The organism is Rhodopseudomonas parapalustris, assembly GCF_053772255.1.
Window position 1 is genome coordinate 1 of the sequence record NZ_JAMKBZ010000032.1, and the last position, 57671, is coordinate 57671.

50 protein-coding genes and 1 pseudogene (1 of these 51 running past the window's edge) are annotated in these 57671 nt (G+C 63.9%); 11 read left to right on the plus strand and 40 right to left on the minus strand.

Annotated features, from left to right (window positions below; genetic code table 11):
- A pseudogene (locus M9H71_RS21260) lies at positions 1-396 on the plus strand (IS5/IS1182 family transposase); the annotation flags it as partial.
- 175 nt (positions 397-571) lie between these two features.
- On the opposite strand, the gene M9H71_RS21265 reads toward M9H71_RS21260, so the two are convergent.
- Together M9H71_RS21265 and M9H71_RS21270 are read right to left on the minus strand one after the other, a co-directional pair.
- Positions 572-1186, minus strand: coding sequence for a response regulator transcription factor (locus tag M9H71_RS21265; RefSeq protein WP_181418943.1), 615 nt, complete (start codon positions 1184-1186; stop codon positions 572-574).
- Positions 1187-2135: 949 nt separating this feature from the next.
- On the minus strand, positions 2136-2498 hold the full coding sequence (locus M9H71_RS21270; protein ID WP_013502957.1) for a YidB family protein: 363 nt from the start codon (positions 2496-2498) through the stop codon (positions 2136-2138).
- 865 nt (positions 2499-3363) lie between these two features.
- Here M9H71_RS21270 and mscL point away from each other — a divergent pair.
- A complete protein-coding gene (gene mscL / locus M9H71_RS21275; RefSeq protein WP_013502958.1) occupies positions 3364-3774 on the plus strand; it encodes a large conductance mechanosensitive channel protein MscL in 411 nt (136 codons plus the stop codon).
- Positions 3775-4674: 900 nt separating this feature from the next.
- On the opposite strand, the gene M9H71_RS21280 is transcribed toward mscL, so the two are convergent.
- The 6 genes from M9H71_RS21280 to M9H71_RS21305 form a co-directional block, all read right to left on the minus strand.
- Complete coding sequence (locus M9H71_RS21280; RefSeq protein WP_455406901.1) at positions 4675-6660, minus strand: cache domain-containing protein; 1986 nt, start codon at positions 6658-6660, stop codon at positions 4675-4677.
- Positions 6661-6805: 145 nt separating this feature from the next.
- A complete protein-coding gene (locus tag M9H71_RS21285) occupies positions 6806-8224 on the minus strand; it encodes a methyl-accepting chemotaxis protein (protein WP_082315530.1) in 1419 nt (472 codons plus the stop codon).
- A gap of 54 nt (positions 8225-8278) precedes the next feature.
- The gene (locus tag M9H71_RS21290) at positions 8279-8668 is read right to left on the minus strand and encodes a hypothetical protein (RefSeq protein ID WP_455406902.1); all 390 of its coding nucleotides are present in this window, start codon (positions 8666-8668) and stop codon (positions 8279-8281) included.
- Between the two features lie 51 nt (positions 8669-8719).
- Positions 8720-11152: a methyl-accepting chemotaxis protein gene (locus tag M9H71_RS21295; RefSeq protein ID WP_455406940.1), complete on the minus strand. Its 2433-nt coding sequence runs from the start codon at positions 11150-11152 to the stop codon at positions 8720-8722.
- A 74-nt stretch (positions 11153-11226) separates the two neighbouring features.
- On the minus strand, positions 11227-12249 hold the full coding sequence (locus tag M9H71_RS21300) for a sugar ABC transporter substrate-binding protein (RefSeq protein WP_455406903.1): 1023 nt from the start codon (positions 12247-12249) through the stop codon (positions 11227-11229).
- 61 nt (positions 12250-12310) lie between these two features.
- Positions 12311-13237, minus strand: coding sequence for an ABC transporter permease (locus tag M9H71_RS21305; protein ID WP_455406904.1), 927 nt, complete (start codon positions 13235-13237; stop codon positions 12311-12313).
- A gap of 109 nt (positions 13238-13346) precedes the next feature.
- Here M9H71_RS21305 and M9H71_RS21310 point away from each other — a divergent pair, with 109 nt between their 5' ends.
- A complete protein-coding gene (locus tag M9H71_RS21310; RefSeq protein WP_455406905.1) occupies positions 13347-14192 on the plus strand; it encodes a GntR family transcriptional regulator in 846 nt (281 codons plus the stop codon).
- Between the two features lie 260 nt (positions 14193-14452).
- Here M9H71_RS21310 and M9H71_RS21315 read toward each other — a convergent pair whose 3' ends face one another.
- From M9H71_RS21315 to M9H71_RS21370, 12 genes are all read right to left on the minus strand, one after another.
- On the minus strand, positions 14453-14866 hold the full coding sequence (locus M9H71_RS21315; protein WP_013502983.1) for a hypothetical protein: 414 nt from the start codon (positions 14864-14866) through the stop codon (positions 14453-14455).
- Positions 14867-14876: 10 nt separating this feature from the next.
- Positions 14877-16880 carry a conjugal transfer protein TraG gene (locus M9H71_RS21320; protein ID WP_455406906.1) on the minus strand — a complete coding sequence of 668 codons (2004 nt, stop codon included), beginning with the start codon at positions 16878-16880 and terminating at the stop codon, positions 14877-14879.
- 125 nt (positions 16881-17005) lie between these two features.
- The gene (locus M9H71_RS21325; RefSeq protein WP_455406907.1) at positions 17006-18757 is read right to left on the minus strand and encodes a relaxase/mobilization nuclease domain-containing protein; all 1752 of its coding nucleotides are present in this window, start codon (positions 18755-18757) and stop codon (positions 17006-17008) included.
- Between the two features lie 535 nt (positions 18758-19292).
- Entirely contained in the window at positions 19293-20381 is a 1089-nt protein-coding gene (locus tag M9H71_RS21330) for an IS110 family RNA-guided transposase (protein ID WP_013502986.1), read from the minus strand.
- 205 nt (positions 20382-20586) lie between these two features.
- Positions 20587-21498 (minus strand): lytic transglycosylase domain-containing protein, encoded by a 912-nt coding sequence (locus M9H71_RS21335; RefSeq protein ID WP_455406908.1) that lies wholly within the window; start codon positions 21496-21498, stop codon positions 20587-20589.
- Complete coding sequence (locus M9H71_RS21340) at positions 21495-22010, minus strand: S26 family signal peptidase (protein WP_455406909.1); 516 nt, start codon at positions 22008-22010, stop codon at positions 21495-21497. Before M9H71_RS21340 ends, M9H71_RS21335 begins: the two co-directional genes overlap by 4 nt.
- A complete protein-coding gene (locus tag M9H71_RS21345; protein WP_455406910.1) occupies positions 22007-22471 on the minus strand; it encodes a DUF2840 domain-containing protein in 465 nt (154 codons plus the stop codon). The genes M9H71_RS21340 and M9H71_RS21345 overlap by 4 nt, the downstream gene beginning before the upstream one ends.
- Before the next feature lie 312 nt (positions 22472-22783).
- Entirely contained in the window at positions 22784-23665 is an 882-nt protein-coding gene (locus M9H71_RS21350) for a replication initiator protein A (protein ID WP_455406911.1), read from the minus strand.
- Positions 23666-23688: 23 nt separating this feature from the next.
- Positions 23689-23973, minus strand: coding sequence for a helix-turn-helix transcriptional regulator (locus tag M9H71_RS21355; protein WP_455406912.1), 285 nt, complete (start codon positions 23971-23973; stop codon positions 23689-23691).
- A 126-nt stretch (positions 23974-24099) separates the two neighbouring features.
- Positions 24100-24735, minus strand: coding sequence for a DUF2285 domain-containing protein (locus M9H71_RS21360; protein ID WP_455406913.1), 636 nt, complete (start codon positions 24733-24735; stop codon positions 24100-24102).
- Positions 24686-24880, minus strand: coding sequence for a transcriptional regulator domain-containing protein (locus M9H71_RS21365; RefSeq protein ID WP_455406914.1), 195 nt, complete (start codon positions 24878-24880; stop codon positions 24686-24688). The genes M9H71_RS21360 and M9H71_RS21365 overlap by 50 nt, the downstream gene beginning before the upstream one ends.
- A 155-nt stretch (positions 24881-25035) precedes the next feature.
- Positions 25036-25314: a DNA -binding domain-containing protein gene (locus M9H71_RS21370; RefSeq protein ID WP_455406915.1), complete on the minus strand. Its 279-nt coding sequence runs from the start codon at positions 25312-25314 to the stop codon at positions 25036-25038.
- 142 nt (positions 25315-25456) lie between these two features.
- Here M9H71_RS21370 and M9H71_RS21375 point away from each other — a divergent pair, with 142 nt between their 5' ends.
- Positions 25457-25717, plus strand: coding sequence for a helix-turn-helix domain-containing protein (locus tag M9H71_RS21375; RefSeq protein ID WP_455406916.1), 261 nt, complete (start codon positions 25457-25459; stop codon positions 25715-25717).
- 131 nt (positions 25718-25848) lie between these two features.
- Here M9H71_RS21375 and M9H71_RS21380 read toward each other — a convergent pair whose 3' ends face one another.
- From M9H71_RS21380 to M9H71_RS21390, 3 genes are all read right to left on the minus strand, one after another.
- Positions 25849-26172: a DUF736 domain-containing protein gene (locus tag M9H71_RS21380; RefSeq protein WP_455406917.1), complete on the minus strand. Its 324-nt coding sequence runs from the start codon at positions 26170-26172 to the stop codon at positions 25849-25851.
- Positions 26173-27190: 1018 nt separating this feature from the next.
- The gene (locus tag M9H71_RS21385; RefSeq protein ID WP_013503000.1) at positions 27191-29299 is read right to left on the minus strand and encodes a ParB/RepB/Spo0J family partition protein; all 2109 of its coding nucleotides are present in this window, start codon (positions 29297-29299) and stop codon (positions 27191-27193) included.
- Positions 29300-29381: 82 nt separating this feature from the next.
- On the minus strand, positions 29382-30371 hold the full coding sequence (locus M9H71_RS21390) for an ArdC family protein (protein ID WP_455406918.1): 990 nt from the start codon (positions 30369-30371) through the stop codon (positions 29382-29384).
- A gap of 259 nt (positions 30372-30630) precedes the next feature.
- Between M9H71_RS21390 and M9H71_RS21395 the strand changes: the two genes are divergently transcribed.
- On the plus strand, positions 30631-30927 hold the full coding sequence (locus M9H71_RS21395) for an AlpA family phage regulatory protein (protein ID WP_013503002.1): 297 nt from the start codon (positions 30631-30633) through the stop codon (positions 30925-30927).
- Here the strand turns inward: M9H71_RS21395 and M9H71_RS21400 are convergent.
- From M9H71_RS21400 to M9H71_RS21425, 6 genes are all read right to left on the minus strand, one after another.
- Complete coding sequence (locus M9H71_RS21400) at positions 30881-32137, minus strand: tyrosine-type recombinase/integrase (RefSeq protein WP_455406941.1); 1257 nt, start codon at positions 32135-32137, stop codon at positions 30881-30883. The two genes, M9H71_RS21395 and M9H71_RS21400, sit on opposite strands and share 47 nt — an antisense overlap.
- Positions 32138-32427: 290 nt before the next feature.
- On the minus strand, positions 32428-34050 hold the full coding sequence (gene guaA, locus M9H71_RS21405) for a glutamine-hydrolyzing GMP synthase (RefSeq protein WP_455406919.1): 1623 nt from the start codon (positions 34048-34050) through the stop codon (positions 32428-32430).
- Positions 34051-34398: 348 nt separating this feature from the next.
- Positions 34399-35700 carry an RsmB/NOP family class I SAM-dependent RNA methyltransferase gene (locus M9H71_RS21410; protein WP_455406920.1) on the minus strand — a complete coding sequence of 434 codons (1302 nt, stop codon included), beginning with the start codon at positions 35698-35700 and terminating at the stop codon, positions 34399-34401.
- 192 nt (positions 35701-35892) lie between these two features.
- Entirely contained in the window at positions 35893-36918 is a 1026-nt protein-coding gene (locus M9H71_RS21415) for an NADP-dependent oxidoreductase (RefSeq protein WP_455406921.1), read from the minus strand.
- 174 nt (positions 36919-37092) lie between these two features.
- Positions 37093-38589, minus strand: coding sequence for an IMP dehydrogenase (gene guaB / locus M9H71_RS21420; protein ID WP_455406922.1), 1497 nt, complete (start codon positions 38587-38589; stop codon positions 37093-37095).
- Positions 38590-38954: 365 nt separating this feature from the next.
- A complete protein-coding gene (locus M9H71_RS21425) occupies positions 38955-39203 on the minus strand; it encodes a hypothetical protein (protein ID WP_455406923.1) in 249 nt (82 codons plus the stop codon).
- Between the two features lie 195 nt (positions 39204-39398).
- Between M9H71_RS21425 and M9H71_RS21430 the strand changes: the two genes are divergently transcribed.
- Positions 39399-40871 carry a DHA2 family efflux MFS transporter permease subunit gene (locus M9H71_RS21430; RefSeq protein WP_455406924.1) on the plus strand — a complete coding sequence of 491 codons (1473 nt, stop codon included), beginning with the start codon at positions 39399-39401 and terminating at the stop codon, positions 40869-40871.
- A 29-nt stretch (positions 40872-40900) separates the two neighbouring features.
- On the opposite strand, the gene M9H71_RS21435 is transcribed toward M9H71_RS21430, so the two are convergent.
- From M9H71_RS21435 to M9H71_RS21445, 3 genes are all read right to left on the minus strand, one after another.
- Positions 40901-41077 carry a hypothetical protein gene (locus tag M9H71_RS21435; protein WP_455406925.1) on the minus strand — a complete coding sequence of 59 codons (177 nt, stop codon included), beginning with the start codon at positions 41075-41077 and terminating at the stop codon, positions 40901-40903.
- A 162-nt stretch (positions 41078-41239) separates the two neighbouring features.
- Complete coding sequence (locus M9H71_RS21440) at positions 41240-41953, minus strand: RlmE family RNA methyltransferase (protein WP_455406926.1); 714 nt, start codon at positions 41951-41953, stop codon at positions 41240-41242.
- Between the two features lie 71 nt (positions 41954-42024).
- Positions 42025-43092, minus strand: a complete 1068-nt coding sequence (locus M9H71_RS21445; RefSeq protein ID WP_455406927.1) for a Ppx/GppA phosphatase family protein — start codon at positions 43090-43092, stop codon at positions 42025-42027.
- 240 nt (positions 43093-43332) lie between these two features.
- On the opposite strand from M9H71_RS21445, the gene M9H71_RS21450 reads away from it, so the two are divergent.
- Positions 43333-45708 carry a xanthine dehydrogenase family protein molybdopterin-binding subunit gene (locus M9H71_RS21450; protein WP_455406928.1) on the plus strand — a complete coding sequence of 792 codons (2376 nt, stop codon included), beginning with the start codon at positions 43333-43335 and terminating at the stop codon, positions 45706-45708.
- 164 nt (positions 45709-45872) lie between these two features.
- Here M9H71_RS21450 and M9H71_RS21455 read toward each other — a convergent pair whose 3' ends face one another.
- A complete protein-coding gene (locus M9H71_RS21455; RefSeq protein ID WP_455406929.1) occupies positions 45873-47087 on the minus strand; it encodes an ABC transporter substrate-binding protein in 1215 nt (404 codons plus the stop codon).
- A gap of 186 nt (positions 47088-47273) precedes the next feature.
- On the minus strand, positions 47274-48074 hold the full coding sequence (locus tag M9H71_RS21460) for a hypothetical protein (protein WP_455406930.1): 801 nt from the start codon (positions 48072-48074) through the stop codon (positions 47274-47276).
- Positions 48075-48176: 102 nt separating this feature from the next.
- On the opposite strand from M9H71_RS21460, the gene M9H71_RS21465 reads away from it, so the two are divergent.
- From M9H71_RS21465 to M9H71_RS21475, 3 genes are all read left to right on the plus strand, one after another.
- A complete protein-coding gene (locus M9H71_RS21465; RefSeq protein ID WP_455406931.1) occupies positions 48177-48653 on the plus strand; it encodes a YaiI/YqxD family protein in 477 nt (158 codons plus the stop codon).
- A gap of 8 nt (positions 48654-48661) precedes the next feature.
- A complete protein-coding gene (locus M9H71_RS21470; protein ID WP_455406932.1) occupies positions 48662-50476 on the plus strand; it encodes an ABC-F family ATP-binding cassette domain-containing protein in 1815 nt (604 codons plus the stop codon).
- A 238-nt stretch (positions 50477-50714) separates the two neighbouring features.
- Positions 50715-51797 carry an alanine racemase gene (locus tag M9H71_RS21475; protein WP_455406933.1) on the plus strand — a complete coding sequence of 361 codons (1083 nt, stop codon included), beginning with the start codon at positions 50715-50717 and terminating at the stop codon, positions 51795-51797.
- 24 nt (positions 51798-51821) lie between these two features.
- Here M9H71_RS21475 and M9H71_RS21480 read toward each other — a convergent pair whose 3' ends face one another.
- The 6 genes from M9H71_RS21480 to M9H71_RS21505 all read right to left on the minus strand — a co-directional run bounded on the left by M9H71_RS21480 (position 51822) and on the right by M9H71_RS21505 (position 57339).
- On the minus strand, positions 51822-53054 hold the full coding sequence (locus M9H71_RS21480; RefSeq protein WP_455406934.1) for an NAD(P)/FAD-dependent oxidoreductase: 1233 nt from the start codon (positions 53052-53054) through the stop codon (positions 51822-51824).
- Between the two features lie 203 nt (positions 53055-53257).
- Positions 53258-54175 (minus strand): SDR family NAD(P)-dependent oxidoreductase, encoded by a 918-nt coding sequence (locus tag M9H71_RS21485; RefSeq protein WP_012495736.1) that lies wholly within the window; start codon positions 54173-54175, stop codon positions 53258-53260.
- 18 nt (positions 54176-54193) lie between these two features.
- The gene (locus tag M9H71_RS21490) at positions 54194-54661 is read right to left on the minus strand and encodes a MaoC family dehydratase (protein ID WP_455406935.1); all 468 of its coding nucleotides are present in this window, start codon (positions 54659-54661) and stop codon (positions 54194-54196) included.
- Between the two features lie 91 nt (positions 54662-54752).
- Positions 54753-55727 (minus strand): NADPH:quinone oxidoreductase family protein, encoded by a 975-nt coding sequence (locus M9H71_RS21495; protein ID WP_455406936.1) that lies wholly within the window; start codon positions 55725-55727, stop codon positions 54753-54755.
- Positions 55727-56347, minus strand: coding sequence for a DsbA family protein (locus tag M9H71_RS21500; RefSeq protein WP_455406937.1), 621 nt, complete (start codon positions 56345-56347; stop codon positions 55727-55729). Before M9H71_RS21500 ends, M9H71_RS21495 begins: the two co-directional genes overlap by 1 nt.
- A gap of 272 nt (positions 56348-56619) precedes the next feature.
- Positions 56620-57339 carry a glutathione S-transferase N-terminal domain-containing protein gene (locus M9H71_RS21505; protein ID WP_455406938.1) on the minus strand — a complete coding sequence of 240 codons (720 nt, stop codon included), beginning with the start codon at positions 57337-57339 and terminating at the stop codon, positions 56620-56622.
- 139 nt (positions 57340-57478) lie between these two features.
- Between M9H71_RS21505 and M9H71_RS21510 the strand changes: the two genes are divergently transcribed.
- Positions 57479-57671, plus strand: partial view of a methionine synthase gene (locus M9H71_RS21510; protein WP_455406939.1) — the 5' portion only. It continues 830 nt past the right edge of the window; only the first 193 of its 1023 coding nucleotides appear in the window; it begins with the start codon at positions 57479-57481; its stop codon lies off the right edge, out of view.

Sequence of the window (57671 nt, forward strand, 5' to 3'; positions counted from 1 at the left end):
ACTCCCTTCGACGGACACACGCTCGGGCCGATCGTCGCAGACCTGCAAAATCTGACCGGTGTCGAGGTCCAGCGCATCCATGTCGACAAGGGCTATCGCGGCCACAGCTATCCCGACCGCTTCAAGGTCTGGATCTCCGGCCGGGTCCGCAGCGTCACCAGGACCATCCGCCGCGAGATGAAGCGCCGCACCGCCGTCGAACCGGTGATCGGTCATCTCAAGGCCGAGCACCGCATGGGCCGCAACCACCTCAAGGGCCGCCACGGCGACCGCATCAACGCCGTCCTCGCCGCCGCAGGCTTCAACTTCCACCTGCTGCTGCGCTGGTTCGAGCGGCTCTTGCGTGCCCTGCTGTTGATGCTGTCGCTCCGCCCCGAAGCCGACCGCCACCCCTAAATCAATCCGATCCAGCAAACTTCACGGACGACTACGTCAATTTGACACCTCGGACTTGTACGAGGTAGCGGCCCAGAGACCGAACAGACGTTCAATTTGCACGCTCACGAGATCGATCAGCAAGACCAGACTGGGATTACTGATCGGAAGCCGACAAAGCTCCGATCCCGTTCCGTCATGCCGATGCCACTCGTTCTTCCGCAACTGTTACGGTATCGGTAGCCAAAATGAGGAGTTGCGTGGAGCTTCTTGCTCCACACTTACGCATGATATTCATACGATGATATTCTACGGTACGATGACTAATTTCCATCGTCTTGGCAATTTCCTTATTGGTGCTCCCGCTCACAATTAGGTCGAGCACTTGCTTTTCACGCATTGTAAGCTGTCTGAACGATGTTCGCGGCACAACTTGTTGGGGCGCCCGCGTTTCAATGGCGCTCTTGATCTTGCCCACCAATTGACGACGATCTATCGAGCTGTCCACGAAATCAAATGCACCAAACTTGATGGCCTTCACTGCGGATCTGATCGACGCGCGGCTCGACATGGCGATAATCGGAGCAGCGCATCCAATCTCTTGCAAAATCCGAAGCACTTTAAAGTCGACCTTGTCCGCGACAGTGAGATTCACGAGCAGGCAGACAGGTTGTCGATCTCTCGCGGTGCTGATCAGCGCCGGCACGTCCGCGAAGAAGACGGCCGCGAGACCAGCCTCCAATAGCAGCTCGCAAATCTCGTTGGATCTCGTCAACCTGGAACCGAGGATATAGACTTCGTCGCTCGTCATGGCTCGCCGACCGCTCAACAATATCATTATTACTCTAGCTGATTCGCGCCTTGTTGCGTCGCGTAGCAAGGCAGCGCTGGGCGCTCAAATTCGGCACTTCTTAGACGGTCGCCGCATCCTGATGAAAACTGCGCCCTACCCGTCTTCGTGCGGAGCCAGGTAACCTTCGTTGCGCACCCCGCCGCGCGGAGCCAGATCGCCCGCGCTGCGACCCGCGGGCCGTTACGCGTCGATTGACAACCAAATCGCAGATGCGACAGTCGTGATGTCAAATGAAAGCGACGCCGAGACGAAAGAGCGTCGGACCCTGCTGCAGAAGATGTTGGCACAGAGATCATCTCGCTGAACAACGTTTGCCGGCGTCATCGTGAGCCAGACTCGCAGCATTACACCGAGCCGCCCCGTCGTCCGGAGTCAGTCCGCGCCTTCGTATTGTTCTCGCGCAACGCCGGGGCGTGGAACGCTGCTCGCCTTGTTGATGCAAGCTGCCTGCGTTCGATGTTTTACGAGGCGACGGAACATGCATCAGGACAGTGCTGTTGAAATCTCCTCGCGGCAGATACATGGCGATCAGCGTTGACTACGCTTGATTGTCAGCGTTGTTCTAACGCGCGTTGAGAAAAATGGTTCTGGGCGGCGACGCGTTGAGATCAGCCGCTAGGCGCATCGATCGTGGAAGATTTGTCCTCGAGCACCGGCAATGCCCGTAATCACGACAGGCGGCGTGCCTGCAGAAGTCATTTGTCGGACTGATCTTCGGGCGGCCCCGCTGACCGAAAGCTTAGACCTGGTGGCCCTTGTCGTCACATATTTGGTGCGGAACTGCAGCACCAAGTAAGCAACCTTGACGATCTCGACGAAAGTGTCGCTTCGTATACACGTGTCCATTGTCTGGGGGCGCAGTCGTCAGTGCGCCCCCAGTGCTTGGCCTTCGATTGGAGAAAGCCTCTCATGCGTTGCTTTCAATCTTTCCTTCAGGGCTCGCCTGATCGACCACCGTCGGCAGATGATCGGCCAGAAATTTCGACACTGCATCGAGCGGAACACCGAACTTGTCGGCAAGCTGCTTGACCTGCTCGTTACCAAGTGCATCGTGAATCTGCTGGGCGGTGACTGGCAGGTTACGGCCGTTGCTCAGCCATGAGTTGACCTGTTCTTTTAGGCCGCCCAATCGCAGTTTGTCGATCAATCCCTGCAAATCCCCGAAATCGGTCTTCGCCAGCGCCTCGGATATCATGGCCGGAATGGCTGCGGTTTCAATCTTGTCGATTGCGCCTTTGATCGCGCTGCCAACGTCGTCGAGAAATCCCATGACTACCTCCTCATCGAATAATCGTGAAGCTACGCGCGCTGAATAGCATTGAGTTTATGCGCTCCGGGCATTTGCGGCAACGCAGAACCCATCGATACATCGGTACCGGAGAGTGGTGGTCCGCCAGTCGCAAATTGACGCGAGACGACTAGGCTATCCAATTCTCGGCTGCAGATTTCGCTCGAAAATTGCGTCTTCGTGCAGGTGAACCGGACGATTAGTCCTTCAAGGCCTTTTGCGATCGATATGCAGCGCTGTGCGCATACTCTCGGTGGCATCACTCCATCATGAGCAAGACCATTCACAATCCCATCGAAGTACCGATCCGCCCGGTATCAGGCCGCTCGCGCCACGGGGGTCACGGCCAACGGCGCAATGATATCGCCTCATCGGCGCCGACCGACTCGGCCGCCAGCCCGAATATCGGTCAAGCGGTCAAGCGGCTTGTCGTTCAGGAATGCCGGGAAACGCCCGCGTCACGCCGTCGCCCTGCTCTCGTAGAGTGCTCTTTGCCAAAATAATGCACAAAGGCCGCTTCGCTTGACTGCAAATCGTGATGGGCCGAATAGTCGGATTCTTCGTCCGATCTTCGACGCTGAGACGGTTCAGGACACGTATCTGACAAAGGGCTGTCTACGGATCCGGCCGGTTCGCGCCAGACTGTGCTGCCGGACACCTCCAAACTACCTTTCTTTGCGGCCGCTTGGGTCGACAGCACCACGGCCGCTTCTCGACCGCCACGCTTGGGCGGGCTGCGCACGAACTGGGCCTGACATAGATTTGACGTAATACCAGACTGTTTCTTCTGTAAGAATGCCATGGCAATCATTTGTGGTGCGCGACTTCAATAATCTGGAGATCACCAATGCTCGATGAATTCAAGAAGTTTGCATTACGCGGAAACGTCGTCGACTTGGCGGTCGGCGTGATCATCGGCGCCGCATTCGGCGCTATCGTAACATCTATTGTGAGCGACGTCATTATGCCCGTCATTGGTGCAATTACCGGAGGTCTTGATTTTTCGAACTACTACACAGCTCTCTCTTCAAAGGTGCAGGCCGGCGTTTCCTACGCCGACGCGAAGAAACAGGGGGCTGTGTTGGGGTGGGGTCAATTTCTCACGGTCACCCTCAATTTCGCGATCGTCGCGTGGGTACTATTTTTGGTAATCAAAGGAATGAACAGATTGAAGAAGCAAGAACCGGTAACTGTTCCGGCTGGCCCCAGCGACGAAGTCAAATTGCTGATGGAAATCCGCGACCTGCTCAAGAAATAGGTCAACTTTTAGAAAGGTCTCGGCAGACAGCGCGCTACATGGCACCAGATCTGATTAGGCTACGATTCTGGCTCGGCTTGGCGCATTCTCCATCTAAACCCGCAACTCGTCTTGAGGGCCATTTTGCAGCAATGGACAGCGAGGGCCGCGTCGCCGCCCCTCGAATTGTCGCTACAGCCCGTTCTCTTGATCCGAAGTGGCGGCACGGACCATTCCAGCAAACAATCCGAGCGCTTCATCCAAGCCATCTTTGCAGCCAATGGTGTTGTCTTGACAAGCCTCAACACGCCCGCCCCGATTGCGTATTTCTACCAAGTTGAACGATCGTTCTTGACGCTCTAGGCTTTCGTCGAAAATGGAAGCTGTGATGGTTTCTGGGTCGGTAGACTATTTGCGTGATACGGCGGAGCGTTGTCGTCAGTTGGCTGGCGTGACGGAGAGCCGGACGATGCTCCGCCTTCTCGCGCTGGCTGAGAGGTTGGACGATCTTTCACGGCAACAGACTGATCTTGTCCGCTGCGTCGCCGCCGGACATGAATATGGATCCAATTCAGTCAAACACCAGATCCGGGTTTGAATTGAACATCGAGATTCGTTCAACCATGACCTCGACCGACACAACGGTCTGGCAGGTTTCGCACTGGAAGATCTTCGATCTATTCGAAATCCTGTCGACGAGTTCGACCCGGTGCATCGGCCGAACGCACTTCGGACAATGACTGTCCTGCTTCATCGGTACTTGTCCGTCTATCTTGAGCGCTCCTGGCGGCCGTGACGATCGCTCATGCAGAAACGGACGGGTTGTCATCGCATTCCAGAATTCACCAGTCTGACCGCATGGCGCCGGAGTTTCGGGGGCGAGCAGCTGCACCGCCCCCAGACTCCCATCGGTTGCACACCTCAAGACGCCCGTACGGTACTCAGAAATCTACCGACTTCCGCCTTCAGACGGTTACTGTCTTGCGACAGCGATTGCGCTGCAGACAAAACCTGGGCGGATGCTGAACCGGTTTCGCTCGCGCCGCGCTGCACATCGACCACATTTGAGCTGACTTGTCCGGTGCCCTGCGCCGCCTGCTGAACGTTACGAGAGATTTCCTGTGTGGCCGCACCCTGCTCTTCCACCGCGGAGGCAATGGTCGACGCGATCTCCGAAATCCGAGCGATGGTACCGCCGATCGCCCGGATATCTTCGACGGATTGATCAGTGGCGGCCTGGATACCGCTGATCTGCTGGCTGATCTCGCCAGTCGCCTTAGCCGTCTGCTCCGCTAATGCCTTGACCTCCGACGCAACTACCGCAAACCCGCGTCCAGCGTCCCCCGCCCGCGCGGCCTCGATGGTGGCGTTCAGCGCCAACAAATTCGTCTGACCAGCGATCGTATTGATCAGCTCGACAACGTCGCCGATCCGAGATGCTGCCGACGACAAGTTTCCGACCCGCTCGTTCGTCTCTGTCGCCTGCGCCACTGCCTCGGCCGCGATCTTCGCGGACTCGTGAACCTGCCGGCCAATCTCACTCACCGATGAGGCCAGCTGCTCGGTTGCTGAAGCCACCGATTGGACATTTGCGGATGCCTGTTCGGACGCCGCCGCAACCGTAGTCGTGATCTCCTGCGCTCGGGTTGCCGTCGCAGTCAGGGTCGTGGCCGATGCCTCCAGTTCCGTCGATGCCGACGAAACGGTGTTGATGATCTCGCCGACCGCCCCCTCGAAATGATCGGCGAGCTTCTGCATTTCGCGCTTTCGCTCCTCCGCCAGACTCTGATCCTGCCGGGCTTTGGCTTCAGCCTCGCTCTTTGCCTTGTCGATCGCCTTCTGCTTGAAGTCTTCAACTGCAGCGGCGACCTCACCGATTTCGTCGCTCCGGCCGAGACCCGGTGGCACCACCGAGAAGTCGCCCTCGGCAAGGCGTTTCATGCCAAGCGTCAACGCCCGCAATGGGTGCGAGATGCTACGACTGAGCAGTGTTGCTGCACCCATCGTAAGCACCAGGACTGCCAAACCAATGCCCAATGACCACTGCCGAGCGTCGCTCAACGCGTGAACGTAAACGTCGCGGTTGACGCCGAGCGCGGTGAACCCGATCGCATCGCCGGCATAGTCTTTGACCGGAGCGAGCACGATGGCTTCTTCAATACCCGCGACATTGATCAAGAGATCGGCCGACCTCTGCCGCATCGCCGAAGTCATTTGTTCAGCATCGAAGGAAGGGTCCGCTGCAAAAGTTGACGCGAACCGCTTGAACCCCTGCGGTGCTCTTAGAAACAAAGCAACATCGGCCCCGGTACTTTGTTTGAAGGTCTGGAAGAAGCGATCACCGAGGTTCATGCCGATTTCGAACGATCCGACTTGCTTGCCATCCTTCTTGACCGGCGTGACGCCGCGAATACCGAGCCCTTCGACTCCATATTCCAGCCCCGTGGCCGGCTTGCCCGACTCGTTCGCAAAGACGACCGTCTTCCGGATCGTCGAGAGATCGTCACCGAATTTGCCCACCTTGTGAAGTCTCAGGAACGAGACCGCTGGCGCAACATGAAACTGCATCTGCACCACACCGTGTTCGGCTTTGAGCTGCCTGAAGGACGGCTCAAGCATATGTGTGAGGCCTTCGCGATCCCGATTGGCAAAAAGCTCCTGCACGGTCACGTTGCTCGCAAGTGCGGCGGCGAGCGTTGCTGCACGTCGGGCGTCCGAGGCCATCTGCTGCGTCAAGGAATCCTGAAGTCCGTCCAGCTCGCGCGCGGCTGCTTGCTCAGCCATCCGCTTCGACAGGATAAGGTTGCTGATGGTGGTCGACACAACCGCCAAAATAACACTCACAGCAAGTATCAGCGAAAAGCGCAGCCCGATCGTCAATCGAATGGCATGCTTGGACTCGGTCATGGTTACACCTCTTGGCATTTGCGCCACCCATCACACGCCGACTTCACTTGCACTGTAACTTCATCACAGTCGACATCTTCATGTGCGGCGATCCTCAATTCACGATGAAGATGGTTGCATATTTGACGGCCGGCATTTCACTCGACTAGTTTCGTGGAGTCGTGTTGGTCGATAGACCTTCACCCTCGGCGATCAATTTTGCCATTTCGTCGAGCGCGGCGAAGACTTCAATCGATGCTTGTTCCATCTTGTCCGCGGCGACAACGGCCGCTTCAAAGTCACCTGCGTGATACTTTGCTAGCGCCTCTTTACCAAAAGCATGCACGCGAACATGAGGTTCCTCGATCTTACGATAGGCGGCGCTGCCACGGAGTACCGGATCTTTGAGGTTCGCGTACCACTTGCCGAAGCGACATCCGTGATGGTCCGGTAGGTCGTCGTGGCGCGCATTACCCCGCTCAATCAACGTATCGATCACCTTCTTCTTGAACGTCGCATGGTCGGAGCGTGCTAGCTGGACAAGAATTCGATCATCGATCCTTCCACTCAATTGCTGGAGCCTCGGACCGACCAACTCACCGACTTGGTCGAACGCGCTCGCCAGCCGCTCGATCGAGGCCAGCGCGCTGCTCGACATCGTCGCCGTTGCAGATACGCTTCGATCGACTTCGCCCGTGGCGATTTCCTGCTCCTGAACAATGTTGGCGATCGTCGACATGTTGCGGGTCACTTCCTCGACTGAAGCGGTAATGGTCTTCACCGAAATCCCAGCCTGCTGAACCGCTTGAGTGCCCGCCTGGACAGTCTCACCGCTGGACCGCATCGCTCCGACGATATCCTTCATGCTGTCCTGCAGCAATGCGATACGGTGCCGGATGTCTTCCGTCGCCCTGGCCGTCTGGGTCGACAGAGCTTTCACCTCTCCGGCGACAACCGCGAAACCCCGGCCTGCCTCGCCGGCGCGTGCGGCTTCGATGGTTGCGTTCAGCGCGAGCAGATTGGTCTGGCTTGCGATCGCCTCGATCGACTTGACGATGCCGGCGATCTGGTCGATGGCGCCATTGAGCGTCCCCACCTTATGTTCAAGCTCACCGACTGCGGTGGCCGACTCCGTGATGCAAGTGACCGCCCGATCCGCTGCACTGGCGCTCTCGCCAACACGGTCCTGGACTTGGACCGCCTCTCTCGCGACTTCACCCGTGGCACGACTGATCTCACTGATGGAGGCGACCATCTCGCTGACGGCACTGGCAACGGCTTGGGTGCGACCACCTAAATCCGTCATGTCGGCTTTCATCCGTGCGATCGCCAGCAAAGGAGCCGTCTGTGCAACCCAAATATCCGCAAGCATCGACAGGGCGCTAAAGGAGTTGTCCTTGACCAATGTGACCAACGGTTGCAGTGCACGGGCGTATTCATCATTGCCTTCGACAACGTCTCTGTAGTCACCGCGCCGCATCGCAGCGACGTGTCGATAAAGTTGATCGAGAGAGGCCGCTCGAGGAACGTCCGCAGCTTGCGACTGGGCTTTCGAAGCCACTTTCCGCCAGCGATCTTGCAACATGTATTCCCCCGTTAGATGGATTCTACGACTACTCGTCGGATCATTCCGCCTGTGTCAGCTGTTTGCGGCCGGCGCAGGACCGATTTCAGACCTCTCCCTTGCCGCATTGCGAGCCGGGACAAGTTCCGCCTCCGAAAAGTTCGTCAGCAGACTGCGAAAATCACTCGTTCGCTGAGCAAGCAATTCAGTCGCAACTACAAGACCAACTCGGGCCTCGTTGATGCTTCTTCTCATGTCGTCTCTTGCGTTGTCGTCTTCAATCGTTGACAGCAACGTCGCCATCTTATCGAGGTCACCCCAAAGCCGAGCAACACTAGCCTGACAGCTCATGCTCCCTTCGACGATGGCAGCTCCCGAGGTTGACACCCGCTCCGCCGCCGAAGCGCTCGACGGCGATTCGGGGCGCTTCTGCCTACGCAAAGCCAGTTCGATGATTTTGGCCATGATCAGTACTCCTAGACATCGGATCGGTAACCGGGCTCGGCTACACCGAAATCAAGCCGAGCGCACAGTTTGCAGGAATAGACCGACCTCATCCTTCAGGCGATTGCTGTCGCGCGCCAAGGATTGTGCGGCGCTCAACACCTGATTCGAGGCCGCTCCAGTTTCGGTGGCGCCGCGTTGGACATCGATGATGCTTGCGGACACCTCCTGGGTGCCTTGGGCGGCCTGCTGTACGTTACGTGAGATCTCCTGGGTCGCTGCCCCCTGCTCCTCCACCGCCGATGCGATCGTCGCGGCAATCTCCGACATTCGGGAGATCGTTGCACCAATCTCCTGGATCGCTGTGACGGATTGACCAGTCGCGGTCTGAATACTGCCGATCTGCTGGCTGATCTCGCCGGTTGCCTTGGCGGTCTGTTCGGCCAGCGCCTTGACCTCTGCCGCGACCACGGCAAACCCGCGACCTGCGTCACCGGCACGAGCGGCCTCGATCGTCGCATTCAGCGCCAACAAATTGGTTTGACCGGCAATCGTGTTGATCAACTCGACAACATCGCCGATCCGCGCAGCTGCGGTCGAAAGGTCACCGACGCGTTCATTGGTCGTGTGGGCCTGGACCACTGCTTCCCGTGCGATACGCGCCGACTCCTGGACCTGACGGCTGATCTCATTCACCGACGATGTCATTTCTTCGCTGGCCGACGCGACCGACTGGACATTGGTGGTCGCCTGCTCGGAAGCCGCGGCGACCGACGTGGTCACCTCTTGCGCGCGCTGTGCGCTCGACGACAACGTCGTGGCAGATGCCTCAAGTTCGGTCGAGGCCGACGATACCGTTTGGATCACCTCGCCCACAGCGCTCTCGAATTCACTTGCGATTCGCTGCATGTCGAGCTTGCGTTGATGTGCGGCGCGCTTTGCGGTGTCCTTCTCTTCCTCACGATTGAAGAACAGCTTGTTCTGCATCGCCTGAAGGTTGCGCAGCGCCACGCCCGCCTCGTCGTCGCGATCGATCTCGACGCGGCTGTCGAACTTACCCTGGGCGATGTTGTCCATCACAGCGTTGAGACGTCCGAGCGGTACGGTGATCGCCCGGGTGGTGAACAGGCCATTCAGGATGCCGAGCAGAAGACCCAGCGCCAGCAGACCCAGCGACACCGCGAGCATGATCGCGTACTCCGACTGCCCGGCATCGTATTCTTCCTTAGCGACCCGCATCTGCAGCGCGATCAGCTTGTCGAGATCAGACTTGGCAGCATCGAACGTCTCCCGCGCTTTGCCGATCACCAGGCCGCCGAGCTCGTCAATCTTGCCAGCCTCGAGCAGTGCGACGCCCGGACGGATCGCCTCCTCGACATAGGCTCGGCGCTTACCGGCGAATGAATCGGCGAACTGCTTTTCCTCCGGAGTGAGATAGGTCGCCATGTATTCATTGAAAAGCTTGGTGATGGTCTCGACGTTCTTGGACACGCGTTCCGAGACACCGCCGACCGGCTGGCCGGCCTTTGCGCGGATCACCGCGCCCCGCAGTGCCATCCCGTTGTCGAGCATGCGATTGTTGATCTCGGAAAGTTGCTGCAGCGAAACCGCGCGATCCTCGAACACTGTCTTCAGACGCGCGTCAATGCCATGTACCGCATAGATGCCGGCGGCGCCGATGATCGTCATGATCATGGCTTGCATCGCGACCAGCGTCGTCATCCGGGCCTTCAGGCTCCGGTTGTTCTGCCGCGCCGCGTAAAGGATGCCCGCGAACGACGCCAGCATGCCGGCGAGCACATAGGCCAGAAACAACGAACGCTTGACGTCGATGCCGGCGTGGCGCGCCGCCTTGCGGCTCGATCCGACCGCCATGATGTGGACGCCGGAACGGATCCGCGTCAGGTAGAGATGGCCGATCAAGCCGACCACGATCAGAAACACCATGTTGATCGGAATGCCGAACAGATAGCCGGTTCCGAGGTAATCCCAGGCCTCGCTGTCCGACGACGCGCTCGCCAGATCAATCGCGTAGAGGCCGGTCAGCTTGTTGTAGGCGGCGCGGAGGATGATCAGCACCACCATGGTGGTGAGGAACGGGCGGGTCTTGGCGTAGGCGATCAGGCCGCCATTGACGGCGCCGATCAGCGCGCCCCATGCCAGCACGGCGACGATCGCGAGCGGCAACGGCCACTCCCGCACCATCAGCAGGTAAAGCGTGAGAAAGTCGGCCATGGCGAACACCGCGCCGACCGACAGATCGATGCCTCCCGACAGGACCGAGATCGCCATCGCCATCGCGACGAAGCCCTGCTCGGCGAAGCTGCGCATCAATTGCTGCAACTGCGGGAGCGAGGTGTAACCCGGAATCGTGAGCAGGAATCCGACGAACACCAGGATCAGCAGCGTGAACGGAACGATCGGCTCCATCCAGCGCTTTTCGAGGAGTTCGCCGAACCAGAGCTGCGGAGAATATCGATACCAAAGGCGGCGCAGTGCTTGCATCACCGTTCACATCCGATCCGCGGACGCCCAGCCAAGGGCGTCCGTCAACAGCACCATGATTGCGGAAGTCGCGCCTATTCCTTCGGCACGATGAAGCAGTATTGCCGGTCGTCCTTGCCCGAGACCCAGTAGTTGGTGGTGTAGTAGGCAAGCTGCGTGCTGCCGGCCGGCCGCGGATCCTGCAGCAGGGTCAGCACCGCATTGACGATCGCTTCGCCCTGGGTGTCGGCGCGGTACGACAGGTTCTTGGTGAACAGCCCCTGTTCGAGCATGTCGCAGTCGGCCGGCTGGCCGTCGCTGGCGACGAAGATCTTCACCTGGCCCTGCTTTCCGGCATTCTTCACCACCTGCGCGGCGCCGGCGGTCTGCGGTCCCCAGACGCTCAGGATGCCGCACAGATCCGGATGCTGCTGCAGGACGTTGGTGACGATTTCGGAGGCCTTGTTGGCGTCCCAGTTGGTCGGTTGCGACGACACCACGTTGATAGACTTGTCGCCCTTGAACACCTGCATCGCCGCCTTGACCATGTCGAGCGAATACGCTGCGGTGGCTTCGCCCTGCAGGATCGCAATCTTGCCCGATCCCTTGCCGCCACCGCAGGTCTTCACCACCTCCTCGGCCAGCATGCGGCCGAGCTTCGGCACATCGGCGCCGACGTAGGCGTCGGTGAGCTGGTTCGACGCCATGTTGACCTGAATGACCTTGATGCCGGAGTCCATCGCGCGCTTGAGCTCGCGCGCCAGCAGCGTGGTGGTCGGGTTCTGCACGATGAGGATGTCGGGCTTGTCGTTGATCAACGAACTGACCGCCTGGAGTTGAACGTCGGACTTCAGGTTGGGATCGCGCATCACCATCTTGATGCCGTAGTCGTCGAAGTGGGCCTTCATCACCCGCGTCCACTCGGATTCGAGGACGCCGAGCCACACCGGCACCCACGCCACGGTCTTGCCTTTGACCGCCTTCTGAAACTTCTCGAACAATTGGGCGCGGGGATCGGCCGCTTTGGCGTCGCCGAGCGCCCCGAGAAGGACGCCTGCGACGGACAGTCCGGCGACCAGCGCCCGAACAGCGGGAACAACCGCTCTGTTGGCTCTCATTTCGTTTCTCCGTTGTGCTGAAGGCTTCGCCTTCTTGGTTTTTGATTTTTCGTCTTTTGGTTCAGTCGCCCTGCTTTGCGGTCTCCTCGTCGCGCGGATGGATGTAGCTGTCGAGGATGATGGCGAACAGCAGGACTGCGCCCTTGATCATGTCCTGGGTCTGGATATCGAGATTCATGATCGTCATCGCGTTGAGCAGCACGCCGATCAGCAGCGTCCCGGCGATGACGCTGAGAACGTTGCCGCGCCCTCCGACCAGGCTGACGCCGCCCAGCACCACGACGAGGATGACGTCGAAGATGATGGTGGATTCGACGATCTGCAGATGCATCAGCGAGGTCGAGCCCACCATGATCATGCCGCCGACATAGCCGATCGCCGCGCACAGAGCGTATTCGAGCATCGTCAGCGGCCGGGTCGCGATGCCGGTCAGGCGGGCCGCCTGCGCGTTGTCGCCGTGCGCATAGATGAACCGACCGAGCACGGTCCGGGACAGAAACAGATGCAGCAGGACGGCGCAGATCACGAATGCGACCAAAGGCACCGGAATGCCACCGACCGTGGTGGCGCCGAGCATCAGGATCCAGTCGTGGCCTGGCTTGAGGAACACCTGATAATGCGGCACCACGAGCGCCCTGGTGACGCCCAGCACCACCAGCCCCGACGCCAACGTGGTGAACAGCGCGGGAATTTCGACCACCGACACCAGGATGCCGTTGGCGACCCCGATCAGGATTGACAGCAGCAGACCGAAGCCGATCGCGAGCGCGGCCGGCCAGCCATCGTTGATCATCGAGACCGCGATCGCACTCGAGCACGCCAGGCTCGCGATCAGCGACAGGTCGATTCCCCGCCCGATCACCACCACCGCCATGCCGAGCGCCAGAATGCCGAGGATCGAGATATTGCGCGCCAGCGTGAAGAAATTGCCGAGAGTCAAAAAGCCGGGCAACACAGCGCTGAGCACGACCAGCAGAATCAGGGTCACGCCGAGCACCATGACCGCCTGGCTCGGTTTATAGCTCGGCCGACTCCGGCCAGCCGATATCGCCTCGCTGGACACGTCAGCGCTCCCTAGCCCTGTCGGTCCGCGGACTGTGCTGCGCGGCCGTTATGATTATTCGACCTGGGATCGCTGCATCCCCAAGCGGACCAAGAGACGCTTGCGAAACCAAGTTGTTTGTTGCTTCTTATTTGTTATAACAAGTTTGCATCAGGTTTTTTCGATGTCAACAGGAATGCTCAACGATCGCTCAGGCTCAGAGGCGACGCCCACATCGGGCTCGTTCGATACGCAGATCATCAAAGAGAGCGTTAGCCAGCAGGCATATGTGGCGATCCGCAACTCGCTGATGCGGAGCCGGCTCAAGCCCGGGCAAAAGCTCGTGGTGAGGCAGGTCGCCGACGAACTCGGCATCAGCGTCACGCCGGTGCGCGAGTCGCTGCTTCGGCTGGTTTCCGAACATGCCCTGGCGCTCGACGAGCGCGGCACCGTGATCGTCCCCCGCCTGACGCTCGACCGCTGTCTCGAAATCAGAGACCTCCGGATGATGCTGGAGGGCGAAGGCGCCGCGCGCGCGGCGGCGCACGTCACCGACGCGGAGATCGACGAACTCGCGGCGATCCATGCACGCTATGTCAGCACCGAGTCGGTCAGCAATTTCGCGACGGCGCTCGCCGAGAACGAGAACTTCCATTTCGCAGTGAGCCGGCTCGCCCGGTCGCCAGCCTTGTTTCGGATCGTCGAGAATCTATGGATGCAGTTCGGCCCGACGTTGTCGTACTTGTACGACGACGCCGCGAGGCCATTCCACGGTCAGAAGCACGGCCATGTTCTGGTAATCGAAGCGCTACGCGCGCGGGATCCCGAGAAGGCGCGCATCGCGATGGCCCAGGATATCCTGGTTGGAGGCAAGGCGCTCGTCGACAAGTTGCAAGGCTGAATCAATTCGAAAGAGACAGGCAAAGAAAGATCCGTTTCGCTCGACGCCGCAATTGCGCAAGACAATCGACGTCGGTTGCTGGCCTGTTCCAGCGTGGGGTCGGCTTATCGCTGGTCCGCTCTACGCCCTTACCGGCGTCGGAAGTCGCGTCGCCTATGTCGGGGCTCGGAGTAGTGCGGAAGTTCGCAAAATTGGCATGGCGGCATCGCTAGAACCCGCTCCACAAGCAGCGGGCTTGCTGCCGACCACCCGTCACCGAATCATTCTTTTGTCGCCTGGATGTCTTGCAGAATTTCTGCTGCCAATGTCTGCCCCTTTGCCAACCGCCGCCCCAACGCCTCAACAAAGCTCTCATAGCGTTCCCGACCTTTGGCCTGCGCGGCTACCTGCGCGGTGTCTGGCAGGGGCGGCGTCGCGGTCAGCCAGAACCGGATGAACAGAGCCAATGCCTCGTTGGTGATCGCCAAATGTCGTTCGAGCCGATCAGCTTGCCGGGTTATCCGATCAAGTCGCCGCCCGAGCGCCGCCTCGGTCCGCTCGGCATTGTCCGGCGACAGGAATGACGCCAGGGCAGTCTCGACAACCAGCGCTTGTGGCACGCGTTTGCGGCCAGCATATTCGGCAAGTTGTCCTGCAAGCTCTGGCGGAAGGCGGAATGTGTGCTTGGTACGCATTGATAAAACTTTAGAGCTCGATGCCATCATCCGAATCGAGCGAGGCCTGGCGCGCCAGTCCGCGAATCTGGGCTCGCATCGCGCGTGCCCGCGCGGTTTCGTCGTCCTGGTCCTGATCGTCGAATGCGAATTCCTGCGTCAGTTTCGCCGGCTCCGGCACGATTTCCTCATGATCGGAAAGTTCCGGCTCCCGCCGGATCCCGCCGTTGTGTGGATCGTCGCTGGCCGCCGTGGCCGAAGCTGCATTTTTTTCCGTCGTGGCGGGCGGCTTCGCAGCCGGCAATCGATCGATCCAGTCATTGGCTTGATCGAGCCCAGCGGCATCGTCCGGGCCCGGTCTTGGCGGAGCGAGCACTCGCTCAGCCAGCTGGCGATCGACAAAATACCTGGCTTTCTTGGCGCGGATCGGCGGCACGCCAGACACCAGCACCAGTTCATCATCGGGCGGCAATTGCATCACTTCGCCCGGGGTCAGCAGCGGTCGGGCCGTCTCCTGGCGCGATACCATCAAATGACCGAGCCACGGGCTGAGCCGGTGGCCGGCGTAGTTTTTCATCGCGCGGAGTTCGGTGGCGGTGCCGAGCGTATCGGAGACGCGTTTGGCGGTGCGCTCGTCATTGGTGGCGAACGACACCCGAACGTGGCAATTGTCGAGGATTGAATTGTTGGCGCCATAGGCCTTTTCGATCTGGTTGAGCGACTGTGCGATCAGGAAGCCTTTCAGGCCGTAGCCGGCCATGAAGGCCAGCGCGGACTCGAAGAAATCGAGCCGTCCCAGCGCCGGAAACTCATCCAGCATCAACAACAGTCGGTGACGCCGCTTTCCATTGTCGAGCTCCTCAGTCAGCCGCCGTCCGATCTGGTTCAGGATCAACCGCACCAGCGGCTTGGTCCGGCTGATGTCCGATGGCGGCACCACGAGATACAGCGTCGCCGGACGCTTGCCATCGACAAGGTCTCGGATGCGCCAATCGCAGCGCCGGGTCACATGGGCCACGACCGGATCGCGATAGAGCCCGAGGAACGACATCGCAGTGGATAGAACGCCGGAGCGTTCGTTCTCGCTCTTGTTGAGGAGTTCACGGGCGGCCGATGCGATCACCGGATGCGGTCCGGCCTCACCAAGGTGCAGCGTCGTCATCATCGCCCGCAGGGTGGTGTCGATCGGCCGTTTTGGGTCGGACAGAAAGTTGGCGACGCCCGCCAGCGTTTTGTCGGGCTCGGCATAGAGAACATGGAGGATGGCGCCGACCAGAAGCGCGTGGCTGGTCTTCTCCCAATGATTGCGCCGCTCAAGCGAGCCCTCGGGATCGACCAGCACGTCGGCGACATTCTGCACGTCGCGGACCTCCCACTCCCCGCGCCTCACCTCCAGTAGCGGGTTGTAGGCCGAGGACTGCGCGTTGGTCGGATCGAACAACAGCACCCTTCCATGCCGCTCCCGAAACCCTGCCGTGAGCGTCCAGTTCTCACCCTTGATGTCGTGAACGATGCAGCTTTCCGACCAGGTCAGCAGCGTTGGCACGACGAGGCCGACGCCCTTGCCCGACCGGGTCGGCGCGAAGCACAGCACATGCTCGGGGCCGTTGTGGCGTAGATGCCGGCCGGCGAACTGTCCGAGCACGACGCCGTCCGGACCAAGCAGCCCGGCGGCAGCGATCTCCTCGCGTGTCGCCCAACGCGCCGAGCCATAGGTGAAGACGTTGTTGCTCTCGCGGGCGCGCCAGATCGACATGGCGATCGCAACGGCGATCGAAATGAACCCGCCCGATGCGGCAATGAGCGCCCCTTCCACGAAGATCGGCGGTGCGTAGGCATCGAAGGCGTACCACCACCAGAAGAAAGCTGGCGGCAGATAGACTGGAACGCCGCGTGCGAGTTCGAACCACGGCGCGCCAAGCTGCGGCTGATAGCCGAGCCGCCAGGCCACCCATTGGGTCGCGGTCCAGGTCGTGACCAGCACGATCGCGAGAACGATGCTGACCTGGCCCCACAGAATCTTGGTTGCGGACACGGCACGCCTTTGCGCAGCAAGAAGACCCCGGCAACAAAGCGCGTCTTGAGCCGACTTCAAGAGCCGTCGAGGCGCGATCGCATCGCGGCGTAGTTCCGCGTTGAATTGCCGCCCCTCCGGGTAGATCAGAGGCCAAGCGCTCGGGTCCTGCCGAGCGTCCACTCGACCCGGCCGCCGCGCGCCATCACGCCGGACACCTGCTGTCCCAGTCTCAGCTCGATTGCTGGACGCCAAGGCACCAGCTGGAAGCCAAGGCCATCGTCGATCATCGCGAACCGCCCTGAGGCCAAGGTCACGCGCTGGCGATAGACGCCGGCGACATGTTCGCCTTCGGCCGATGGCAGGTGCTGCAATCCCGTGGCGCCAGCGAGCCGAGCTGTGGCGGCCTCCAGCTCCCGGCGCCGCAGCGTGTCGAGTAAATCGCGGGCAAATATCACCCGCTGACCCTGGCGCCGCGCGAGCCCCTCGCCTGCCAGATGGTCAATCCGGCGCTGCATGGCGTCCCGGACCTCGGCGCCGAAGCCGGAGCCGCTCGCTACGGACTCGCTGGTCAGGAGTTGCCGATCGAGCCAGGTCGCTCCTTCAACCATCACCTGAGCTTCGATGCTGAGGTCCGACCGAACAACCAGCGACAGCCGCTTGCGGCCCTGGGCATCATCATAGGCGCGCGCTTCCACAATGGCACCGGGTTCAGCATCGCCGGTCAGCTCGAGATCCGAGAATCTGAGATGATGGGTCCGGCCGTCAACGCCCTCGATGATGGCGTAGGCGGAACCTTTCAGTTCGTCATGCAGCCCACGCGTGACCAGGCGGCCGAGTACCGGATCGGTGATCTCTTCGCCATGCAGGGCGAAGCCGGCGACATCGGCTGCGCGTCGTGCCTCCGACATCGCCCGATGCATGGTCTTGATGACGTCGCCTCGGATCGCAAGATCGCGCAACGTATCCTTGAGCCCAGGCTTCAACTGCCAGCAGCCGGGGGCGATCTGGTCGGCGAGGCCGAGCCGTTCGAGCTTGGCGACCCGGCCGAGCAGCAGACGCCGAAAGTCAGGATCGTGCCCGCTTGCTCCCGGCCGCAGATCGGCGATGTCGGCGCCTTCGTCGGCAAGGCTGCGCAGCGCGCGATCAAGTTCGGTCCAGCGCTCGGCACCGACATCCTGGTCGAGCGCGGACCTGATCTCGATCTCGCTGCGCGGGCCGAGCTCCAGCGTCACGCGTTCGGCGGCACGGCCGCGCAATCCCCGGCTGATGTAATCGCGGCTGACGACGAGGTCCCGCCCGTCATCGCCACGGCCGCGCACAAGAATATGGATGTGCGGATTGTCGGTGTTCCAATGGTCGACCGCGATCCAGTCGAGCCGCGAACCAAGATCGCATTCGGCGTCGCTCATCAATTCCCGGGTAAAGGCCCGCAGATCCTGCATCTGACCGGCGTCCTCGGGTGAGACGATGAACCGGAAATGGTGCCGGTCATCGGTGCAACGCTCGGCAAAAACACGTTCGTCGGCGGCATCCGAGGTGGCATCAAACATCCGCGCATCGGTGTCATCGCGCGTGACACCTTCCCGCTTGAGGTAGCTGACGTGCTTCGCCAAAGGCGCCGACCGAAATCGAACTCCTCGATGCCGCACCACGCGCGCCTTGATCACCACCCGCCGCGACGGAGCCCGGAGCGACAAGGCCAGCGCCGCCGACCGGCCGCGACCGAACCCGGCCCCCGCGCGCTTTCCTTCCCGGCCAAAGGCCTTACCGGTGTGGCCTGCCTTTCGGACCGCGCGCATCACTTGGCCGACAAAGCTCTTCGGACGGGCAGCGCCGCGGCCGCCATCGCGGATTCGGCCCGGCCTGACGCGGAGGTCGCTGTCGTTCCGGCTCATCACCCCCTCTTGCGATCGGTTTCACGAGCGATGGCGCTGCGAGCGTTGATTTTGCTGGTCTTCTTGCGGTGAGCGCCAGCCCTGGCCTCTTGCACATCGTCATAAACATCAATCCAACCAACCACATGAGCACGACGGACGTCGGCGCTTTTATCTCGCAGTCTTAATCGGCTGTGACTCTCGTATCGCTTTCGCCATCGCTGTCCTCTCCTGTTACTACTCAAAACCATTCGGTCGCTCGCCGCAATACGCCAGTCCACACCGATCAAGAGTTCTGATGCGCCGTGCAGTCTTCCGCGCTCATTGACGGGCTGTTGCGGCTGCGCTGGGGCAGCACTGGAACCGTCGCGGCGCATAGTGCAGTCGGACTCACGGGGCAACATCACAGGCGATCCAGCGTGGTCGGCTTTGCGCCAGCCACAGGCAAGATATCGTGCTTCCCGTCTTCCAATGGTCTGCATCAGTCCTCTTCCGCCGGGGCGGAACTCACAGCATTGAGGGGGCGTCTGTCATGTCGTTTCGCCGTACGGAATCGTCAGCTCCGTGCGTAATTCACCCGCGCCAGTTTCTCCTTCATCCAACTCGCGGCCTCTGCATCCGACAGGCCGTGATCACCGAGATAGTAGGTGCCATCGCGCCACATCGCGTGCATCACCGTCGCCAATTTGCGCGCCACCGCGACCGCCGCCTTGGCATGACAACGCCGCTTGGCGATCTTCAGACCCCAGCTCTTGATCGCATCTTTGCCCTTGAACCGCTTCAGCATGACGGTCGCTGCCTCGTACAGCGACCGTCGGACATCGCCATCGCCGACCTTGCTAATCCGTCCCTTGACGTCGATCGACGTGCCAGACTGCCAGCGTTTCGAGGTCAGGCCAAAATACGCCGCGACGTCGCGCGAGCACCGGAATCGGGCCGGATCGTCGATCGCACAGGCGACATTGAGCGCGGTCACCGCCCCCACGCCGGGTATCGCCAAAAACCGCCGGCACAGTTCATCCTGCATCACGATCTTGACCGCCAGCTTGTTCAAGGTGAGGTATTCCGCCCACAACGCCGCGCGCGCCCGCAGCATGCACTCGATCAGCGCTTCGGTCAGCAAATCCCCCTTCACGGCCTTGCGGACCGCGTCCTCGAAACCGCCGCGCCCGACCCGGTCGAAGCGCAGGCCGAACACCTTGAGCGAATGCCGGATACTGTTTTCAAGGTCGAGAAACTTGCGCTTCAAGTTGCGGCGCTGGATCAACAATAGCCGCAACCGATAGCTGGATTCGCTCTTCATATGCGCCGACCGGAACCAGCCGGTGCGCATGATGTGCGCAATCCCGAGCGCATCATTGGCGTCGGTCTTGTTGCGCTGCGCCGCCATCGCGGCCCGGACATGGCGGGTTTCCAGGCAAACAACCGGCAGCCCGAGCGCCTGCAGCCCGGCATGCAGCCAGGGCGACAACGACCCGGCTTCATGGCCGACCCGCCGCAACCGTGCCGCATAAGGCCGCAGCAAATCGGCGAGAGCCTGCGGCTCGGTGGCCACCGAATTCGTCATGATCACGGCGCCCTTTTCATCGACCACACACACCGACGTCTCCGCCAACGACACGTCCAGCCCGGCAAAATATTCCATTTTCTGCCTCCCGCGGTGCTTGTTCAACGCAGGCATCTTCGCGCCATCGCCGCCACCAGGCGAGCCGCCAAGGGCCGCCCCAATCGCCGCTGGCCCTCCAAGCCCGATTACCGCGGCGATCTGTCGCTGGGACCTGTCCGACCGCGACGCAACCACGTCCTGCCTGCGATATCGCGCGAGGCACTCAGGCAAAGTGCGAATGCGCTCATTGCGACCCAATCGGCATGACGGTGGACGCGAACAGGCCGGCCGATCGCGGCACCAGGTCCGATCGGGCGATCCTCAACGGTGCCTTCGCCCCGCGACCCGATCGCACGCCGACGGAGTCTGAACGATCGACCAAATGGCTCGTCAAACGATCGACGAACAGCGGCGACCGCGCCCCGGCGACTGCGTGCTTCGCGACGGTCGACACCGCAACCCGTGACATGCCGGCGGTGTTCGACATGATCGTCGCGACGTAAGCCTGGGTCTCGTCCGGCAACGGTTTTCCGGTTGCCAAATGCTGTTCGTAACGTCCGGGACCAGCATTATAGGCAGCCAGGAAACCAGGGACGCCGTAGCGATCCAGCAGTTGGCGAAGATACGCCGTGCCTGCCAGAATATTGTCCCGCGCATCGTACGGATCGGCGCCAAGGCCGTGCTGCGCGCGCAATTCGGCCCAGGTGCGGGGCATGATCTGCATCAGGCCGATCGCGCCCTTTGCTGAGCGGGCAAGCGGATCGCTGTTACTTTCGGCATGCATCACGGCACGAATCCAGTGCGCGGAAATCGCAAATCGGTCTGCCGCCTCGAAGACCGCTGCGGCGATCAGGGCAGCCGACGAACGATCATCGGACCGCCCAATCGGTAGCGGCGGCCCGGCCAATACATCACGACAGCCGATCATTGAGGCTGCAGCAATGACGATGATGAGCATTGCGGCGGAACTGGCCGGCCGATGCACGGTCGGTTTCGAGTCCGATGACGAGGCGGTGTGTCGGCTGCATCGATGCAGCGTTTCGAAGACCTGCTCAACCGCAAGGCGGATGCCGGCCGGAAGGAGAAAGGAGCCGTTGGAGTGCTTGACCGGATGGCAAACAGCGTGCGCACTGGGAATCCACATGATGGTCGTCACTCCTGCTCGTCGGTCCAGACGGGCTCAGCACGCGCGACGACCGCCGTCGTGGGGAGCACACCGAAATAGCGCCCATCGAACGAAGTCGCGGACTGCCAATTGATCAGGAAGATTTCGTCGCTCGCGACGACGTGGCAGCCCTGCCAGACCGGCAAGGCTCGGCCCCGGCTGTCGAGGTCCTGCGCCTCGCCGAGTTCAATCTGGTCGACCGCGACCATCACACCTGTCCTGCACACGGTTTGCCCGGGAAGCGCCAGCACACGCTTCAGCATCGGCACGCCGCGCGGCAGATAGCCACGCTCGCTGAGAAACGCGGCAAGCGGAGGCGGCGGCAGAACGACGACCAGATCAGTGACGGCCAGTCGGCCGATCGGACGCAGCCGATACAGCCCGATCGGCACGCTGTCTGACGCGTTCCAGATGAAACGCTTCAATGGCGGATCGACGAGCGGGACGGCGAGCGCGACAGCCGCCACAGCGGTCAAAACCAGGATCATCGCCCTGCCCGTCACGGTGCAATCCTGCGGCGTTTCTGCCAGACCTGATGGCGGGACCGCGTATAGGCGCGCGGCTCTTCGTTGACCGACAGTCGATTATGGACGTGATGCCAATAGTCGGGCGCAGCATCCGCCGGAGCGATGCCGAGCGCCTCGACCGCATCGACGATCTGCAGCACCCGTTCGACCTTGGACCAGCCCGACTGCCGCAACAGGATCTCGCCGCCGGGGCGCACAAACGGCACCGTGGTGTAGCGCTCGTTTGCCGCAACCGCTCTGACGATGTCGATCCTGGAGACGACGGTGCCAAAGCTGTTCGCCGTCCAACGAACGAATGCGAAGACGCTGCCGGGGGCGAACGACACGATGCGCCGGCTGCGGTCGAGAATTTGCTCGTGCGCGATGAGGCCGAAGCGAATCCAGTTTTCGATCCGCTTTTGCTGCCAGACCAATTCGACATGCGTCAGATCATCCATGCCGTCCTCCCAATGCTGAAGGGATCGCTGAGAGTAGGCCTCTGGTGCCGCACCGTAGATGTTCCCGAGACGCGAACCTTGTGATCGGCATTGACGGCGTCTGGACGCTCATCGCATCGCTGACATCTACCTTGCCGCGGTCCCGAAACGAGCGGTCCGTTAGAAGCAATCCGAAGGATTGCTGGTTAGAGAAGTTACGCGCGCTGCAACCGATTGAACGGCGAACTGTTTCGGTCGATTCCGGTCCCCGATAGCACGAGGTTTTGGTCCCCGATCGCACGAGGGTTGCGGTCCCCGATAGCACGAGAGGATTCACAGGCGATCCCCAGGCGCGGTTGCGACGCCGCGGCGACGCCACGCTGCCGCGATCGGACTGGCAGGAATGGGGGTGAATTGCAGCCGCTCGTCACCGCGCGATCCGCGCTCGATCACCAGCCGGTAGCCGGGGATCGTCTGACGGCGAACGATCTCGCGCAGATCATAAGCGAAGTGCTTGGGCGGCGAGAGGCTGCCGGACTTGGCATGAAGATGAGCGACGTCGAAGCTCCAGCCGCCAGCCTGGCGACCGCCATGCTTGCGGACCAGCCGATACAGCCAGCGCTCCACCCCGCCGGTCAGACCGAAATACGCCGGGTCGATGGTCAGAACCAACGCATCGTCCAGCACGGCGGCATAGAACCAATCCGGCAGGATCAGTTCCAACCCGAGCGGGCGGCCGTGCGGGTCGGAGGTCTCCTTCCACTCGTTGATCCACGAAAACCGGTGCCGCCGGCGCTCGAGTTGCTGACGGATCGACGTCAGAATTGTCGTTGCCTGGAGCCGGTCCAGTGCGGCTTTCAGGCGGTCGTAGTCGCGCGCACTGGTGCCCCGGCCGACGAAGGTGAGGATCTCGTAAGGCGTGGCCGCCATCAACCGTGAGGTCTTTAAACCAGCGTCGCGGGCCTCGACGATCTGCGAGGCGGCCCAGATCAGAACGTCAGCATCCCAGATCGTCGCCATGCCGTATTCCGGCACGGCTTCGACACGGATGGTGATCTTTCCCGCACGAAAATCGATCGGCGCGATGCGCTTGGATTTGGCAAGCGAGAAGAACGGATACGCCATGAGGTCCTGCGCATCGCGCGGCGACAGATCACCGGGCAGCGCACGGAAGAGATCGAGCTGATCACGCTCGGAGGAATGGCGGCGTCGCATCGCCTGTGCTCCCTGCGTGACGTTCAGCGACGGCTCGGGCCGGCATAGGCCGGCGCAACCGCGGCATGCCGCTTGGCCGGCAGCACGCAGCCCGCGCCCGGATCGGAGGTGGAGGTCTTGGCGCCGCGATTGGCCCAAGCCTGCAAATCGTCGAGCGCATAGACCACCCGGCCGCCGATCTTGCGATAGGTCGGACCGGTGCCGTAGGTGCGGTGCTTCTCAAGCGTTCGACCAGACAGGCCGAGGAATCGCGCAGCCTCGGGGGTGCGCAGGTAGCGTGGCGGTAGACCGGCGTTGGGATCGGCCATTCGAGAGTCTCCGTGATCTCGTGGCGCGCCAGCGGAGGTCGCGGCGCATCCGAGGTCACGATGGCGCAGGAGGCCTGTCAGGGAGGATGCCGAACTTCGAGGCGGTCGATTTTCGGCACCCGCCACTCATTCGACGTCGCGCTTACCGCGACGGCCTTGCTGCAGCAACTGGCGATAGCCGCCACGCATCAGCGCGGCGCCGGTTTGCACCAAACGGATGGTGCGATTGCGCAGATCGTGGGTTTTCCAAGCACGATCCGGAATGCTCTTTGCGCCGAACAGAGCCGTCGCAATGGTCCGGTAGCTGCTGCCATCGGAGTGCGCATCGAGCGCGCGCAGCGCCAGCGCAAGCCGGCGCCGTCGTTGCGCGGACAGCTCATGAAATGCAGGACCAGGTGTCCGCCCGCGCAGTGCGCGCCACAACCTTCGTGCCGCATGGGCGCGAATCTCGAAGTCCTGATCGAATGGCAGTTCGGCCGCGTAGGACACGCCGATCGCCGGCGGATGGCGCAGCCAGAGCCGGTGTTCGCAGTCGCGCACGCGCAAATGAACGTGCCATCCATCGGTCGCGTGACGGATTTCGCCGGTAGACAGAAAGCTTAGACTGAGCCCAGCAGCGGGTACATCGCCCTCGCGGCCGACAATCGGCACGATTGTCGGCAAAACTTCCGGCGCCCAAAAGATCGGTTGTTCTAAAGATGAGCGCGCCGGGTCAGCGGCGAAAAGAAAGCCCCCATCGCTTTCTGAACCCTGCGACAGCACTCGGATCGAGCGCGACTTTGGAGACGGTTAGGAAGTCACGGCGATAGTCGGGATTTCGCCGGAGGCATTCCCACGCGAAGCCAGTGTGATCAAGCACTTCGGCGCTGGTGTAGCTCGCAGGTGATCGCCAATCAGACTGAGACATCGCGTCGTTCCCCTACCACGCGAGCGAAGATGGCACCGTCAAGTCTGGATTGGTCCCACGCCACGCACACTCGGCACTACGCAACCTATAGTGTAGTAGATTGACGACCACATCTTGGTGAAATTTTGTTCGTATCGGAGTTGAGGAAGACGGGATTAGTTAGTGTTGCCAGGACGCAGCAAATTCCGGTAACCGCTTGCAGTCATCCACTTGGCCCGCGCCAGATGACTGTCGAACGCACAGCGCGCGCGCTCCGGCTCACGACTGGGATCGATGTGCAAAACGATCCTCGCGACCTCTTCCCAGTCAGCGCCCTCGGCATTTGCATCGAGAAGGCGCAAATAAGTAACCAGATGCTCTTGATCATAGGCTGTGAGCTCCGGGCCGGTCGGAGCCTCGTCGGCAACATCGGGATCGAGCGGAGGATTGGGCATCAAGGACCCTGCGAGAAACAATTCGGCAGCGAACGCGGTCGCTAGACTTTATGCCGTGGTTTAGCCGCATTCTAGATACCGCGGAGCGTTTGTAGAGAATACTCCGTGGTGAAATGCTCTACAAGACCATGCTCTCTCGTCCATGGAGATACGAGAGATCTTGGCAGTCAATCTAAGAAAATATCGGCAAGCTCGTGGACTGTCTCAGGAAGAGCTGGCTCACCGGGCAGACATTGATCGAACCTATGTCAGTGCACTCGAACGATGCGTCTACGCCGCCGGCATCGACGTTGTCGACCGGATCGCGCGAGTTCTTGGTGTGGAGGCTGCCGACTTGTTGCGGCGCCCGTCATCATCCGCTGCGAAGCCGGCTCTCCATGGCAAACCCGCGAACAAAGACTAGCGAAGGATTGCGAAGGCCACATGGACCGTCTAGCGAGCGTTGGAGGTTTGTCGCCGCTGCAACAGAAGCGCGAAGTTGCCTAGCCGAACGGAAGCGCCCCGCTCCGTGGAGCGAGGCGCCTGGGCGATTGATCAGTCGCCGTTCGGCTTGCGGCTGCGGGACCAGATCAGCGTGTAGGTGTCGGCGTCCTGGTCGTCGAACAGATTGGCGAAGATCGGAGCGTTGAAGCTCGGGTCGTCCAGCTTGAGCGAAAGGTAGTCGCGGCCTTCGCTGGAGCGCTTCGACCAGGCGGCCCCGATCTCGGCGCGACCGACATAGACCCGATGGCTCGGTGCATTCTCGTTGCCGCGGTCGGTCTCCGGAACGATGCGGACGCCCTTGGTCTGAAGGCTGAGGGTCACGATCTCGCCCTGGAACTCGTCGCCAGTCTTCTTGAAAGAGCCGATGTTAGCCATGTCACTTCTCCTTGCTGTTTCGAGCCCCGCGACCACCGCGGCCTCGATGGCGATCTGAACGCCGAAGGCGATCGACGCCGCACCCGCTTGGGCCGAAGCGCAGCGGAGGATGGCGGCGGGCAGACTTTCTTGCCTCGCGAGGAATGGGCGCGCCGGGCCCCCGCGCCTTTCGCGGGGTGGCCGCCCAGGGGAAGAAAGTCTGACCTCAGCCATTGCGGTCCAGGCGATCGAGGCATCGCCGGCCTTCGGCCAGATCAAGCCAGAGAGAGGCGAGGTGCTCGCGCCCGCAAACGGCATTCAGGTGAACGTGCCAGTCGTTGATCGGCGCAGACAAGAAGCTGTCCGCGATGAGCGAAAGATCGACGGCAATGGCGTACAGACAGGTCGCTCCCGATTCCGAGTGCCAAAGCAATGTCGCATGCCGCTCCGTCGGTTCGACGTCGAAAGAACGCAGACCAACGGCCCGTCCGAGATACGATCAGGCAGGACACGCGACAAGCTCAATAGGCCGAAGAGAGAATCCGCCCGGCGGATAGCCGGCCGATACCGGGCAGCATGCAATCAGCTGCTGGTCCTTGCCGTCTCGTGCCGCAACGCGGAGGATTCACCGTGTAAGCGCTCCGACGATGGTACTTGCAACGTCGCCAGACGCGTCCATGCGGTGCCGCCAACGACAACCGCACCGATCAACGCGAATGCATCATGCCACCATTTGGCGTTCGTTCCGACATCAGCGATGCCGGCGGCGAGCTGATATCCTGCGACAGAAGCCGGCAACACGAACAGCGCGCCAACCACGAAGCGGACGAGAGCTGAGCGCGTGAAGTCGCATGCACGCGGTCACGGCCGCGGCGGAATGGAATCGGGTCATGGCAACAGCCTTGGAGAGCAAGATCGGGACGAGCTGCGGCGCGCGCTCTCAGCCCCGCCGGCTCACCCCCGTCCCGGCCACCCTCTCGCTCTCTCGGCCCCACAGAAGAAAGGGCGGAGCAGCTCCCGCCGCCCCGCCCTTCGCCGGTTATTCGGCCGCAATCACACCAGGCTGATCGTCTTCATCCTCCACCGGCTCGTCCTCGTGTTCGTCGAGAAACTCCGGCAAGGCTTCGTCTTCGCCCGCAACCGTGGCCGATTCAGCTTCCGCGAGCCGCAGCGGTTCAGGCAGCCAGTCGCTGCCATTCAGCAAACGCTCCGCCTCCCGTGCCATCTCGGGTTTCTTGAGGTGGTCGATCAGCTGCACCGCGGCTTCACCCTTGGCTTCGCGCACCGCTTCCAGTATCCGCGGTTTGGTGACCCGGCCGAGATAATTGTCGACGGTGGTGGTCCAGCCCGCGGCGACCATGTCGAGATCGACGGCGCGCGCGAACAGATCAGCGTGCTCCAGCCTGCGGCGAATGCCACGCGCAGAAGCGCGACCCTCGTTGAACCGGTTCGCCGGCTCGTAAAGCGCGTTGACGCCGAACGAGGCGCAATGCGCGAACAGTGCTGATTGCTCGGCCGCATCAAAGCCGATCAGCGCATCCCAGAGGCCGCCTTCGTCTCGCGGTAACCGCAGCTTCCAGGCGTCGTGGCGCGCCTCGATTGCCTTGGCCGACGCGCTGTCGTTGAGACCCGGTGCCTGGGCCGGCAGGATCGGCGTGCGGATGGCGATCTCCAGGCAGCCGTTCGATGGCGCGAACCGATAGAACGTCGCCAGCACGAAATTGTGCAGCACCGCGGTGAAGGCCATCGCCGGATCTTTGGCCAACGCATTGCGCAGCGCCAGCGTTCGATGCGCGGTCAGTTCGGCTACGAGACGCTCCGGCAACGGTTTGATCGCGTCGTCTTCATCCTCCTCCCCGCCAGATGGAGCCCCACCGACAGTGATAACGGAATGCGGCGTCGAGACCTCGCCGTCGTCGTCCGGGTGCTGTTCGCTCGACGACTTTTCCAACTCCGGATCATCACTCACCGGCGCCTCGTCCTCCGGCCGCACATAACCGCGATCGACCGCCAGTCTGCCGTCCTGATCGAGGCTGACGAAAGCTCCGGCGCGGGCAATGTCGGCCGGGTCGTAGCGCATCGGCCGGGTGTCGAAAGCCGACAATGCGGTCTCGATCTCGCCGAGCCGCTCATCAATCCCGTCCGGCAGTTCGTCCGCCTCGGCGTAGTCGGCTTCGAGCTTGTCGTATTCCGCCCGGAGCGCGGCCTCAGCGGCCTGCTCGTCTTCGGTCATTTCGACCGGAGTGCCGTGCAATTCGCGCAGACAATCGGTGTGGCCATAGGGGAAGTTGACCGCCACCGAGATCCATTTCCAGCCCTCGGCAGCGATCGTCTCGGCGTCCATTTGCAGCTTCTCGATCACCAGCCGGTCCAGCAGTTGCACGTCCTGCAGCCAGCCGCCGTCATCGTGCTCGAATAGATCGCGCAGGACGGTGCCGCCCGCTTGCTCGTAAGCCTCAAGCCCGACAAATTGGACCCGCCGATCGGAGGCGCGGATGCTGCTTTCCGTGAGCATCCGGCGGATCTGATAGGGCTGGTCGAGATGGGAGCGGCTGACGATGTCCCAGACCTGCTCCTGCCGCGCCTGGTCGGCGGTGACGGAAAACGCCATCAACTGCTCCAGCGTCATGCCATCGTCGGCGTAGACGTCGAGGAGACGGGGGGACACCGAAGCCAGGCGCAGCCGTTGCTTGACGGTCGCCGCCGTTACGAAGTGACGGGCGGCGATGTCTTCCTCGCTCATGCCGCCGTCATGAAGCGCCTTGAAGGCGCGGAACTGGTCGAGCGGGTGCAATCCGATCCGCTCGTCGTTCTCTGCGAGCGAGTCGTCCTCGGCGAGGCCGTCGCAGCGGACGACGCAGGGCACCGGCTGCGTCTTCGCCATCCTCTTCTGCTTGACCAACAATTCGAGCGCGCGGTAGCGCCGCCCGCCCGCCGGGACCTCGTACATCCCAGTTTCTTGACCGTCGGCGCCGATCACCGCTCGCACGCTGAGGCTCTGCAACAGCGTGCGTTGCGCGATGCTCTCCGCCAATTGCTCGATCGAAACGCCCGCCTTGACGCGGCGAACGTTGGACTGGCTCAAGACCAGCTTGTTGAAGGGAATGTCCCGCGACGGGCTGAGCTTGATCTTCTGAACTGACGCCATGTTCGTATCTCCGCGACGGGCGGCCGAGAGCCTTTCTCTCGACCTGCAACCCGTCACGGAAGACCCGGCACTCCTCTCACTCTCACACGGACAGCACGGAAGACGGGGCGGAGGAGTTTAGTGACGTCGCTTCTTCACGTGCATCAGCACCAACCTCCAAGTCCGATGGTGCAAACGCCAGCAGAAAATCCGCCGCTTTCGACGCCGCACTCGCTGCGCGCACCACCGCGCGGTTGTCCTCGCGCAGTACGTCGAGCCACGAGCCGATGTAGTCGACATGACGCACGGTCGGCACGATGCCGAGCGATGCGCAGACAAAGGCACCGGCCATCTCGGCAACGAGTTCTTCGCGGGCATAGGATTTCGAGCCGAACGAACCGGAATGGTCGCGGGCAAGACGCGAAGCGTGGCCTGTCCAATGTCCAAGCTCATGAAACGCTGTGCGGTGCCAATTGACCGGCTCGAAATACGCCGCCTGCGGCGGCACCTGCACGAAATCGTCCTTCGTGCTGTAGTAGGCGCGACCGCCTCCAATGCGAAAGTCGGCACCGGTTGACGCGATCAAAGCCTCAGCCTGCGGTTCGACCTCGGACGGTGGCGGCGGAACAATGGTGGTGGTGACCACGTCGGGAAGTCCTTCGCACTGGTCGGTATTGAAGACCGTGAACCGCTTCAGAAACGGGATCGTGCCCACCGCCTCGCCTGTCTCGGCCGCTCGGCGCCGCTCGTCCTCCGGAGTAAACCGATCTGCGTAAACGACCGTCGTTCCGCGCTCACCCTTTCGGACATGACCGCCCAGGCTGAGCGCCTGCCGGAATGTGAGCCAGCTCTGGCCGGCAAAGCCGCCTTCGATCACCGCGCCCCACAGGATCAAGACGTTGATACCGGAATAGCGGCGCTGGGTTGCAGCGTTGCGCGGCATCACCAACGGCGCTCGCGCGTCAGCTGTTCCCCACGGCTGGACCCAGGGGACGCGGCCCGCCTCCAGCTCGGCAATGATCTTGTCGGTGATTTCGGTATAGAGATTGGCACGGCCTTCGCCAGCGCGCTCGCGTGGGGTCTGCCTGGACATCGCGGTTCTCCGCGACGGGCGCCGGAAGCCTCTCTCCCGACCTTATCCCGTCACGGCCGAACCGGCCCGTACTCTCACTCTGATACAGCACGGCAACGGTGGTATTGCGGCCAAGCACATCCGAGGGTTTTCTTCCCGGTGTTGCTACTATCCCAATTCAACGCCGCAGCACGCTACTCTACCACGACGGCTGGATAAGCCTTTCTTTCGAAGCCTATCGCGTTCCATTCTTCCAAGCCGATAGCGGCGGAGGATGCGAATGTCGAACAAGGTTGAGGGACTCAATTCACGAACCATTCGTCGCAGTCAGTTGCGCGAGATTGTGCCGCTTGCCGACAGCACGATCTACGAGATGGAGCAGCGCGGCGAATTTCCGCGGCGTTTTGCTCTCACGCCGCGCTGCATCGTCTGGAATCTCGGCGAAGTCGAAGCATGGATTGCGGCTCGTCGCGCCTCGCCTGCTCCTCGCGCCAAGCACCCCGACGTGACCCTTCGCAAAGCCCGCCCGGTCAAAGCGCGGGGTCGGGCTCCAGAAGCGGCATCGAAGGAGGCGTAAGAACCGCAGCGCGCTTCCGCCCTTCCACCCAGGCGTCGACGATGTCGGACCATTCCTGCATCATGTGGCGACGCTGCACTTCGTATTCCGCCTTGTTGTAGACGCCACGCGACGATCGTCCGTCTTCGTGCGCCAAGCACTTCTCGATCCAGTCGCTGTTGAAGCCAAATTCGTTCAGCAGCGTCGATCCCGTGCGCCGCAGGTCATGGACGGTGAAAGGCTCCAACGGCAGTCCTTCCTTCTTGGCCTGCTCGACGACCGCATAGGTAACGCGATTGAACGTTGCGCGCGACATCGGCGCATCGGCGTCGTATCGAGACGGCAGCAGATATCGAGAGTTGCCGGCGCATGTCTTGAGCGCAATCATGATATCGAGGGTCTGGCGCGACAGATAGACGTTGTGCGCCTTGGATCGCTTCATGCGCTCCTTCGGGATTGTCCAGACTGCGTTCTCGAAATCGACCTCGTCCCAGGTGGCATCCTGCAGCTCGCTCTTGCGCACCATCGTCAGCAGATACAGCTTCATCCCGAGCCGGATTGTTGGGAGCGTCGCGACGTTCTCGAGCTGACTGAGCATGATCCGGATCTCGGTGGGCGACAGCGAGCGATCCTTCGGCGCAAACGTCGCGATCGACGCGGGCTCGACATCGTCGGCCGGGTTTGCGACCTTCTCGCCATGCAGGATGGCGAATCCGTAGATCTGCTTGAGGATGTCCCGGACGTGGATTGCTGTCGCCGGCGCACCGCGATCGACGATCTTGACGCAATGGGCGCGCAAATCGTCAGGGGTGATCTCAGTGAGGAGGCGATTGCGCCAAACAGGGAGCAGCTCGCGCTCGAAGATCGAACGCCGCATGGCCCGCGTGCTGTCAGCCATCGGGGAGTTGACGAGCCACTTCTCGCCGAACTCCCCAAAACTCTTGGCCTCCTTGATCCGCCGCTTCTCCCGCTGCTTCTCGATAGCGGGCGAGCGTCCTTCGCTCACCGCCCGCCTCGCATCCATGCAAAGCTCGCGGGCGCGGGCGAGCGAGATGCCGTCGCGGCCATACTTCCCCAGGTAGACGGTTTCCCGACGGCCATTTAGTCGGTAGTCGAGCCGGAAGGAAATCGCGCCCGACGGCATGACACGCACATACATGCCGTCGCGATCGGAGACCTTGTAGATCTTGCTCTGGGGTCGAAGAGCCTTGATTGCAGCGTCTGTCAGCATTTCCGCCACCTCAAATGAGTACCGTCATGCGGTTTTGGGCGGGTCTCGGCGGAAAACGTGCTTCGATTTCAGATGCTTAGGGCCAAAAAAGTACCGTCAAGAGCCTCGTTTGGTCTGACGGTACTCCGGATTTTTCGGCTGATCAATATTGGCACGGCCCGTCACGGGGGACGCCAATTCGAAGCGCTGCCCGGCGATAGGCAGCGATAGCTGGCGACTATTTATCTTTATTTATCAGAGCATTACGGCGTATCGCGGCGAAGCTTTGGATACGGGCGGGAGGGTCAAAATCATTCCCACTCAATCGTCCCCGGCGGCTTCGACGTCACGTCGTACACCACGCGGTTGACGCCCTTGACCTCGTTGATGATCCGCGTCGCGGTGGCGCCGAGGAAGGCCATCTCGAACGGGTAGAAGTCGGCGGTCATGCCGTCGGTGGACGTCACGGCGCGCAGGCCGACGACGTAGTCGTAGGTGCGGCCGTCGCCCATCACGCCGACGCTGCGGACCGGGAGCAGCACGGCGAACGCCTGCCAGATGACATCGTAGAGGCCCGCCTTGCGGATCTGGTCGATGTACACCGCATCCGCATTGCGCAGGATTTCGAGCTTCTCCTCGGTGATCTCGCCGGGGCAGCGGATCGCGAGGCCGGGGCCCGGGAACGGATGGCGGCCGACGAACACGTCGGGCAGCCCGAGCTCTCGGCCGAGCGCGCGGACTTCGTCCTTGAACAGCTCGCGGAGCGGCTCGACCAGCTTCATGTTCATGCGTTCGGGCAAGCCGCCGACGTTGTGATGCGACTTGATCGTCACCGACGGGCCGCCAGTGAACGACACGCTCTCGATCACGTCCGGGTACAGCGTACCCTGCGCCAGGAAGTCGGCGCCGCCGACGCGTCTGGCTTCGGCCTCGAACACGTCGATGAACAGTTTGCCGATGGTCTTGCGCTTCTGCTCCGGATCGGTGACGCCCTTCAGCGCGCCGAGGAAGGTCTCGGACACATCCACGTGCACCAGCGGGATGTTGTAGTGGTGGCGGAACAGGTCGACGACGCTCTTGCCCTCGTCCTTGCGGAGCAGGCCGTGGTCGACGAACACGCAAGTGAGCTGATCGCCGATCGCTTCATGGATCAGCACCGCCGCCACCGCGGAGTCGACGCCGCCGGACAGGCCGCAGATCACCTTGCCGCTGCCGACCTGGGCGCGGATTTTCTCGATCGCTTCCTCGCGGAAGGCGCGCATCGTCCAGTCGCCGGTCAGCCCAGCGACCTTGCGGACGAAATTGCGGAGCAGCTTGGCGCCGTCGGGCGTGTGCACCACCTCGGGGTGGAACTGCATCGCGTAGAACTTGCGGGTGTCGTCGGCGATCACCGAGATCGGCGATCCCGGCGCCTGCGCCACCGCGCGGAAACCTGCCGGCAGCTTGGTGACGCGATCGCCATGGCTCATCCAGACGTCGTATTTGCCGCCCTTCTGCCAGACGCCGTCGAACAGCGCGCAGTCGTCGGTGATCTCGATCTGGGCGCGGCCGAATTCGCGGTGGTGGCCGCCCTCGACGGTGCCGCCGAGCTGCTTGGCCAGCGTCTGTTCGCCGTAGCAGATGCCGAGCACCGGCACGCCGGCCTCCAAGATCGCCATCGGGGCGCTGGGCGCATTGTCGTCCAGCACCGAGGCCGGGCCGCCGGACAGGATCACGGCTTTCGGCTTCATCTCGGCGAAGGCGGCCTCCGCCTTCTGGAACGGCACGATCTCGGAATACACGCCCTCCTCGCGGACGCGGCGGGCGATCAGCTGGGTGACCTGCGAGCCGAAGTCGACGATCAGGATCTTCTCGTGGATCGCAGCGACGTGCGGCGAGGTGTCGGCGCCAGAGGGGACGACGGACGAAGCGGAGGATGTGCTGGGGGCTGTCATGGGCAGCAGATACGCGACCGCAGCCCGGCTCGCAACGGGGAAAACAGGATGAGCGGCAGCGTCCCCTGACCTCTCCCCATGCACAGCGCAACCTCTCCCCGCGGGCGGGGAGAGGTCGGCCCGGCGGAGCGCAGCGAAGCCGGGTCGGGTGAGGGGGCGCCTCCGCAAGGCCGAGACTCAGTGCCCGCAGCGCCCCTCACCCCACCCCTCTCCCCGCAAGGGCGGGGCGAGGGAGCACACTGTGCCTGGGGCACCCTCACCCCAGCCCTCTCCCGCGCGCGGGAGAGGGAGCGCGCCGAGCTCGGGGCGGTCCCGTACTCAAAACAAAAGCGCCGTACCCTGCCCGGTTCAGCCCTGGCGCTTCAGCACGCTGACGAAAAAACCGTCGGTGCCGGTGCGGCGCGGGGTCATCAGCAGGCCTTCGGGAGCGGTCCAGGCGGCGGCCAGGAACAGCTCGGCCTTGTCCCACAGCGCAGCCGCGACCTCGGCCGGCGGGACGACGGCGAACTCCGGATGGGCGGCGGTAAATGCCAGCACCTGGCCGGTATTTTCGGACGCCAGCACCGAGCAGGTGACGTAGGCGATGCGGCCGCCGGGCTTGACCAGCCTCGCGGCGCGCGCCAGCACCTCGGCTTGGTCCTTGAGGCGGATTTCCAGCGCGCCGGGGCGCATCCGCCATTTCGCGTCCGGGTTGCGACGCCAGGTGCCGGTGCCGGTGCACGGCGCGTCGACCAGCACCAGATCGGCGCTGCCCTTGATGTCGGCCAGCGGATCGGCGTCGCCCTTCGGCGCCCTCACCTCGGCATTGTGCACGCCGGCGCGCGACAGCCGCTCGTGGATCGGGGCGAGCTGGCGCTTGTCGCCGTCGGTGGCGATCAGCAGGCCCTTGCCCTGCATCATCGCGGCCAGCGCCAGGGTCTTGCCGCCGGCGCCGGCGCAGAGGTCGATCACCTGCTCGCCGGGCCTCGCGGCCGACAACAGCGCCGCGAGCTGCGAGCCCTCGTCCTGCACCTCGACCGCGCCCTTGATGAAATCCGGCTCGGCCTGCACGCCGGGGTTGCGGGCATCGGCCGGCAGCTCGATCCGCAGCCCCCACGGCGACCACGGCGCCAGCTTGGCGCCCAGATGGGCGAGCGAGGTCAGCTCCTTGTCGCGCGATGCTTTCAGCGTGTTGACCCGCAGATCGAGCGGCGCCCGGCTGGCCATCGCCGCTGCCTCGGCGACGCGGGCCTCGCCGAACATCTCGGCAAGCGCGCCGTCGAGCCATTCCGGGTAGTCGCCGGCGATATGCGGCGGCGCGCCGTCCAACGTCCGCGTCGACAGCGCGGCGTGTTCGGCATCGCTCAGCGGCTCCGGCGCGAACCGGCTACCGTCGCACAGCGCCGCGATCGCCTCGGCCGTCATGCCGCGCTCCAGCTTCAGCATGCCCAGCACCCGGGCGCGGGCGGTATCGGAATCCATAATGAACGCGCTGGATGCCCGTCGGCGCAACACGTCCCACACCAAGCCGGCGATCGCCGAGCGATCCCCCGAGCCAGCGTAGCGATGCGCGGTGCCCCACTCTTTCAGCGCCTTGGCGGCGGGAATGCGCTGGCTGTCGATGGTCGAAATCAAGTCGATGGCTGCGGACAGCCGTGCGGCGGGGGTCATGCGGAGCTTTCAATCGGGTCCAGGGCGCGCAACGCGCCGAGCGGCGTCACAACATGGGCACGACCTGCGCAAGGGCACTGTCGGTCCGACGCTTTCCGGCTCCGCTATAGCCGCCGCCCCCGCCGAAGACAATCGAACCGCCGCAAGGCAGAGTCCCGGCGATGCCGGGGCTCCGCCACGCGGCGCTTCCGATTACGCCTTGTCCGGCCCGACGCGGACGAGCTGCTTGCCGAAATTCGCGCCCTTGAGCAGACCGATGAACGCCTCCGGCGCGCTCTCGACGCCCTCGGTGACGAACTCCTTGTACTTTACCTTGCCGTCGCGCACCCACTGCGACATGTCGCGCAGGAACTCCTGGCGGCGGCCGGCGAAATCACTGACGATGAAGCCGCGGATGGTCAGGCGCTTGGTCAGCACATGGCGCATCAAAGCTGTCGCCCATTTCGGAGTCGGCGGCGTCTCGAACGCGTTGTACTGCGCGATCAGGCCGCACACCGGCATGCGGGCGAAGCTGTTGAACAGCGGGAACACCGCCTCGAACACTTCGCCGCCGACATTCTCGAAATACACATCGATGCCGTTCGGGCACGTCGCCTTCAGCTTGGCGGCGAGATCGGGATCGCGGTGATCGAGGCAATCGTCGAAGCCGAGCTCAGTCTTTACGTAGTCGCATTTGGCCTTGCCGCCGGCGATGCCGATCGCGCGCGCGCCCTTCACTTTCGCGATCTGCCCCACCGCCGAGCCGACCGCGCCGGAGGCCGCGGCAACCACCACGGTCTCGCCTTCCTTCGGCTGGCCGATGTCCAGGAGGCCGGTGTACGCGGTCATCCCCGGCATGCCGAGCACGCCGACCGCGGTCGAGATCGGGCCGAGCGCCGGATCGATCTTGCGCAGCGGCTTGGCGTCGGCGATCGCATGCGTCGCCCAGCCCGAATGCGCCAGCACGATATCGCCCTTGGCGAAGGCGGGGCTCTTGCTGTCGATCACTTCACAGACCGTTCCGCCTTCCATCACACCGCCGACCGGAACCGGCTGCGCGTAGGACGGCCCATCGCTCATCCGGCCGCGCATATACGGATCGAGCGACAGCCAGATCGTCCGCAGCAGCACCTGCCCCTCGCCGGGCGCCGGAACGTCGAACTCTTCGAGGCGGAAATTCTGCGGCGTCGGCTCGCCGACCGGACGCGAGGCGAGAACGATGCGCTGACCCTTGGACATTTCGTTTCCTTTTTTGATGTTCGTTTGTCGTCAGGGCCGCGACTGTAGGCGACCCCACAGCATTCGCCAACTGCGGCAGGCTGTGCAGACAGCCTGACGCTCGTCATTCCGGGGCGCACGTTTCACGCGCGACCCGGAATGACTGTGGAGAGGTTGTTACTTAAGTCAGTCGCCTCACACCCCGCCCGGATAGTTCGGGCTTTCGCGGGTGATGGTGACGTCGTGGACGTGGCTTTCGCGCAGGCCCGCGCCGGTGATGCGGACGAATTGCGCCTTGGTGTGGAATTCGCCGAGATCCTTTGCGCCGACATAACCCATCGCGGCGCGCAGGCCGCCGGCGAGCTGATGCACGACGTTGCCGACCGGGCCCTTGTACGGCACCTGGCCCTCGATGCCTTCCGGCACCAGCTTCAGCGTGTCCTTGATGTCCTGCTGGAAGTAACGATCGGCCGAGCCGCGTGCCATCGCGCCGACCGAGCCCATGCCGCGATACGCCTTGTAGGAACGGCCCTGCCACAGGAACACTTCGCCGGGAGTCTCGTCGGTGCCGGCGAGCAGCGAGCCGACCATCGCAATATCTGCGCCGGCGGCGAGCGCCTTGGCGAGGTCGCCCGAGTACTTGATGCCGCCGTCGGCGATCACCGGGACGCCGGCCTTCTTGGCCGCTTCCACCGCGTCCATGATGGCGGTGAGCTGCGGCACGCCGACGCCGGCGACGATGCGTGTCGTGCAGATCGAACCCGGGCCGATGCCGACCTTGACTGCATCGGCACCGGAATCGATCAGCGCCTGGGCGCCGTCGCGGGTGGCGATGTTGCCGGCGATGACCTGCACCTCGTTGGAGATCCGCTTGATGCGGGTGACTGCGTCGAGCACGCGGGCCGAATGGCCGTGCGCAGTATCGACCACAACGACGTCGACGCCCGCTTCAATCAGCCGCTCGGTCCGCTCATAACCGCCCTCGCCCACCGTGGTCGCGGCGGCGACGCGGAGCCGGCCCTGCGCGTCCTTGCTGGCGAGCGGGTGCGCGACCGCCTTCTCCATGTCCTTTACGGTGATCAGGCCGACGCAGCGATATTGCTCGTCGACCACCAGCAGCTTCTCGATGCGGTGCTGATGCAGCAGCTTCTTGGCTTCGCCCTGGCTGACGCCTTCGCGCACGGTGACGAGGTTCTCGTGCGTCATCAGCTCCGAGACCTTCTGCGCCGGATCGGTGGCGAAGCGCACGTCGCGGTTGGTGAGGATGCCGACCAGCTTGCCGGGGCCGTGGCCCTGGGCGCCGGTGACCACCGGAATGCCGGAGAAGCCGTACTGATTCATCAACGCCAGCGCGTCGGCCAACTTGGCGTCGGGACTGATGGTCAGCGGGTTCACCACCATGCCGGACTCGAACTTCTTGACCTGGCGGACCTGCGCGGCCTGCCCTTCAGGATCGAAGTTACGATGGATCACGCCGATGCCGCCGGCCTGCGCCATCGCGATGGCCATCCGGGCTTCGGTGACCGTGTCCATCGCCGAGGCGATGATCGGGATGTTGAGCGGGATCGCGCGAGTGATGCGCGAGCGGATGTCGACCTCGGACGGCAGCACGTCCGACAGGCCCGGCTTCAGCAGTACGTCGTCGAAGGTGAGAGCTTCGATAAATTGCGGGGATGCGCTCACTGACGCCATGGCCAACTCCGTTCAGCGGCGCCGAAGGCCGCGCTCGATTTTGCGGGGACGGGAGGCACGTTCGGCGCCGCTGGGTGCGGCACCGTCGAATCGAGCCCGTCGGTAGGGTTGGCGGTGGTCGATAGCATGGGGATATGACGAATCAAAGAGGCAAGGACAACAGCCCCGCCCCGCTCCCCAGACATTCCTCACTCCGCCGCCGGCGAGCCGAAAATCACCGCAACTTCAGTGATTTCGGCAACGGCATCGCGGAAAGCCTCAAGAGTATCCGTGTCGGCGGGTCACCAGCACGCTGCTCATCGCCGGTGATCTCCTGGCACCATTCCGGCGTTGCAGGCGCCATGGAGACCGTCGCGGCGCGTCCCTCAGCGCCGATAGCCCGGCGGAACGCCGTGTTCGCGGATAGCCTCGACGACCTCGCGGTGCATCCGCTTTTCGCGCTCCATCCGCACCGCGAACAAGGCGTGCAGCGACGGAATCACCAGCAGCGGATGGAAGATCAGCCCGAGGACGATGCACACCACCAGCAGCACGAGGTTGAACACCGCCGACAGCGGCTGGCCGTTGAACAACAGGCCGAGCGGCGGCAGGAACGCAGCGAGCAGGTAGATCATCGGCCAATCTCCGTCGCGGAACCAGTCCTGGTACCGCCCACATCCGTCTCCTTCGCCACGTCCCCGCGAGCGTATTCCGCTCAAAGAAACATGCGTCGGTCACGGAGGATTTAAGTATCGGCGCAAGCTCCGCAATAGCGGGAGCCGCGGCACGGTGCTACAGCCCGGGCGCCCTTCCCTCGTCCGAAATCACCCATGAACAAAGACCGAGTCATCCCGCTGATCGTGGCCGCCGCGCTGTTCATGGAAAACATGGACGCCACCGTGATCGCCACCTCGCTGCCGGCGATCGCGGCCGACATCGGCACCTCGCCGCTGACGCTGAAGCTGGCGATCACCTCGTATCTCTTGTCGCTGGCGGTGTTCATTCCGGCGTCGGGCTGGACCGCCGACCGGTTCGGCGCCCGCACCGTGTTCTCGATCGCGATTGCGGTGTTCATGGTCGGCTCGATCGGCTGCGCGTTGTCGAGCTCAATCACCGATTTCGTCATCGCCCGCATCGTCCAGGGTATCGGCGGCGCGATGATGACGCCGGTCGGCCGGCTGGTACTGCTGCGCTCGATCGACAAGAGCGCGCTAGTTGGTGCGATGGCCTGGGTGACGGTACCGGCGCTGATCGGGCCGGTAATCGGCCCGCCGCTCGGCGGCTTCATCACCACGTACTTCTCCTGGCACTGGATCTTCCTGATCAACATTCCGATCGGCCTGATCGGGATCGCGATGGCGCTGCGCTACATCGATCCGATCCGCAGCGACCACCTCGAAAAGTTCGACTTGTGGGGGTTGGTGCTGGCCGGGATCGGCGTCGCCGGTATCGCTTTCGGCCTGTCGGTCGCCGGCCTCAATCTGCTGCCGTGGACCGTCGTGGTGGCGCTGATCGGCGTCGGCGCGATCGCGATGACGCTGTACGTGTTCCACGCCCGCCGGGTGCCGGCGCCGGTGCTGGACTTCTCGCTGCTGCGCCTGACGACGCTGCGCTCCAGCCTGGTCGGCGGCTTCCTGTTCCGGCTTGGCATCGGCGCGCTGCCCTTCCTGCTGCCGCTGTTGATGCAGATCGGTTTCGGCCTGTCGCCGTTTCACTCCGGTCTCGTCACTTTCGCCTCCGCGGTCGGCGCGATCGGGATGAAGACACTGGCGGCACGGATCATCCGCACCTTCGGCTTCCGCAACATCATGACGGTGAACGCCGTGGTCAGCTCGGTGTTTCTGGCCGCCTGCGCGCTGTTCACCCCCGGCACCCCGCTGCTGCTGATCATGATCATTCTGGTGGTCGGCGGCTTCTTCCGCTCCCTGCAATTCACCGCGATCAACACCGTCGCCTATGCCGAAGTCGAGCAGGCGCAGATGAGCCGGGCGACCACGCTGGTCAGCGTCGGCCAGCAGCTCGCGATCTCCGCCGGCGTGGCGATCGGCGCGTTCTCGGTGGAGACCACGATGGCGCTGCGCCACGTCACCGAGCTCAGCGCCGGCGATTTCGGTCCGGCCTTCGTGGTCGTCGCAGTCCTGGCAGCGCTGTCAGCGTACTTCTTCTGGCAGATGCCGGACGACGCCGGCCACGAAATCTCAGGCCGCAAGGCGATCGCGATCGCCAGCAAGAAGGGCGTGGCGTCGGCGGCCACCAAAGCAGCGTCGGAAGAAACCCAGGACGCGCGCGACCAGAGGCTCTGATCAAATCCGACCTTCCGCCCTGCGCAACCTCAGCCCAGATTATTGCCCTGCTCAGGCGTATCGTCGTGGCGGACCGCCAGCCGCAGCGTGTCGTTGCAGATCGGGCAGCGATAATGCGGCACGTCGAACGACGCATTGGCGTGTTCGATCTCGATCAGCTCGCGATCGACCCCGCAGGCTCTGCACATCGGCGTAGGAATCTCCATTGGTCCCCCCCGATTCGCCCGATGGATACCGATCAGCCTATGAGAACTACGGGGAAGTGCTCTGTAGAAAGCTACCTTTACCAACAATTAACCAGATGAATTCCCGATATGATGCGCAACTAATTTGCACTTTCGCCAATCAACCGACCGATACGAAAGAACTCACGCCATCTCGCCGTCCGCCGCCACGTCCCGGGCGGCCCCGCCGCGAAATCCGGTCGCCAGCAGGTAGCGCTCCGACGAGTCCTTGCGGCTCGCCGCCGGCTTGACGTGCTTGACGCTGGCATAGTCGCGCTTCAGTTCCGCCATCAGCGACGCATCGGCGCCGCTCTGGAACACCTTGGCGAGAAATGCCCCGCCCGGCTTTAGCACTTCGGATGCGAACATCGCTGCGGTTTCGACCAAGCCGACGATCCGGAGCTGATCGGTCTTGCGATGGCCGGTGGTGTTGGCGGCCATATCGCTCATCACCAGGTCGGCGCCGCCGCCCAGCATCTCGCGGAGCCGGTCCGGCGCAGACGGGTCGAGAAAATCGAGCTGCGCGAACATGACGCCGGGCACCTCGCCCATCTCCAGAAGATCGATCGCCACCACCTTGCCGCGGCCTTCGGCGGCACCGACCTTCTTGGCGGCGACCTGGCTCCAGCCGCCCGGCGCAGCGCCGAGATCGACCACTGCCATGCCGGACTTGAGCAGACGAAACTTGTCGTCGATCTCAGTCAGCTTGTAGGCGGCACGCGAGCGGTAGCCGTCGCGCTTGGCCTGCGCCACATAGGGATCGTTGAGCTGGCGCTCGAGCCACAGCTTCGACGACAGCTTCATCCGCCCGCCGCTCTTGACGGTGACGCGCATTCGTCCGGTGGTGTCTTTGGCCATAACTTCGCTTGCGACAGAGGGATCAACGCGCTGCTTAGCAGACGAGCGCGGAAAAACCAGTGCGGAACTGCCTACGGCGCCCCGAGCACGCCGTCTTCACGCATCATTTCGACCAGCATCCCCTCGCGCAGACCGCGATCGGCGACGCGCAGCCGCGGCAGCGGAAAGGCGGCGCGCACCGCGTCCAGGATGGCACAGCCGGCCAGCACCAGATCGGCTCGCTCGTTGCCGATGCAATGGTTGTGGGCGCGGTCGTGATAACTCATGCTGCGCAGTCTCTCGACAGTGGCGCTGAGTTCATCGTCGTTCATCCAGATGCCGTCGACCCGGCGACGGTCGTAGCGGATCAGATCGAGATACAGCCCCGCCAGCGTGGTCACGGTGCCCGACGTACCGAGCAGATGCATCCGGCCGAGATCGCCGCCATGCTTCGCGGCGAACGGCGCGACGTGCTTGGCGACTTCGGCGACCATCGCCTCATAGGTCTCCTGCGTCACCACCCTGCCGCCGAACGCTTCCGCCAGCGTCACCACGCCGAGCGGCACCGACATCCAGGCGTCGATCCGCGGCGCCAGCTCGGGCCGCTCCGGATCGCGGGCGATCCGCACCAGTTCGCTGGAGCCGCCGCCGATGTCGAACAGGATCGCGCCGCGGCCGTTCGGGTCGAGCAGAGGCGAACAGCCGGTGGCGGCGAGCCGCGCTTCGGTCTCGCGGTCGATGATCTCCAGCCGGATGCCGGTGGCGTCCGCGACCTTGTCACAAAACTCGTCGGCATTGCTGGCGGCACGGCAGGCTTCGGTCGCGATCAACCGCTGCCGCTTGGCGTGGCGGGCGTCAATCTTGTCGCGGCACACCGCCAGCGCCGAAATCGCGCGCGCGATCGCCGCGTCGCTGATCCGGCCGGTGGTGGCGACGCCCTCCCCGAGCCGGATGATCCTCGAAAACGAGTCGATGACGCGAAAGCCATCGCCCGCCGGTCGCGCGATCAGCAACCTGCAATTGTTGGTGCCGAGGTCCAGCGCCGCGTACACGCCGTCGTCGTGCGGGGCGGCTACGTTCTCCTCCTCGGCACTCGCAACGATCGCGAGCGGATCCTCGCCCGGCAGCGAGCCCGGGCGAAGCCGCGTTTCGTCGTCCATCAAACTCGTCTTTCCGCGGCCACGCGCGGCCGGCGTCGAAATCATCATTCACGGAAAGTTTAGCAGCGCACCGCCCCGGCGCAACCCACCTGCGGGTGAAGCATGCGGTTTCATACGTTGTCGCGTGCCGGCGGCTGCGTTATCCGTGGGCGCTATCAGCACTGACATTCCCCACGCAATATCGCCGCCCCGCGCGGCTTTTTCACGTCCCGCACGCCTCTCACGCCGGAAATCAGCCTCATGCAGGACCGCACCGCCAACGCGTCGCCCGACACTTCCCTCGCGCTGCACAAATTCGCCGTGGGCCAGCCGGTCCGGCGCAAGGAGGACGAGACCCTGCTGCGCGGCAAGGGCCGCTACACCGACGATTGCAACCTGCCCGGGCAGTTCTACGCGGTGATGGTGCGAAGCCCTCACCCGCACGGCATCATCCGCGGCATCGGCACCGACGCCGCCAAGGCGATGCCGGGTGTCTGCGCGATCTACACCGGCGCCGACCTTGCGGCCGCCGGCTACGCGCCTTTCAGCTCAGGCCTGCCGCTCAAGAGCCGCGACGGCACCCCGCTGAAGCAGACCCATCATGGCGCGCTGGCCACCGACAAGGTGCGCTTCGTCGGCGACCCGGTGGCCTGCGTGGTCGCTAAGACGCTCGCGCAGGCCCGCGATGCCGCCGAAGCGGTCGAACTCGACATCGAGCCGCTCCCCGCCGTCACCGACGCGGAGGCCGCGATGCAGCCCGGCGCGCCGCAGCTCTACGATCACATCGAGAACAACGTCGCACTCGATTATCACTTCGGCGACACCGCCGCGGTGAATGCAGCGTTCGCCGCGGCCGCGCACGTCACCGCGCTGGACATCGAGAACACCCGCGTCGCTGCGGTGCCGATGGAGCCGCGGGTCGGGCTCGCCTCCTACGATCAGCAGAACGACCGCTACACCATCCAACTTCCGACCCAGGGCGTCTCCGGCAACCGAAACACCCTCGCCAAGCTGCTCGGCGTGCCGACCGACAAGGTCCGGGTGCTGACCGGCCAGGTCGGCGGCTCGTTCGGGATGAAGAACATCTCCTATCCGGAGTACATCTGCATCCTGCACGCCGCCAAGGCGCTCGGACGTCCGGTGAAATGGACCGACGAACGCTCGACCAGCTTCCTGTCCGACAGCCAGGGACGCGGCCAGCAGATCCGCGCCGAACTCGCGCTCGACGCCGGCGGGCGTTTTCTCGCAATCCGCCTGAACGGCACCGGCAATCTCGGCGCCCAGATCACCGGCGTCGCGCCGCTGCCGCTGTCGCTCAACACCGGCAAGAACATCGGCAGCGTGTATCGCACGCCGCTGCTCAGCGTCGACATCAAATGCGTCGTCACCAATGTCACGCTGATGGGTGCCTATCGCGGCGCCGGACGTCCTGAAGCCAACTACTTCCTTGAACGGCTGATCGATCGCGCCGCCGATGAAATGGGGATCGACCGCCTTACTTTACGCAAGCGCAACTTCATCAAGCCGTCGCAGATGCCGTTCACCGCCTGCTCCGGCGTCACCTACGACAGCGGCGACTTCGCCGGCGTATTCGGGCAGGCGCTGGAACTGTCCGACTATCAAGGCTTCGCCAAACGCAAGAAGGAAGCCCGCAAAGCCGGCAAGCTGCGCGGCATCGCGGTCGGCTCGTATCTGGAAGTCACCGCGCCGCCGAGCGCCGAGCTCGGCAAGATCGTGTTCGAAGACGACGGCACGGTGCGGCTGATCACCGGCACGCTCGACTACGGCCAGGGCCACGCCACGCCGTTCGCTCAGGTGCTGAGCGCGTTCCTCGGCGTGCCGTTCGATCGGATCCGGCTCGAACAGGGCGACAGCGATATCGTCCACAGCGGCAACGGCACCGGCGGCTCGCGCTCGATCACCGCCAGCGGCATGGCGATCGTCGAGGCGTCGCAGAAGGTGATCGCCAAGGGCAAGAGCGCCGCCGCGCATCTGCTGGAGACCGCCGAGGCCGACATCGAATTCGCGGCTGGTCGCTTCACCGTCGCCGGCACCGACCGCAGCATCGGCATCATGGAGCTGGCGCAACAGCTTCGCGGCGCCGAGCTGCCGGACGGCGTGCCGGCGTCGCTCGATGTCGACCACACCACCGAAGGCGCGCCCTCCGCCTTTCCCAACGGCTGCCATGTCGCCGAGGTCGAGATCGATCCGGACACCGGCGTCACCCGCGTGGTGCGCTACACCGCGGTCAACGATTTCGGCACCATCGTCAATCCGATGATCGTCGCCGGCCAGCTCCATGGCGGCGTCGCGCAAGGCATCGGCCAAGCGCTGATGGAGAAGATCTCGTATGACGCCGACGGCCAGCCGATCACCGGCTCACTGCAGGACTACGCGCTGCCGCGCGCCGACGATGTCCCGCTGATGACGGTCGGCGATCACCCGGTGCCGGCCAAGACTAATCCGCTAGGCACCAAAGGCTGCGGCGAAGCCGGCTGCGCCGGCTCGCTCGCGACCATCGTCAACGCCGCGCTCGACGCGCTGAAAGACCACGGCGTGACGACGCTCGACATGCCGCTGACGCCGGAGAAGGTGTGGCGGGCGATCCATGAGGCGAAGGCGAAGACGGCAGCTTAGGCGCCTCACCTAACGCCGTCATGCGCGGGCTTGACCCGCGCATCCATCACGCGCGAAGCGCGAAACGACAGCGTCCTATCAAAGAAGATGGGTCGCCGGGTCGAGCCCGGCGACGACGTCTGTTGTGCGGCGAGGACGTTGCCTCGTCGTCAGAGGCTTGCTCTCTACTCCGCCTTCACCAGGGGGCAACCGCCGTCCTTAAGGGGGCGGAAGGCCTGGTCGCCGGGGACTTCGGCGAGGACTTTGTAATAGTCCCACGGCGCCTTGGATTCCTCGGGCTTTTTGACCTCGAACAGGAACATCGAGTGCACCATGCGGCCGTCCTCGCGCAAGGTCCCGTTGTCGGTGAAGGCGTCGCGCACGGGCAATTCACGCATTTTCGCCAGCACCGTCTTGGTGTCCTTGCTATTCGCGGCCTTCACCGCTTTGAGATAATGCAGCGTCGCGCTGTAGGTCGCGGCCTGGTTCATGGTCGGCATCCGCTTGGTGCGCTCGTAGAATTTCTTGCCGAACGCGCGGGTGCGGTCGTTGAGGTCCCAGTAGTACGCCTCGGTGATGATCAGGCCGTTCGCCATCTTCAGTCCCAGGCTGTGGATGTCGGAGATGAACATCACGATGCCGGCGAGCTTCTGACCGCCCGCGACGATGCCGAATTCGGCCGCCTGTTTGATGGTGTTGATGGTGTCGCCACCGCCATTGGCCATGCCGATAATCTTGGCCTTCGACGACTGCGCCTGCAGCAGGAACGAGGAGAAGTCGGCGTTGTTGAGCGGATGCCGCGCGCTGCCGAGCACCTTGCCGCCGGCCGCCTTCACCACCTCGCCGGTGTCGCGCTCGATCGAATGGCCGAACAGATAGTCCGCGGTAATGAAGAACCAGGTGTCGCCACCGTTCTTGACGATCGCCGAGCCGACGGTGTGAGCGTTGGAATAGGTGTCGTAGGTCCAGTGCGCGGTATAGGGCGAGCAAGATTTGCCGGTGATGTCCGACGACGCCGCGTCGGTGACGATCATGATCTTCTCGAACTTCTTGCTCATCTCCATCGCGGCGAGCGCGGTGGCTGAGGTCGGCAGGTCGACGATCATGTCGACGTTTTCGTTCTCGTACCATTTACGCGCCAGTGAGGCGGCAATGTCCGGCTTGTTCTGCACATCCGCCGAGATGAACTCGATCGGCTCACCGAACATCGTGCCGCCCATCTCCTCGATCGCCATCTTGGCGGCTTCGACGTTGCCCTGGCCACCGATGTCGGAATACACCGACTGGAAGTCGCCGAGCAGACCGATCTTCACCGGCCCCTGTTGCTGCGCCCATGCGGGCGCGCCCAGCAGCAGCGGCGCGGCGAGCAGCAGCGCGGCCGTCCGTTGAACGAGTGTCATGTTTCCTCCGAATGATTTTTTGATTTATTTGTCGGTTCGGCCTTGTCGCCGGCCGCGCGCATAGATTGCCGTGCCCCCTCCCTGTTAGCTGTCGTCACGCATTCTCGCCGCTCTCGCTGGCAAGGCGAGCGGGGCAGAACGTCGCGCGCCACGCGGCGCGCGACCGCCGCACGGAATAAGCGCGGACTACGCGGCTGCCTGCTGCCGCGGCGCGAAGATCGCGACATGGTGACAATGCGCCACCGGCCGGTCGCCGTTCGCGACGATCAAAGCGTCGAACTCGGCGAAGCGGTGGCCCTTCTTATCGTAGTTCGCGATCACCTTGGCTCGTGCGCTGAGCACGTCGTCGCCGCGCGCAGCGGCGAGCAACTGCATCTTGGAGCCAACGTGAATCCACGGCCCGAGCACAACATTGTCGACCAGCACGCGGTTCATGATCCGCTGCAGCGTGCAGGGATGGATCAAATCGCCAGACTGATAGATCGGATCGGTCTCGCGGATCTCGTCGAGATAGTCGCGCAGCTTTGCCCCTCCCCAGTTCACCGGCGCGGTGCCGAACCAATGCCCGAGAGGAAACGACGAGGCGTCCACCGGCGGCCGGCTCGCCGCCGCCGCGGTCTCGGGATAGGCGGCCAGATCGACCGCCGGGGCCCGCGCCGGCAGCGACGCCGCTCCGCTGGCGCACAGCTCGCCGCGGCTCTCGACCGCGAGCGCGATGGCCTCGCCCTGCTCCTCGCCCGTCACCGTCGCGGTCTCGCCGTCGTACACCGGCTTGACGAACCGCGCCTCGATCAGCCCGCGCTCCAGAAAGTCGCGGCCCCAGCGCGCGACCGGCAGGTGCATCATATAGGCCATCACTTCCACCCCGGGCACCAGACCTCCGGTAAAGCCGAAGCGGCGGGCGACGGTGTCGTCATGCATCTTGTTTTCGGATTGTTTGGCGGTGTTGAAGGCGCTGACGCGCCAGGGCGCAAGCGATGCGGCCATGGTGTCTCCCGGTTTGCCCGATCTTGTTGGCGATCGTTGCCGGCGATGCTACGCCACTGCGCCGGCAACGCAAGGCCGGCGCCACAGGACCCCACATCGCCGATGACCAACGCCCTCACCCGCATCTATGTCGACGCCGACGCCTGTCCGGTGAAGGACGAGGTGTACAAAGTGGCGGAGCGGCACCATCTTCCGGTGACGGTCGTGGCCGGCGGCTTCATCCGGGTGCCGCAGCATCCGATGATCGAGCGCATCGCAGCCGGTTCCGGGATGGACGCGGCCGATGACTGGATTGCGGAGCGGATCAAACCGGGCGATATCGTCGTCACCGCGGACATTCCGCTGGCGAGCCGCTGTGTCAAAGCGGGCGCCACCGCGATCGCACCGAACGGCAAGCCGTTCACCGAAGAGTCGATCGGCATGACGCTGGCGGTGCGGAATCTGATGACCGATCTGCGCTCGTCAGGCGAAATCACCGGCGGTCCGCGTGCGTTCTCGCCACGCGACCGCTCCACCTTTCTCTCGGCGCTCGACAGCGCGATCCGCCGGATCGCGCGCCGCCGCACCGACCAGAGCTGAGACGAACCATGGCCCCGCCGCTGATCCAACTCAAAGACATCGCGCTGACCTTCGGCGGCGCGGCGCTGTTCGACGGTGTCGAACTCGCGGTCTCGGCCGGCGACCGTCTGTGCCTGATCGGCCGCAACGGCTCCGGCAAATCGACATTGCTCAAGATCGTCGCCGGGTTGATCGAGCCCGATCGCGGCAGCCGTTTCGTGCAACCCGGCGCCACCGTGCGCTATCTGCCGCAGGAGCCGGATTTCGACGGTTTCGCCACCACGCTGGCCTATGTCGAGGCCGGCCTCGCCCCCGGCGACGATCACTATCAGGCCGCCTATCTGCTCGAACAGCTCGGCCTGCACGGCGACGAAGACCCGGCCAATCTGTCCGGCGGCGAGGCCCGCCGCGCGGCGCTGGCGCGGATTCTCGCGCCAAACCCGGACATCCTGCTGCTCGACGAGCCGACCAACCATCTCGACCTCACCACGATCGAATGGCTGGAGAGCGATCTGGCCCAGCGCCGGAGCGCGCTGGTGATGATCAGCCACGACCGCCGCTTCCTCGGCAATCTGTCGCGCTCCACCGCTTGGCTCGACCGCGGCGTGATCCGGCAGATCGACCGCGGCTTCTCGCAATTCGAGAGCTGGCGCGACGACGTGCTGGCGGAGGAAGAGCGCGATCAGCACAAGCTCGACCGCAAGATCGTGATGGAGGAGCACTGGCTGCGCTACGGCGTCTCCGGCCGTCGCAAGCGCAACGTCAAGCGGCTCGCCGGCCTGCACGAGCTGCGCGCCCAGCGCCGCGACTATCGCGGCCCCACCGGCGCCGCTTCGCTCGCTGCGGCCGAAGCCGACAAATCCGGCAAGCTGGTGATCGAGGCCAAGGCGATCAACAAGGCCTGGGGCGATCGCCCGATCGTCGACGGCTTCTCGATCCGGATCAATCGCGGCGACCGAGTCGGCATCGTCGGTCCGAACGGCGCCGGCAAGACTACACTGATCAGCCTGCTGACCTGCGCCCTTGCCCCCGACAGCGGTAGCGTCCGGCTCGGCACCAATCTCGAAATCGCCACCCTCGATCAGCACCGCGACAGCCTCGACGCCAAGACCTCGCTCGCCGACGCGCTCACCGGCGGTCGCGGCGATCAGGTGATGGTCGGCGGCAAACCGCGCCACGTCATCGGCTACATGAAGGACTTCCTGTTCACCCAGGAGCAGGCGCGCACGCCTTTGGAAGCACTATCCGGCGGCGAACGCGGCCGGCTGATGCTGGCGCGCTCGCTGGCAAAGCCCTCGAACCTCCTGGTGCTCGACGAGCCGACCAACGACCTCGATCTGGAAACCCTCGACGTGCTTGAGGAAATGCTCGGCGATTACGACGGCACGGTGATCTTAATCAGCCACGACCGCGACTTCCTCGACCGCGTCGTCACCTCGGTGATCGCGCCGGACGGCGACGGCAAATGGATCGAATATGCCGGCGGCTATTCCGACATGCTGGCCCAGCGCGGTGCCGACCTGACCCGCGCCGCTGCGAAGCCGGCGGCCGAACCGGCCGCCGCGAAGTCCGCGCCGGCGCCTTCCACCGCCCCCGCGCCCAAGCGCAAGCTGAGCTTCAACGAGAAGCACGCGCTGGAAACGCTGCCCAAGACCATCGCCAAGCTGGAAGCCGAGATCGCGGAGCTGCAGAAGAAGCTCGACGATCCGCAGCTCTACGCCCGCGACCGCGCCACTTTCGACAAGGTCTCGGCCGCGATGGCCAAGGCCCATGACGATCTGCACGCCGCCGAGCATCGCTGGCTCGAACTCGAAATGCTGCGCGAGGAGATCGAGAGCGCGTGAGGTTTCGCATCTGCCACCCTCACCGCATCGGCACGGCGCCCCACCAAGGACCGCCGTCACGGCCGGGCCCGACCCGGCTACCCACGCCACCGCGCACGACCCTCATCCTGAAGAGCCCGGCGAAGCCAGGCGTCTCGAAGGATGAGCGCCGCGGCCCCATGGTTCGAGACGCGCAGTTCCGCTGCGCTCCTCACCATGAGGGACTAAGTCCGTCGTCATTCGAACCCGGAGCCCACCCATGACCACGCCCCTTGCCGCCAAAATCGCCCGCGAAGTCGGCACGCCGGCGCTGGTGATCGACATGGACCGGGTCGAGCGCAACATCGCGCGGGTGCAGGCGATGTGCGACGCGGTGGGCGTCGCCAACCGGCCGCACATCAAGACCCATAAATCGCCGCTGCTCGCCGGAATGCAGATCGCCGCCGGCGCGCGCGGCATCACCTGCCAGAAACTCGGCGAGGCCGAGGTGATGGCCGAGACCGGCATCCACGACATCCTGATCAGCTACAATCTGATCGGCGAGGAGAAGATGGCGCGGCTCGGCGCGCTGCATGAGCGCGTGGAGATGACCGTCGCCGCCGACAACGCGGTGGTAATTGCCGGCCTGCCCGCCGCTGCCGCGCGCGCCGGCCGCCCGCTCGGCGTCGTGGTCGAATGCGACACCGGCCGGCAGCGCGCCGGCGTCGAGACGCCGGCCGAAGCGGTGGCGCTGGCGCGCGCGATCGCCGCGTCCGAGGGACTCTCGTTCAAGGGCTTCATGCTGTACCCGACCGAGGACGGCTGGCCGCAGGCGCAGCGGTTCTTCGACGAGGCGCTCGCTGGCGTGCGCGCCCACGGCCTCGACGCCGCGATGGTGTCGACCGGCGGCTCGCCGAATCTGAAGAACCTCGGCCAGCTCAACGGCGCCACCGAGCATCGCCCCGGCACCTATGTCTACAACGACCGCATGCAGGTCGCCGCCGGCGTCGCCAGCTGGGACGATTGCGCGCTGACCGTGTATTCCACCCTCGTCAGCCGCGCCGGCCCGGAGCGCGGCATCCTCGATGCCGGCTCCAAGACGCTGACCTCCGACCCCGGCGGCGGCCTCGACGGCTTCGGCCTGATCCTCGACCACCCCGAAGCGCGGATCGCCAAGTTCGCCGAGGAACACGGCTTCCTCGACCTGTCGCGCAGCAACTCGCGCCCCAACGTCGGCGACGTCGTGCGCATCGTCCCCAACCACGTCTGCGTCGTCGTCAACATGGTCGACGAAGTGGTGATGGTCCGCGGCAACGAGATCGTCGGCCTACTCCCGGTCGCGGCGCGCGGGAAGCTGAAGTAACAGCACGCCAGCCGCCCCAATTCGTCATCGTCCCAGATACTTTGCCGCGCCCCGCCCTGCCGCCGATCCTGTGGCGAAGCAGGCGGTCAGCAGGTAGCCGCCGGTCGGGGCTTCCCAGTCGAGCATCTCGCCGGCGGCGAACACGCCGGGCAAGCGGCGCAGCATGAAGTCCGCATCGATCTCGTCGAGCGCGATACCGCCGGCGGACGAGATCGCCCGCGCGATCGGCGCCACGCCGGTGAGCCGCACCGGCACCCCATTGATCAGCGCCGCCAACTCGAGCGGCGACAACACGCCGAGCGCGACGCCGCCGGCATGCGCGGCCTCCTGCAGCAGGCCGATGCTGGGCGGCGGCAGTCCCGCCGCCTTGCGCAGCCAGGTTGACAGCGACTGCTTGCCCCGCGGCTTCGCCAGGCGCGCCGCGAGTTCGTCGTCGTCAAGATCCGGCCGCAGCGCGACCCGCAGCGTCGCTTCGCTGCCGCCGAGCACGGCGTCGCGCAGCGGCGCCGACAGCGCATAGACCGCGCCGCCTTCCAGCCCGTCGCGGGTGATCACCGCCTCGCCACGCACGCTGCGTCCGCCGAACGCCAGCGCGACGTTCTTCAGCGGCGCACCCTGATACTTGTCTGCGAACAGCGCCGACCACGCGGCGATGAAGCCACAATTCGCCGGCCTGAGCGGCGCGATCGCGACGCCTTTGGCCGCCAGCAGAGAGGTCCAGCTTCCATCCGAGCCGAGCCGCGGCCAGCTCGCGCCGCCGAGCGCCAGTATGGTCGCGCGCGCCGCGACGCTGCGCGCACCGGCGGGGGTGTCGAACAGCAGCCGCCCCTGTTCGTCCCAGCCATGCCAGCGATGCTTCAGACGGAGCTGCACGCCCTGCGCATCGAGCCGGCGCAGCCAGGCGCGCAGCAATGGCGAGGCCTTCATCGCAACCGGAAACACCCGGCCGCTGGTGCCGACGAAGGTCGGCTGTCCGAGCTCGTCGGCCCACAGCCGCAATGCGTCCGGCGGAAACGCCTCGATCGCCGGCGTCAGTCGCGCCTGAGCGGCGCCGTAGCGCGCGAGAAAATCCGGCAGCGCTTCGCTGTGGGTGAGGTTGAGGCCGCCGCGCCCCGCTAGCAGAAACTTCCGCGCCGGCGCACCCATGCCGTCGAACACGGTGACGCGCATCCCGCCGCGTGCGAGCTGCTCGGCCGCCATCAGGCCGGCCGGGCCGGCACCGATAACGGCAGCGTCGATGTCGAGAATGTCAGCCACGACGGCTGCCTGCGATGAAAATCATCCGGCGCTTATACACGAACCGGGATCGATGCAGAGATTCCGGGTTCACGCCTGCGGCGTGCCCCGGAATGACTCGTGGAGAGACCTTGTCCCAGCGCCGTCATTCCGGGGCGCTCGCGCCAGCGAGTGAACCCGGAATCCGGAGTTGTTCTGCGACTCGACCGAGCCGCAGAACGGTCTCACATCTTGATGCCGAGCCTTGCTGCGGCCTGCGCCACGTATTTCTGCGTCTGCTGGAACGCGCCTTCCAGCGCCTGGGCCTTGGAGTCGTCGCTGATCTCGGCGAAATGCGCCGCGATCGCGTCGGGGGTCCATTCGGATTCCGGCAGGTTGATGCCTTCGGTCTCGATGATCTTGATCTGCGCGAACGAGCCGGCGCCAGCGCCGAGCGTGGTGCGGGTCGGCGCGTTCTCGCTGAGCAGGAACAGCACCGCGGGGGTGATCGCCTCCGGCTTCATCAGCTGCAGCGCCTGAGGCGGCAGCAGCTCCTCGGTCATACGAGTCGCAGCGGTCGGCGAGACCGTGTTGACGCGGATGTCGGTCTTGCGGCCCTCTTGCGCCAGCACGTTCATCAGGCCGACGATGCCGGCCTTCGCCGCACCGTAATTAGCCTGGCCGAAATTGCCGAACATGCCCGACGACGAAGTGGTCAGCACGATGCGGCCGTAGTTGCGCTCCTTCATGCCGTCCCACACCGCCTTGCAGCAGTAGAACGTGCCGGCCAGATGCACGTCGATCACCTTCTGAAAATCGCTCAGCTCCATCTTGCCGAACGACTTGTCGCGCAGGATGCCGGCATTGGCGACCAAGAGATCGACGCTGCCCCACTCCTTGGTCGCCTTCGCGACCATCGCCTGGACCTGTTCGTAGTTCGACACGTCGGCGCCGTCGGCCATCGCGGTGCCGCCGGCCTTCTTGATCTCTTCGACCACGGTCTCGGCCGCGGTCATCGAGCCGCCGGTGCCGTCGCGCGCGCCGCCGAAATCGTTGACCACCACCTTGGCGCCGAGCGCCGCGAGACCCAGCGCATGCGCGCGGCCGAGACCATTGCCCGCGCCGGTGACGATGGCGACGCGTCCGTCGAACCTGATAGCCATGTGTATTGTTTCCCCGGATTACTGTTCGAAGTAGATCAGGCCGAGCCAGTCGGCCACGAGCGCGGAGCGTTTCTCGCCCTCGATTTCGACGTTGACGCTGGTACGCGACAACAATTCGCCCGGCTTGCGCATAGTGGCTTCCGCAAGCATGAAGCGGCCACGCACCCGCGACCCCGCCTTCACAGGCGAGATGAAGCGCAGCCGGTCGAAGCCGTAATTGACGCCCATGGTGACGCCCTTGATCTTCGGCATCGCCTCGTAGGAGAACACGCTCAACATCGACAGCGTCAGGAAGCCGTGCGCGATGGTGGTGCCGAACGGCGTCTCGCGCGCGGCCCGCTCCGGATCGACGTGAATATACTGCCAATCCTCGGTGCAATCGGCGAACTGATCAATCCGCTTCTGATCGAGCACATGCCATTCCGACACGCCGATCTCGGTGCCGACCAGCTTCATATAGGCGTCGAGTTCCAGTTCAGCGCTCATTCCAACCTCGTTGTTCCGCGCTGCACTTTCCACATCGCGAAACCCGCGCCAAGCGAAATCTTCGCGCGGCGCGGGTGCAGAACATTCCGCATTACGGGATCAACGCGACCCGGCCGATCGCCTTGCGGTCGATCAGCAAACGCATCGCCGGCGCCCATTCGGCGAGCGGCAGCCGATGCGACACGTTGGGACGCAGCGCGCCCTCGGCGGCGAGGTCGAGCAGCTTGGCGATGCGCTGCCGACCGAGCACCGGATCACGCCGCACCGCCTCGCCGGCGCGCACGCCGATCACGGACGCGCCCTTCATCAGGATCAGATTGGTGCGGGCGAGCCCGATGCCGCCGGTGAAGCCGACCACCAGCAGCCGCGCTCCCCAATTGATACAGCGCACGCTGTCCTCAAACACCTGACCGCCGACCGGATCGAACACCACGTCGGCGCCGCGACCGTCGGTGATGCGCTTGACCGCATCGCGGAACGGCTCGGTGCCGTACAAGATGCCGTGGTCGGCGCCGCGCTGCCGCGCCACCGCGAGCTTCTCTTCGCTCGACGCCGCCGCGATCACGGTCGCACCGAGATATTTACCGAGCTCGACCGCGGCAAGCCCGACGCCGCCGCCGGCGCCGTGCACCAGCAGCACCTCGCCGGGCTGAAGCTGACCGCGCTCGACCAGCCCGTGCCAAGCGGTGCCGTGGCCCGCCAGATAGGTTGCCGCTTCTGCATAGTCGAATGTGGGCGGGGCCGGCGTAAGCTGCGACGCCGCAGTCACCACCTCTTCGGCATAACCGCCGAACCGCAGCTTGACGATGACGCGATCACCGACTTTGACGCCGTCGACCGCCTCCCCGCGTTCGATCACGTCGCCGGCCGCTTCCATGCCGGGAATGAACGGCAGCTCCGGCTTGAGTTGATACTCGCCGGCGCACATCAGGATGTCGGGGAAGTTGATTCCGGCGGCACGGATCGCGACCCGCACCTCGCCGGCCTTCAACGTCTTGCGTTCGGTCTCTTCCAGCCGCAACGCCTCGGGCGGTCCGAGCTCGCGGCATACCACAGCCTTCGACATCAGGCGGCACCCGCCTTGCCACGCGCCAGCGCCTCGCGCACCAGCGGCAGCCGGTCGTTGCCGAAATACATATCGGTCTTGTTCACGAAGATCGTCGGCGAACCGAACCCGCCGCGCGCGATCACCTCCTCGGTGTTGTCCTTGAGCTGATCCTTGATGCTCTGCTCAGCGATGGCGGCGAAAAACGCCTGCGGATCGAGGCCGCATTTGGTGCAGATTGCGGTCAGCACCTCATCCTTGGAGATATCCTGATCGTCGCCCCAATACGCTTCGAACACAGCGGTCGAGAACGGCACCATCGCGTCGGGCTTGTCGCGCAGCAGCCACAGGCAGCCGCGCATCGCCTTGACGCTGTTCACCGGAAACACGCTGGGTGGCATCTTGATCGCCAAGTTTGACGATCGCGCCCAGTCGGCCAAATCCTTCTTCATGTAACGCGCCTTCAGCGGCACCGGCGTCTTGCGCGATTCATACACGCTCGGATTGACCGAATTGAAGATGCCGCCGACCAAGATCGGCCGCCACGAAATCTCCTCGCCCATCTCCTTCGCCAGCGGCTGGATGTTGTGAAAGGCAAGATACGTCCACGGACTGGAGCAGTCGAAGAAGAACTCGAGCATCGGCGTTTCCTTTTCTTGGTTGTTGTTATTTGTCTTCGTGGTTGTCGTTGGTTGTGGTGGTGATTTAGTCCAGTTCTAGCGATCAAACTCTCGTTCGTCATTCCGGGGCGCGCGCAGCGCGAACCCGGAATCCATACCCCCTGGCGTCTCGATCAAGCACAGCGCAACCGACGCCCTGCTCCACCGCAAACGCTGTGGCGTATGGATTCCGGGCTCGCGCAGCTTCGCTGCGCGCCCCGGAATGACGAACGCGGATGCTGTAGAGGTGGCGATCACTGCTGCTGCGCGCTCTGCGCCCGGGCGTCGGCATGCGCGGGCTTGTCGACACCGAACAGCAGCTTGCGGGCCTGTTCGTCCATCGGCTTCTTGTCCTCCTTGCCGAGGGCGAGACCGGCCTGCAGCTTCGGCCGGGCCCGTAGCGCCGCGTACCAGCGCTTCAGGTTCGGATAGTCGTCGAGCGTCAGGCCCTGCGCCTTGTGGGTCATGATCCAGGGAAAGCAGGCGATATCGGCGATCGAGTAGTCGTCGGCGATGTAGTCGCGGTCCGCCAGCCTGTGGTCGAGGACGCCGTACAGCCGCTTCGCTTCACGGGTGTAGCGGTCGATCGCGTAAGGGATCTTCTCCGGCGCATACAGCAGGAAGTGGCCATTCTGGCCGAGCATCGGCCCGAGCCCGGCCATCTGCCACATCAGCCACTGCGTCACCTCGAACCGCGCGCGCGTATCGGCCGGCATCAACTGCCCAGACTTTTCCGCCAGATAGATCAGGATCGCGCCGCTCTCGAAGATGCTGAGCGGCCCGCCGCCGCCCGCCGGCGCGTGATCGACGATCGCGGGCATGCGTCCATTGGGGCTCAGCTTGAGAAATTCCGGCTGATGCTGATCGCCGCGGCCGAGCTGCATCGGCACCACGTTGTACGGCAGGCCGCACTCTTCCAGCATGATCGAGATCTTCCAGCCGTTCGGGGTCGGCGCATAATACAGATCGATCATGGCGGCAGGGTCCTCTTGACGGGTTTGCGCCGATCCTAGCCCGGCTTCGGGCGGCTTGTCACCTCGATCTCGCGCTGCTGTACGCCCTGCCGGGAACGTGGCACAGAGGGCACCAATCAGACCCCCGAGGGAGCGAACCATGCTGTTTCCAACCACGATTGCCGGCTCGTTGCCGAAGCCCGAATGGCTCGCCGAGCCGAACAAGCTGTGGGCGCCGTGGAAGTCGAGCGGCGAAGAGCTGGTCCGCGCCAAGCGCGACGCCACCATTCTGGCGCTGAAGCTGCAGGAGGATTCCGGCATCGACATCGCGACCGAGGGCGAACAGGCGCGGC

What these genes read in the sequence shown, in the direction of transcription:
- M9H71_RS21300 (WP_455406903.1), bottom strand. Translation starts at nt 12,249, where the DNA reads ATGAGAGCCAACAGAGCGGTTGTTCCCGCTGTTCGGGCGCTGGTCGCC.
- M9H71_RS21450 (WP_455406928.1), top strand. Translation starts at nt 43,333, where the DNA reads ATGCAGGACCGCACCGCCAACGCGTCGCCCGACACTTCCCTCGCGCTG.
- M9H71_RS21430 (WP_455406924.1), top strand. Translation starts at nt 39,399, where the DNA reads ATGAACAAAGACCGAGTCATCCCGCTGATCGTGGCCGCCGCGCTGTTC.
- M9H71_RS21315 (WP_013502983.1), bottom strand. Translation starts at nt 14,866, where the DNA reads ATGCGTACCAAGCACACATTCCGCCTTCCGCCAGAGCTTGCAGGACAA.
- M9H71_RS21285 (WP_082315530.1), bottom strand. Translation starts at nt 8,224, where the DNA reads ATGTTGCAAGATCGCTGGCGGAAAGTGGCTTCGAAAGCCCAGTCGCAA.
- M9H71_RS21370 (WP_455406915.1), bottom strand. Translation starts at nt 25,314, where the DNA reads ATGCCCAATCCTCCGCTCGATCCCGATGTTGCCGACGAGGCTCCGACC.
- M9H71_RS21435 (WP_455406925.1), bottom strand. Translation starts at nt 41,077, where the DNA reads ATGGAGATTCCTACGCCGATGTGCAGAGCCTGCGGGGTCGATCGCGAG.
- M9H71_RS21390 (WP_455406918.1), bottom strand. Translation starts at nt 30,371, where the DNA reads ATGTCCAGGCAGACCCCACGCGAGCGCGCTGGCGAAGGCCGTGCCAAT.
- M9H71_RS21500 (WP_455406937.1), bottom strand. Translation starts at nt 56,347, where the DNA reads ATGCTCGAGTTCTTCTTCGACTGCTCCAGTCCGTGGACGTATCTTGCC.
- M9H71_RS21355 (WP_455406912.1), bottom strand. Translation starts at nt 23,973, where the DNA reads ATGGCCGATCCCAACGCCGGTCTACCGCCACGCTACCTGCGCACCCCC.
- mscL (WP_013502958.1), top strand. Translation starts at nt 3,364, where the DNA reads ATGCTCGATGAATTCAAGAAGTTTGCATTACGCGGAAACGTCGTCGAC.
- M9H71_RS21290 (WP_455406902.1), bottom strand. Translation starts at nt 8,668, where the DNA reads ATGGCCAAAATCATCGAACTGGCTTTGCGTAGGCAGAAGCGCCCCGAA.
- M9H71_RS21445 (WP_455406927.1), bottom strand. Translation starts at nt 43,092, where the DNA reads ATGGACGACGAAACGCGGCTTCGCCCGGGCTCGCTGCCGGGCGAGGAT.
- M9H71_RS21475 (WP_455406933.1), top strand. Translation starts at nt 50,715, where the DNA reads ATGACCACGCCCCTTGCCGCCAAAATCGCCCGCGAAGTCGGCACGCCG.
- M9H71_RS21395 (WP_013503002.1), top strand. Translation starts at nt 30,631, where the DNA reads ATGTCGAACAAGGTTGAGGGACTCAATTCACGAACCATTCGTCGCAGT.
- M9H71_RS21325 (WP_455406907.1), bottom strand. Translation starts at nt 18,757, where the DNA reads ATGAGCCGGAACGACAGCGACCTCCGCGTCAGGCCGGGCCGAATCCGC.
- guaB (WP_455406922.1), bottom strand. Translation starts at nt 38,589, where the DNA reads ATGGCGTCAGTGAGCGCATCCCCGCAATTTATCGAAGCTCTCACCTTC.
- M9H71_RS21470 (WP_455406932.1), top strand. Translation starts at nt 48,662, where the DNA reads ATGGCCCCGCCGCTGATCCAACTCAAAGACATCGCGCTGACCTTCGGC.
- M9H71_RS21485 (WP_012495736.1), bottom strand. Translation starts at nt 54,175, where the DNA reads ATGGCTATCAGGTTCGACGGACGCGTCGCCATCGTCACCGGCGCGGGC.
- M9H71_RS21295 (WP_455406940.1), bottom strand. Translation starts at nt 11,152, where the DNA reads ATGCAAGCACTGCGCCGCCTTTGGTATCGATATTCTCCGCAGCTCTGG.
- M9H71_RS21280 (WP_455406901.1), bottom strand. Translation starts at nt 6,660, where the DNA reads ATGACCGAGTCCAAGCATGCCATTCGATTGACGATCGGGCTGCGCTTT.
- M9H71_RS21400 (WP_455406941.1), bottom strand. Translation starts at nt 32,137, where the DNA reads ATGCTGACAGACGCTGCAATCAAGGCTCTTCGACCCCAGAGCAAGATC.
- M9H71_RS21410 (WP_455406920.1), bottom strand. Translation starts at nt 35,700, where the DNA reads ATGACCCCCGCCGCACGGCTGTCCGCAGCCATCGACTTGATTTCGACC.
- M9H71_RS21385 (WP_013503000.1), bottom strand. Translation starts at nt 29,299, where the DNA reads ATGGCGTCAGTTCAGAAGATCAAGCTCAGCCCGTCGCGGGACATTCCC.
- M9H71_RS21465 (WP_455406931.1), top strand. Translation starts at nt 48,177, where the DNA reads ATGACCAACGCCCTCACCCGCATCTATGTCGACGCCGACGCCTGTCCG.
- M9H71_RS21270 (WP_013502957.1), bottom strand. Translation starts at nt 2,498, where the DNA reads ATGGGATTTCTCGACGACGTTGGCAGCGCGATCAAAGGCGCAATCGAC.
- M9H71_RS21505 (WP_455406938.1), bottom strand. Translation starts at nt 57,339, where the DNA reads ATGATCGATCTGTATTATGCGCCGACCCCGAACGGCTGGAAGATCTCG.
- M9H71_RS21375 (WP_455406916.1), top strand. Translation starts at nt 25,457, where the DNA reads ATGGAGATACGAGAGATCTTGGCAGTCAATCTAAGAAAATATCGGCAA.
- M9H71_RS21365 (WP_455406914.1), bottom strand. Translation starts at nt 24,880, where the DNA reads ATGTCTCAGTCTGATTGGCGATCACCTGCGAGCTACACCAGCGCCGAA.
- M9H71_RS21440 (WP_455406926.1), bottom strand. Translation starts at nt 41,953, where the DNA reads ATGGCCAAAGACACCACCGGACGAATGCGCGTCACCGTCAAGAGCGGC.
- M9H71_RS21415 (WP_455406921.1), bottom strand. Translation starts at nt 36,918, where the DNA reads ATGTCCAAGGGTCAGCGCATCGTTCTCGCCTCGCGTCCGGTCGGCGAG.
- M9H71_RS21345 (WP_455406910.1), bottom strand. Translation starts at nt 22,471, where the DNA reads ATGGATGATCTGACGCATGTCGAATTGGTCTGGCAGCAAAAGCGGATC.
- guaA (WP_455406919.1), bottom strand. Translation starts at nt 34,050, where the DNA reads ATGACAGCCCCCAGCACATCCTCCGCTTCGTCCGTCGTCCCCTCTGGC.
- M9H71_RS21350 (WP_455406911.1), bottom strand. Translation starts at nt 23,665, where the DNA reads ATGCGACGCCGCCATTCCTCCGAGCGTGATCAGCTCGATCTCTTCCGT.
- M9H71_RS21380 (WP_455406917.1), bottom strand. Translation starts at nt 26,172, where the DNA reads ATGGCTAACATCGGCTCTTTCAAGAAGACTGGCGACGAGTTCCAGGGC.
- M9H71_RS21490 (WP_455406935.1), bottom strand. Translation starts at nt 54,661, where the DNA reads ATGAGCGCTGAACTGGAACTCGACGCCTATATGAAGCTGGTCGGCACC.
- M9H71_RS21455 (WP_455406929.1), bottom strand. Translation starts at nt 47,087, where the DNA reads ATGACACTCGTTCAACGGACGGCCGCGCTGCTGCTCGCCGCGCCGCTG.
- M9H71_RS21265 (WP_181418943.1), bottom strand. Translation starts at nt 1,186, where the DNA reads ATGACGAGCGACGAAGTCTATATCCTCGGTTCCAGGTTGACGAGATCC.
- M9H71_RS21460 (WP_455406930.1), bottom strand. Translation starts at nt 48,074, where the DNA reads ATGGCCGCATCGCTTGCGCCCTGGCGCGTCAGCGCCTTCAACACCGCC.
- M9H71_RS21495 (WP_455406936.1), bottom strand. Translation starts at nt 55,727, where the DNA reads ATGTCGAAGGCTGTGGTATGCCGCGAGCTCGGACCGCCCGAGGCGTTG.
- M9H71_RS21425 (WP_455406923.1), bottom strand. Translation starts at nt 39,203, where the DNA reads ATGATCTACCTGCTCGCTGCGTTCCTGCCGCCGCTCGGCCTGTTGTTC.
- M9H71_RS21330 (WP_013502986.1), bottom strand. Translation starts at nt 20,381, where the DNA reads ATGGAATATTTTGCCGGGCTGGACGTGTCGTTGGCGGAGACGTCGGTG.